The following is a 44359-nucleotide window of genomic DNA, read 5'->3' on the forward strand; positions in this document are numbered from 1 at the left end:
CGAGGGTGAGGTCGATCCGGTCACCGAGGCGTTCGGCGACCGTGTGCAGGAGCCGGTCGCGGGCGGCGGGCGACAGGGTGTCGAAACCGCCGCGCAGGGCGGGCAGGCGGTCGAGGAAGAGACGGTCGTCAAGGTGCTCGACCCGGTCGAGGAGCGGGGTGAGTGCGGCCGGCGATGCCTGCAGCAGTGGCCCGGCGGCGGTGAGGAGTCCGCCGAGCCGGCGGGTCAGGGCCCGCCTGCCGTCGGGGCCGGCCGCGCCGTCGATCCATCCGGCGGCGCGGGCTCCGAGCTCGGCGGCCGGGTCCAGGTCGAGGAGGACCCGTACGGCCAGGGCCGCGCCCTGCATCAGCGGGGAGGCCGAGGCGGCCAGGGCGGCGAGCGCGTCGTCCGTACGCAGGCCCAGGTGGTGCGCGGCGGCCCGGTCGGCGAGGGCCACGAGGGCGGCCGCGTCGGCGGGGTCCTCGCTGCCGGCGAGGCCGGGCAGGGAGCGTACGGCCGCTTCGAGGAGGTCTGCGGTGAGGGCGGCCGCGGTGGCTCGGGACTCGGCGGAGGTGCCGGGGAGGTGGCCGCGGTGCAGGGCCTCCAGGAGGTCGAGGGCGTCGAGGAGTTCGGGCAGGGTGGCTGTCTGCGGCAGGGCGGTGGCCGCCTCGTGCAGGCGTACGTCGACCAGCGCGGGCAGATCGCACCGGGCGGCGGCGTCGAGCCCGGCGAGGATCTGCGCCGGGGTCGGCCCGCCGTCGGCGGCGGCACGGCGGGCGGTGTCGCGGAGCGTTCCGGCCGCCGCCTGGGCGGCGGTGACGCCGCGGCAGCCCGCCAGGTCGAGCCGGGCCGGGACGGAAGGCGTCCAGGACAGCCGCCACTTGGTGCCGAGGGCGGTGCCGTCGCCGGTGGCGGCCACCGGGGCGGGCTCGCCGTACCCGGCGCCGCAGACGAGGAGCCGCTGCAGCAGCACCTCGCGGCGGGCGTCGAGGGCGGAGCGCAGCGGGTCGAGGCGGAGCTCGCGGGAGGCGGGGTCGTCGGGGCCGGGCAGCCGCAGGTCCGCCAGCTCGGCCTCGACGGCGGGGCCTAGGCCGGAACGGGGGGCGTGCGGGGTGACCCGCCCGCGGGCGGTGCCGACGAACACGGCCTCCAGGGCGCGGGCCAGCGCCCGCCCCCGACCGAGGGGCTCGCCCTGGCCGAGCACCGTGGTGACGGCCTCCAGCAGCTCGCCGCGGCCGGGCGCGGGGAGCCCCCGCAGGACGGCCAGGTCACACGCGAGCCGCAGGGTCTCGGCGGCCTCGCCGGTCCCGGCCGTGTGCCCGGCGCGACGCAGCTCCCGGCAGAGCCGGGTGACGGCGTGGGAGGCCGCCTCCCGAACCGACTCGGGGTCGCCGCCGGCCTCCAGGACGGCCTGCTGCCAGAGCGGATCCCGGATCCCGGCGGGGTACCCGGAGCGCGAGTCGAGCAGGTCGAAGGAGTAGGGCACGAGCGAGGTGCGGACCTCCGCGACGTCCCGCCCCGCACGGGCGCTTGCCGCGCCGACGGAAGCACCCGCGCCGGCCGACCCCGACCCGGCGGCCCCGCCGGCGCCGAGGGCCTGGCCGGCACCCGTACGGCCCGTTGCGTCGTCAGCGGGAGCACGCATGCCGCTGCCCGACCCCGAGCCGGAGTTCCCGCCGGGGCCGCGGCGGCCGCCGGCGTCCTCGTCGGCCCCTGCCACCGGATCGACGCCGTGCCCGGGGCCGAGCGCGTGACCCGCGCCCGTACGGGCGGTTGCCGCGCCGGCGGGGGCGTCCTGGCCGGTCGGCCCCGACCCGGAGTTCCCGCCTTTCACGGCATGGGCCGTGACCGCGTCAGTGGAGCCGTGGTGGAGCCCTGTGGCGGGCGGCGCGCCGTCCGGGGCGAGGCGGGCGCCCGGGACCGTGCCGGACGGGGTGCTCTCCTCTGCCGCTGTCTGCGGAGCCCGGACGGTGTGTGCGGGCGCGCCGCCAGGGGCTGTGGCGGTGCCGAGGAGGGCCGGTGCGTGGAACGCGCCGATCACGGCCGCCACTCGGTGGCCCGCGGCGAGGGCGCCGGCGATCACCTCGCGCATGTGGGACTCGCGGGCCAGGTCCCTCGCCGGGACGGCGGCGGTGTCCGCGCGCAGCGCCCATCCGAAGCCGAGCGCGGCGCGGCGTACGGCTTCCGGGGAACACCCGGGGGCGAGCACCTCGACCGCCCGGTCCCACATGTCCTCCCCGTCGCGCCCGGTCCCGGCGGCGGCGAGCCCGTCCGCGAAGGAAGTTCCGCGGACGGATACCGGGCCGAAGGCCGAGCCCGACACCGGGGCCGGGCCGGAGGCCGAGCCCGGGGTCAGGTCTGCGGCATGCGGAAGCGGGGCAGGGGCCGGGACCACCGAGCCCTGGGCAGCCGCTTCCGGGACACCCGGAAGCGGGGCATCGCCAGGGACGGCCCGGCCCGGGGCGCCCAAAGTCGGCGCCGGGCCTGGGACCGTCGGGTCCGGGACAACCGCCGCCGGGGCGCCCGGACTCGGGGCCGGCCCAGGAACCGCCGGGCCCGGGACCACCGCGGCCGGGGACCCCGGAGTCGGGGCCGGGCTCGGGAGGGGTCCCGCCGACGGCGGTGGGGGTGCGGGGTCGGCCGAGAGGGGGAGGTCGCAGCACAGGACGGTCGCGCCCCGCGCGCCGGCCCAGCGGATGGCCGCCAATTCCGGGGAGAAGTCCGCGAACGGGTAGAACGCGAGGCGGCCGTCCCGGGAGGTGCCCGCCAGGGCGATCGGGGACAGCGTCTCCGGGTCGGCCAGGTGGGCCAGCCACGGCTGGAAGTCCGCCGGGAGCTCCACGCAGACCACGTCCGCGCCGGAGGCGTCCAGCAGCGCCGGGACCACCGCCGCCAGCGCCGGGCTGTGGTGGCGTACGCCCAGCAGGTACGGCGTGCGCGAGGAGCCCAGGGCGTCCAGGGCGGTGCGTGGGTCGGCCGTCAACGCAGGCTCCCGCGCAGGTCCCAGAGGCGGCGCCACATCGCCGAGCCGTCTTCGGCCCGGCGGCGGACGGGGCCGTCCCAGTACCCGAGGAGGCGGCCGTGGTCGGCGGGGTCGTCCTTGCGGACCACGCCCAGCAGGTGCCCGGGCAGCAGGTCGAGCACGTCCCCGCCCGGCAGGTACGCCGCGGAGATCCCCAGCGAGGCCGCGACCTGCACGGCTTCGGCGGTGGACATGACCGTACCGGGGCGTTCCACGTCCCAGCCCTCGGCGGAGCGCCCGCCCCGCAGGTCGCGGAAGACGGTGACGAGCGCCTCGAGCACGGCGTCGTCCACCGCGAAGGGGGCTCCGGCCCGCTGGACGGCGGCTACGGCCTGGCGGCGGATCAGCGTGGCCTCGGCGTCCGCGTCGGCGATGGGGTCGACGGTCTCGAAGTTGAAGCGCCGCTTGAGGGCGGCGGACATCTCGCTGACGCCGCGGTCGCGCAGGTTGGCGGTGGCGATGATCGTGAAGCCGGGGGCCGCGCTGACCATCGCGTCCTCGGTGGCGGTCAGTTCGGGCACGCTGACCCGCCGGTCGGACAGGATCGACACGAGCGCGTCCTGTACCTCGGGCAGGCAGCGGGTGATCTCCTCGACGCGGGCCACCTTCCCGGTCCGCATCGCGGAGAGCACCGGCGAGTCGACCAGGGCTCCGGCGCTCGGCCCCTGGGCCAACAGCAGCGCGTAGTTCCAGCCGTAACGGAAGGCGTCCTCCGTGGTGCCGGCCGTGCCCTGGACGGTGAGGGCGCTGGTGCCGCAGACGGCGGCGGCCAGCAGCTCGGACAGCATCGACTTGGCGGTGCCGGGCTCGCCGGTGAGCAGCAGGCCGCGGTCTCCGGCGAGGGTGACCACGCAGCGTTCGACCAGGGCGCGTTCGCCGACGAACTTGGGGGCGATGGCCATCTTGGCGCCGCCGCCGGGCAGGGCGAGCTCGGTCCCGTCGCTGCCGCAGACGAAGGTGACGACGGCGCGCGGGGTCAGGGCCCAGCCGGGCGGGCGGGGGCCGGGGTCCTGGGCGGCGAGGAAGGCCAGTTCGGCGGCGTACCGCTCCTCGGCCGGGAGCACCTGGCGTGCGGGGGCCGGCGGGGCGGGCTGTTCGGTGAGAGTCATCGGGTCCTCGGGGAGGTGGGAAGAAGGTGGCCGGTCCGGTGCGGCGCGCGGGCGACGCGCGCCGCACCGGGTCGAAGTCAGCGGCGGCGGGCGCGGGTGCGCTTGACCTGGAGTTGTTCAAAGCGCGGTGCGTCGCCCTCGCGAACCCGCTGCCAGGCCCTGCGGTACAGGTCCGCCACCGGTTCGCCGGGAACCAGCGGGCCCACGACGCGCCCGTCGTACATCGGGAGCTTCCACTGCTCCACCGGCAGCACCGGGGAGGCCATGTCCGCCCATCCGCCCGGCAGGAACAGCGAGCGTCCCGCCCTGCTCCGGGCGGCCTGCACCACCAGGTCGGTGGCGGCGAGTTCGGCGCGGGCGGCCTTGAGGCGGGCCGGCTTCCAGCCGGTCCAGCGGGCGGTGTTGCGGTCGGTGGGGTCGGGCATGGCGAGCAGCATCAGGTAGAGGGCGGCCGCGTCGGCGCCGAGGCCGTGTGCGTCGGCGGCCTCGGCCACGACCTCCGGCACGGAACGGCTCGGGTCCTGCGGCCACCAGGTGCCGTCGGCGTCCGCCGCGCCCGCCGCCGCCGGGGCACCCGGGTCGGCGAGCAGCGCGGCGAAGGTCGGATCGTGGGCGAGTCGCAGGGCCCTCTCGATCAGGTTGGGTTCCTGGTCGGCCCCGCGCAGCAGCGCCAGGTACGGGTCGCGGCCGGTGGAGTCCAGCAGGGCCGGGCGCAGCACGGGCATGGGCCGCCCGTCGTGCGTGGGCAGGATGACCGCGCTGTAGCGCTCGTAGCCGTGGGCGCCCTCCACGGTCTCGGTCGGGGTGCCGGCCGCCTTCCGGAAGTCGGCGAGATCGGTGTAGTACCCGATGAGGAGGAGCAGTTCGGGGGCGGCCAGCCGCTGCCGTACGGCGGTCAGCGCGGGCGGCAGTGCCGCTCGCAGCGGGTCGCCCGCGGGCAGCCGGTGGGCCAGCCAGGCCATCAGGGAGAGAGCGCCGGTCAGCACGGGCGCGGTGAAGGGTGCGGCGGCCGGCTCGCACGGCGTGGCGCGGTCGTCCTTCACGGTCCAGGGCACGTCGACGGAGAGCTCCGGCGACGTATCGGGGTCGAGCAGTGCGGGCAGGGCGCGGTGCAGGGACCATCCGCTGAGGACGGCTCGCGCGGCTTCGGTGACGAGCCAGTCGGGTACGGGCGTACGACGTCCCACGCGCCGGTTCCACACCTGCGCGGCGGCGGCCACGTCGGGGCCGTCGCTCCAGAGTCGGGCGGGGTCGGCGGGCAGCAAGGCGCCGACCACCGCGCGCCGGACCTCGACGTCGAGTTCCCTGAGTTCGTCCCGGGCGTAGTCCGCGTCGGCGACCTTCACGCCGAGGGTGGTGCGCAGCTCCGGGGGCAGGAAGTTGTACTCCCTGTCGTCGACGTGCGGGAGCCCTGCGACCACCAGCCGGGCGAGGGTGCCGGACACTCCGGTGAGGCGGGCGAATTCCTCGGCGGCCTCCGGGAAGAAGGGCGCCGGGCCGTGCTCGGCGGCGGCGCCGAGGAAGGCGCGCAGCCAGCCGGCGTCGCGGTCGCGGTCGCCGAGCGGGGCCTCGGCGCGCACGGTGTACGGGCCGGGGACCGTGAAGCGGCCGGTGGGGTCGTGGAGCAGTGCGCCGAACTCGTGCCCGTCGGGGACGGCTTGGCTGTGCTCGGTCAGGGCGAGCACGGCGCCGCCGCCGAGCGGGAGCAGGCTGCGGTGGTGTCGGTCGCGCTCGATGCCGTCGGGGGTGCGCAGGTGGCGCTGGTCCAGGTGGAGCAGGACCCGACGCCAGCGGTCGGCGGAGCCCTCGGCCGAGTCGAGGCCGAGCGCGTCCACCGCGTCGAGCAAGGAGAGGAGGGCGGCCCGCTGCTCGTCGGTGGAGCCGGCGGCCGCGGCGCGGTAGGCGAGGGCGGCGGGCTCGTCGAGCCAGGGTGTCCACGCGAGCGCGGAGACCTGCAGGGCGGGCAGGTCCCAGTGGAGGCGGCCGGGCACCTCCGGGGCGTCGGTGTGCGCGCGGGCGGCTGCGAGTTCACGCAGCAGCCGGTGTGCGCCGTCGGCGTCGCCGCCCCAGCGGTAGTACCCCGTGCCGACGAGACCGTTGAGCGCGTCGCCGAGCAGGCAGTCGGCCGGACCGGTGTCGTCCTCCCGGGCGGCGCTCGCATCCGGGTGGAGCCGGGCCGCGACCGCGTCGAGGGCCTGCTGCTGGGTGAGGGCGAAGCGCAGGACCTCGATGATGCCGCCGAGCAGCTCGGGCGCGGTGATCTGCGGGAAGGCGGCGCTGACCAGGCCGGGCAGGTCGGACGCCTTCTCGGTGGCGGCGGCCGCCGCGAGCAGGGCGCCGACCGTGTCCCCGTCGGCGGCGCGCAGGGCGGTGGAGCCCTCGGGGTCGCGGGGGCGCAGGGCGTACCAGAAGGGCAGCGGCGGGAGGTCGACGCTGCCGGTGGCGAAGCCCTCGTTGCGGTGGTCGCCGTGGGTCATGGCGGTGACGACGCCGTCGGGGTCGACGATGCAGAGTTCCCGCCAACGCTGCGTGAGGGCACGCGCCCGGTCGGCGCCGGGGAAGGCGAGGGCGGCGGCGGGCATGTTGCCGTCCTCGGGCGTGCGGACGGTGCGGCCGGCCGTGTCGGTGCCGAACCAGCCCTCGTCCTTGACGCGGACGGCGCACCAGCCGAGGAGCCCGTCGGCGGGCTCCCCGAGGGCCGAGCCCACGACGGTGGGCGCGGGCCGCAGCCAGGCGGAGCGGGCGGCGAAATCGGTGGACGGGAGGTGGGCGGCCGGCGTGTCGGCGAGGAAGGCCGGATGGGAGAAGCGGCCGTGGGTGCCGTCGGCGGGGTTGTACTCGCACCAGCCGGAGCCGCCCTGGTCCTTTTCGCGGGATCGCCACACCCAGTACGAGGTGCCGTCGCACAGCACGGCCTGCTCGGCGGGCAGTTCGGTGTCCCCGGCGTGCAGGACGCCGCCTCCGACGGTGCGGCCGCCGCCGGGCAGGGGCAGGCTGATCTCGTCGGAGCGCAGCGACCAGTGGGCGCGGTCGGTCTTCAGGGTGAGGACGTTCTGCGGGTCGGTGTGCCAGTAGCCCTGGACCTCGCTGCCCCAGGTGGACCAGAAGACGAGCAGCGCGCCGTCGACGTAGTGGAACCCGTACCGGTACGAGCCGCCGGTGGGCACGCGCAGGTCGTGGGTGAGGACGGTGGAGTCGGCGTCGATGACGCGGACCTGGATGCTGTTGGCGACGATGAGGTGGGGCCAGGACTCGACGACGGTCAGGTTGCTCCGGTGCAGCGCCTTCCGGTCGGCGAGTTCGACCAGCGCCTCCTCGAACGCGGGCCAGACGAACTCCTCGAAGAGGCCCCCGCGCAGGGTGCGGGCGAGGGTTTCGCCGAGGTCGGCGGCGGCCGCGTCGGCGACCTCGTCCGGGGCGAGTTCGAGGGCCTCGGCGGGCAGCCAGGTCAGCCGGCTGATGGCGTCGGGCAGCCCGGGCAGGCCCGCGGCCTTGGAGTTGCGGGCGACTTCCCGCATCCATTCGGTGAGCATGGGGCGGCCGCCGGGCGAGGCGGCGAGGCGGCGCATGACGTCGGCGCCGGAGCCGGCGTCTCCGAAGGAGTTCACGGCGCGGCGGAACGCGGGTCGGAACCGCTGGTCGGCGGCGAGGGCGAGCAGGTCGCGGCGCTGGTCGGCGCGTGCCCAGTCGGCCACGTTCAGCTGGTTGTGGCGGTAGTGCGGGCGGGAGTTCTCTTCGGGGTCGGCGACCGCGATGCCGAGGGAGAGGACCAGGTCGAGCAGATCGGCGTCCTGGACGCCGATGTGCAGGCCGGCTTCGCGGCCGGGCTCGGCGAGTTCGGCGCGCAGCCGGTCGGCGGCGCGGCCGACGAGGTCGAGGAGGGCGGGCGGGGTGGAGCGCGGGCCCCAGCCACTGTGGCGGGCGGCGTGGTAGCGCTCCAGCCAGCCGACCGCTCCGTCCGCGCAGCGCTGCTCGGCGGGCAGGCCGGCGTCGACGAGCCCGGCGGTGGCGCCGGACTCCTCCAGGATCTCCAGCCAGAGGTCGGACAGGTCGCCGTCGCTGCCGGGCGGCATCAGCTCGAGGAAGGTGCCCCGCACGGCCGGTTCGCGGCGGGCCAGCGCGATGAGCGCGGTGCGGTGGGCCTTCCACCAGCCGGTCGCGGCGCGCATCGTGGCGGGCAGCGGCAGCAGCTCGGCGAGGTACTCCTGTTCGGCCCCGGTGCCCTTCAGCCCGGCGGCGCGGGCGAGTCGACGCAGCTCGGTGGCGGCCTGCGCGGAGGGCGGCAGTCCGCCCGCGGTGCGGCGTACGCACAGGCGGCGGAAGCGGTCGTAGGCCTCGGCGGGGGTGACGCGGGCGGCCAGGTCCTTGCCGTAGCCGGTGAGCACCTTGACGGGCAGGGCGCCGGCCAGGGCGAATTCGAGGAACACGGAGTCGAGCCGGTCCTCGTCGACGCTCAGGCCGTGCTGCGCCTCGGCGGTGCGGGCGCGGCCGAACAGCTGGGCGGCGTAGGTGCTGTTCTCGACGGCGAGGAAGATCCGGGCGGTCTGCTCGTAGAAGACGGGCAGGAAGTGCGGGACGGAGGCGGCGAGCCGGCCCGCCAGTTCGTGGCAGGCGTCGAGGGCGGCCTTGGGCTTGGTCTTGGCCTGGGGTGCGATGCGGTCGAGCTCGGGGACGACGGCGAGGGCGTGGTGGCCGTCCTCGGGGTGGTGCACGAGGATCCACTCGGGGAAGCCGAGCGCCTGCCGGCGGCTCAGGCCGACGACCGGCGGCTCGCCCTGGTCGGGTACGAGTCCCAGGAACCCGGCGGCGAGGTCCTCGGCCGCGCCCAGTTCGGCGGGGGCGAGCCGGACGACCACGCGGTCGTCGCCGAGGGCGGGGTGTCGGTAGGAGCGTGCGGTCAGGTCGACGGCGGTGGGTCCGGCGCCGGGGGTGCCGTGCGGGAGCACCGCCCCCGCCTTGAGCAGCAGTTCGGCCTCGCCCGAGTCGTTCATGCCGTTCATGCCGCTGATGTCCTTCGTGTCCTTCAGGTCCGTGCTCATGCTCCCGCGCCCTCCTCGATCTTGCGCCCGGCGTACAGCGCCGCGGCCATCCGCATGCCTTCGGACCAGGCCACCGGTCCGACCTCCGACAGACGCACCGCCCGCCCGTTCTCGTCGTGCCAGCTCAGCGCGCCGGTGGTGGTCTCGTCCTCGTAGTAGGGCTCGCCGATCCACACCGCCGCCTCCGTCACGGCACCCGAGTCCCGGACCTTGCAGCCGGCGTAGCCGCCGGAGACCCGGTAGCCGAGGCCGGTGGCCCGGGCGGCGAGGCTGAAGCGGGTGGGGAAGACCCCGCCCGCGTAGTCGCGGACCTCGGTGGCGGTGGCGGCGAGCTCGGCGGGCTTGTGCCAGGTTGCCCGGTGGATCTGCTCGACCCGCTGCACGATGCCGAGTTCGGCGGCGAACTCCCGTACGTCGTCCAGGTCGGGCAGCAGCACCGGGTGCGGCAGGGTCACCGTGCGCGGGGAGAGCCGTACGGTCTCGCCGTCGAGGTTGACCACCTTCAGCTCGCCGGATTCGGTGGCGTCCCGCAGGAAGCCCACCTCGTCCGGGTCCTCACCGACGACGGCCAGGTCGCGCAGGGCGGACTGCCAGGCCTCGTCCGGCCAGACGCGGGCGAGCAGCGCGGTCGGTACCGGCAGCGAGGACACCATCCAGGTGTCGACCTGGGCGACGCAGGCCGCGGCGTGCCGGTCGAGCCATTCGGACAGCCGGCGCAGCCGGTCCACCTCGGGGTGTTCCTTGAGCGCCTTGGGCAGTGACTTCAACTGCCGTCCCGCCGCTCGGCCGGTGGTGGACCGCGCCGCCACCCGCCCTTCCACGAGGGCGATCTCGTACCCCTCGCCCGCCGCCTGCCATGCCATCAGTCCGTGCCCCTTGCTCGCCTGTCCCGAACGGATCCGCGCAGCCCTGGCAGGGGGGACGAAGACCCCCCTGAGCTGCGGTATGCCGGGAGACTAGCGAGAGGCACTGACAACGCCGGACGGAGGGTCCATGGCCGGTTTTATGTCCGGTTCTGGGTAGTCTTCCGGGGTCAGTTGCGAAGCGGAGCCGGCTCGGGGTGGGGTTATGGGACGTCATATACGGGTGCGCGGCGCGGTGGTCGCGGCCGCGCTGCTGCTGGCGGTGGCCGGCTGTTCCGATCCGACGGCGCCGGGCGTCCCGGACGCGAAACCGTCCGGGGCGGGGGCGCCGCCCCCGGCCGACGCCAAACCCGCCGGCGGGGACGTACTGCCCGGAATGGTCGACGCGGCCGTGGCCCGGACGCAGTTGGCGGCGCTGAAGGTGGCGCCGGCGGGCACGATGGCCGGCTACAGCCGGGACAAGTTCACGCACTGGACCCAGCAGGGGAATAGGTGCGACACCCGCGAGGTCATCCTGGAGCGCGACGGCACCGGCGTCACGCGGGACGCCGAATGCCGGGCGGTCTCCGGCACCTGGAAGAGCCTGTACGACGGGGTGGTCGTCACCGACGCCGCGAAGATGGACATCGACCACATGGTCCCGCTCGCCGAGGGCTGGCGCTCCGGCGCGGCCGGCTGGGACTCCGCCAAGCGCAAGGCCTTCGCCAACGACCTGACCAACCCTCAGCTGCTGGCCGTGACCGCGGCTTCGAACCGCTCGAAGGGCGACCAGAGCCCGGACCTGTGGCAGCCGCCGGAGAAGTCGAGCTGGTGCCGGTACGGCAGGGCCTGGACCACCGTGAAGTCCACGTACGGGCTGACCGTCACCGAACCGGAGAAGAAGATGCTCACCACCATGCTGGACACCTGCGCCTCATGACGGACGCGCTCCATTGGCAGGACGACGTGACCGCCGGCCCGGGCGGCGCCATGACCGACGAGGTCGGTGTCGTCACCGGCCCGCTCACCCTGCGCACGACGGCGCTGCCGGGGGGCCTGGCCCGCTTCGACGTCCAGTACAAGGACGCCGAGGAGTGGTACACCCTCACCGGCAGCCCGCTCCCCCACCACGGCGCCCCGGCCTCCTTGCACGCCGCCGCCCTCGCCGCGATCCGCACGGGCGGGGCGGCCCGGGCCCCGGGCACGGGGCCCGCCTGAAGGGCGCTCCGCTCAGAGGACGGCGATGCCCAGTGGGCGGGTGCCCACCGGGAGACGGTGGGTGGTGCCGGTGGTCAGGTCGACCGTCGTGATGCCGTTCCAGTAGCCGTCGCGGGTGTAGCCGCCGGTGACGTACGCGGTGCGGCCGTCGCGGGAGACCGTCACCGACTCGTGCGGGCCGTCCAGCGGGTGGACGCGTTCCGACCCGTCCGGGGAACGGACCGTCAGCGAGGGGCCCTTGCCCTTGCCGGGCTCCACCGCTCCCGTGCCGACGACCAGGAGGCGGCCGTCGGGAGTGAGCGCGACCCCGTGCTGGTGGGTGTCGGCGGTCATCGGCTCGATGGTGGTCCGGCCGGTGCGCGGGTCCACCACCGCGAGCCGCTCGCCCTCGAAGGGGAGCAGGAGCTTCCCGTCGGCGGGGCGGACGGCCGCGTAGTGCGGCTTGAGCCAGGAGCCGAGCCCGCCCTCGGTTCCGTAGGGGGCGACCTCGATGCGCCGCGGCCGCAGTGAGCCGGTGTCGACGACGGTGACGTCGAAGGAGTCGTGGCCGGTGGCGTAGACCTCGGAGCCGTCGGGTGACACGTCCACGTCGAAGGGGCGCCGGCCCACCGGTACGGCGGCGGTGACCGTGCTCGTGGCCGTGTCGACGACTTCCAGGACGCCTGCCCGGCCGGGGACGTTGACCCCGACGTAGGCGTGCGCGCCGTCGGGCGAGAGCGCGATGCCCATGCCGCCGCCGCGGTACTCGCCGTCGCCCGCGGGGCCGCTGTCGGTGCGGTACTGGATGTTCGCCACCCGCGTACGGGTGCGGGTGTCGACGACCGCGACGCCCTCGGCCGTGGCCACCCAGGCGCGGCCGTCCGCGCCGACGGCCAGGCCGTACGGGGCCCGGCCCACGGTGACGGAGGCGACCGCGCCGCGCTCCGGGTCCACGAAGGTGACCGTGTCGGACCCGAAGTCGGCGGTCAGCAGCAGCCCCTGCGGGGTCGGCGCGTCGGCCGGCAGCGGGGAGGCCGCGGACGGCGCCGGGCTCGTCGGCGCGGAGCCACCGGAGGCGCCGCCCTGCGAGCAGGCGCCGAGCAGCAGGGCGGCGGCGAGCGAAGCGAAGGCGGTACGGGTGCCCCGTGCGCGGGGGTTCACCGGTCGCTCTCCCCCTCCGAAGCGGCCGCCTCGGCCGCCGCGGACTCCTCGGCCGCGCGCAGGATCCGGGCCATGCCCTCGAAGCCCCGGCGGGCGGCGTGCTCGTACGGGGTCACCCCGTCGCGGTCGGCCAGCGCGGGGTCGGCGCCCGCCGCGAGCAGCAGGGCGACGATCTCCTCGTGGCGCGGGCCGCCGTCGCCGAGGATCACCGCCTCCAGCAGCGCGGTCCAGCCGAGCCGGTTGACGTGGTCGACGTCGATGGCGGTCTCGTCCAGCACGGCGCGCACGTACGCGGTGTGCCCGCGCTCGGCGGCCGGGATGAGGGAGATCCCGCCGAAGCGGTTGCGCTGCTTCAGGTCGGGCCCGGCGGGCAGCAGCAGGCGCATCATCCGGACGCTGCCGGTGACTCCGGTGACCAGCCAGGGGCTGTCCTCGCGCGAGTCGGGGGCGTTGGGGTCGGCCCCGGCGGCGAGCAGCAGCTCGGCCACGGCGAGGTGGTCTCCGAGCGCGGCGAGCAGCAGCGGGGTCCGCAGCTGGTCGTCGCGGGCCTCGACGGCGGCGCCCGCGGCGAGCGCGGCGCTCACCGCCGCGGGGTCGCCGCGCCGGGCGCCGTCGAGGAGCAGTCTGTCGTGCGCGTTCATGGTGTCCCTCTCGGCTCCGGGGCGGGGAGGGCCGGGTTACGCCCTCCCGCTCCCCCGGTCCATGCTCGCCCGGCCGGAGCCCCGGCCCGGTCCGCCCGGAGGCCGGAGCCCGCGAGCGGTCCGGACGACCCCCGGGTCATCCGATCGGCCGATGCGGCCGGGGCGACGCGCGGTCCGCCCGATCAGGCCTCGTACTCGGTGAGGTCGATGCCGTGGATCTGCAGGAGGTAGTGGTGTTCGGGCTCGGTCGTGTCGCGCTCCAGCACCATGCCGAGCTTGCGGATCACGTTCTCGGAATCGTCGTTGCCCGATCGGTTGATGGCGATGACCCTGTCCAGTCCACGGTCCTGGAGGGCGAACTCCAAGGTGGCCTGGGCGGCCTCGGAGGCGTAGCCCTGGCCCCAGTACTGACGGCCCAGGCGCCAGCTGATCGCGATGTCCGGGAGGACCTCCGGCAGGTACTCGGGCACCGACAGGCCGACGACGCCGATCAGCTCGCCCGAGGCGAGGAGTTCGACGGCGAAGAGCCCGAATCCCTCCTCGTCCCACTCCTCCTCCATGCGCTCGATCTCCTCGGCGGTCTGGTCCAGGTCGAGGGTGGAGCCGTCGCCGATCCAGCGCATCACCTCCCGGTCGGCGTTGATCTCCGACAGGGGGACGAGGTCGTCGTCGGTCCAGCGGCGGAGGAGGAGTCGGGGGGTGCGGATCTCGGTCATGGCCCCCATCCTGCCGAAATTCGGCGGGTCGGCGGTAATCGGCCATTGCGGGGGTGTTGCGGGTTCGTGGCGGGAACGGCGGGAAGGTTCCGGCGGCCCGCCCCGGGCCGCTACGGTCCGTCGGAAATCACGATCAAGGAGTGCCCGAGCATGCCCCTCGACCTGTCGGACGAGAGCCAGTACGACCGCACGCGCCTGCGGCAGTGGGCGCGCGGCCGCGCCCGGTCCGCCGGAGTGGACCGCCGTGACCTGCTCAAGCTGTTCGCGGTGGGGGCCGCCGCCGGCTCCCTGGGGCTGGGCGCCACCGGGACGGCCTCTGCCGCGGAGACCGGCGCCGCGGCGGCGCCCGGCATCCTCAAACCGCTACCGCCCGAGCTGTTCACGCTCCGCGGCACCAACGCGGAGACGAATTTCGCGGCGCTGCGCGGCACCGGCCCGCTCACCCCGATCGACCGGTTCTTCGTACGCAACCACACCTCCACCCCGCGCATCGATGCGAGTGCCTGGCGGCTGAACGTGTGGGGCGACGGTCTCGCGGGCGGCCCGGTGGACTTCTCGTACGAGCGGCTGCGCGCCCTGCCGGCGGTCGAGCGGACGCTGTTCATCGAGTGCGCGGGCAACGGCCGCAGCTTCTACGCCACGCAGCAGGGCCAACCGGTCACCGGCACCCCCTGGACCCTGGGCGCGATCGGCGTCGCGCGCTGGCGCGGCGCACGGCTGTCGGACGTGCTGCGGCAGGCGGGCGTGAGCCCCGCCGCCGTCGACGTCCTGCCGCGCGGGCTGGACGACGAGGTGGTGGCGAACGGGGTGAACCTGGGCCGGGTGCGGCGCCCGCTGCCGATCGGGAAGGCGCTGGACGACGTACTGCTCGCGTACGAGATGAACGGGCAGCCGCTGCCGGCCGACCACGGGGGCCCGGTGCGGCTCGTCGTACCGGAGTGGGTCGGGATCTCCTCGATCAAGTGGGTCGGGGACATCGAGGTCAGCACCGAGGCGCTGTACTCGCCGTGGAACACCGACATGTACCGCCTGTTCGGGCCCGAGCACCCGGCGCAGGGCAGCGCCCCGCTCACCCGGCAGACCCTCAAGAGCGCCTTCGAGCTGGAGCTGGGCGCCACCGTTCCCGTTCACCGGACGCGGCTGCTGACCGGCCGTTCCTGGTCGGGTGGTGCCCCCGTCACCCGGGTGGAGGTGAGCACCGACGGCGGTGGCCGCTGGCAGCGCGTGCGGCTGCACGACGCCCCGCGCCGGGGCGGCTGGGTGCGTTGGTCGGTGCCGTGGACCCCGCGGACGACGGGTGCGACGGCGTTGCTGGCGCGGGCGACCGACGCCACGGGCCGCACGCAGCCCGAGACGTCGGTCCACAACACGCAGGGCTACCTCTTCGACGCGGTCGTCCGGCACCCGGTGACGGTGGTCTGACCCTGGTCAGGGCGTGTGGAAGCGCACTTCCGGCGCGTCGGCGGCCGGTCCGTCGAGGAGGGGCTGCGGCCTGCCCCGCAGGTGCTGGTCGAAGAAGGCGCCGACGTAGCGCCGGGTCAGCTCGACGGACCGGGCTCCGGGCAGCGGTGCCTCGGGATCGATCGGCAGGCCCAGCTGTTCGCCGATCGCGGGGAAGTCGGAGAAGGTGAAGTGGCCGGAGCCGACGAAGGTGATCCAGCGCTTCCAGCCGTCGAGCAGGGGCCAGTCACGGTCCCAGCTCGGGCTGCCCCCCGGGCCGCGGTTCTGCGCGCCGATCAGCATGAAGGGGCGCCCGCCGAGCCCGGCCGCGGGGATCGGCGTCGCGAGTCCGCCGTCCATGTTGACCCCGGCGCGGATCCTCGGATCGGTCGCCATCGCGGCGGCCGCCGAGGCGCCGCCGATGGAGTGCCCGGCCATCGCGATGCGGCTCTCGTCGATGAGGCCGGCGTGGCGCCAGGCGGGGTGGCGTCCGGTGAGGCGGTCCAGGAGGAAGGACACGTCGCGGGCCCGGTTGTCGCTGACCGCCTTCATGGGTGTCCCCGCCTTGGTCTGCTCGCAGGCCAGGCATGCCGGCACGCGCCCGCCGGGGAAGGCGGTCCCCACGCTCTCGTAGGCGTGGTCCACGGCGGCGACCACATAGCCGCGGGAGGCCAGGTCCTCGGCGAGCGCGGTGAGGGTGGCGCGGTGGACGGTGAAGCCCGGGGAGAGGACGACCAGTGGATACTTCCCGGCGACGGGGCGGGCGCCCGCGCGGGAATGGGTCACCAGGCCGGTCAGGGACTCGACCGGGATCACCTTGTCCAGACCCCGGTCGACCAGCAGCAGCCGGGCTTCCTCCGCGGTGAGGTAGCGCGCCGTGCTGCCGGTTTCGCGCCGCGCCGGGTAGCGCATGGTGACCATCAGCTCGCGCGGCCCGGACTGCGCCCAGGGGTCGGTGCGGCTGCGGTCCACGAGGTGGAGCGTGTCCTGTCCGACGGCGAAACGGCCTGTGGGGCGCGGGAGTTCCGGCGCGCCGCGGCGGCTCTCGGCCGCGGCGTCCGGGGAACCGGCGGCCACGGCCGTGCCGGCCGCTGCGAGCGGAACGGGAAGGAGGAGGGCGAATAAGGCGGCTGCGGCTACTGCTCTGCGTCGCGTCATGGAGCCGACGCTATGCAGCGCGCCCTGGCGAATCGTCAACTCAAAGGATGATCACGCCGTCCCACTCGGGGAGGGTCCCGCGTCAGCCTGACGTCGGATGGGGCTCCGTGACGCTGATCGCGTCGAGTTGACCCCGCAGGTACACGTGGGAGTCCACGGGTTCGTGCGCCACGCGGCCGATGGGGGCGGGCAGCGATTCCACGCGGGTGTGCGGATCGCATTCGTAGAAGTAGACCAGGGAGATCAGCTCCTCGGCCGGGCTGTCGGCGGGCGGCGGCAGTACCCGGTGGCGGCCCGCGCGCCACCGGTCGCCGGTCCAGCGGGCCATGAGGTCGCCGATGTTCACGGTGAGCGCCGCCGGGTCGTAGGGCGCGTCCTGCCAGCCGTCTGCGTCGGTGTGGATCTGGAGGCCGCCGGAGCCGAGTTGCCGGTCGAGGACCGTGACGGTGCCGAAGTCGGTGTGGGCGCCGATGCGGAACTGGCCCGGCAGCGGCGGGCCGACGGTGTCGGTGCCGGGGTACCAGTTGAGGTTGAACCCCCAGGTGGGGTGTGAGGTGTGGCGGGTGAAGTGGTCCTCGGCGAGTCCGAGGGAGGTGGCGAGGAGCTCCAGCAGCTCGTCGGAGAGGGCCCGCATCAGGCCCAGGTACTCGTCCACCAGCGGCCGCAGCGAGGGCACCTCGGCCGGCCAGGTGTTGGGCCGGAACCATTCGGCGTCCACGGAGGGGTCCCCGGTGGGCTCGTCGGCCGCGAAGGACCAGGACTCCTTGAGGTCGGGCGGGGAGGGCTCCCCCTCCGCGTAGCTGTTGGCCTCGGCGCCGGGCCCGAGCCAGCCCCGGCCGCCGACCGTGACGGCGTACGGCTGTTTCACGGCGGCCGGGAGCCGGAAGAACCTCCCCGCCGCCTCCCGGATCCTGGCGGGCAGCGCGGGGTCCACGCCGTGCCCGGTGACCAGCAGGAATCCGGCCGCGCGCAGGGCCTCGTCGACGCGGGCGGCCGTACGGGCCCTGGCGCCCGGGTCGCCGGACCGCCACGGCCCGAGATCGATCACGGGAACGACGGGAACGGAGGGGACCACCGGAACCTGGGAACCGACCATGGGAAACCTGCCTTCCGAGGGTGCGGGCGCGCGTCCGGGACCGAGGCTAGCGCCGTCCGCGACGGAGCGGCATCACCACGGAGCGTGATTCTCGGCCACTTCTCGTATACGAAGCGGCCCATCGGTCGCGTAGATCGTCATGAAAAGGAACAGAATGGGACCGGGGGGCTCACGAGGGACGGAGCGAGCGGTGGAGATTTCGACGCGGGAGGTCTTCGGGGCGCCGTGCTGGGTGAGCCTGATGGCCCGCGACCTGGAGACGGCGCAGCACTTCTACGGCGCGGTCGCGGGCTGGAGGTTCCGGCCGGCCCGCCTCGGCGAGGCCTTCTCGGTGGCGTTGCTGGACGGTGTCCCGGTGGCGGGCATCGGCGCGCTGGCCGGGGACCTGGCGGTCGCGGTGGCCTGGACCCCGTATTTCGCCGTCGACGACGCCGACGTGGCGGTGGACCGCATCCGGGAGCGCACCGGCACGATCGCGGTCGGCCCGGTCTCGTTCGAGTCGGGCGGCCGCGGGGCGCTCGTGGCCGATCCCGACGGCGCGGTGTTCGGGATCTGGGAGGGCGATGTGGCTGCGGACTGGCGGGTGGGCAAGGGCCCGGCGCCGGCCTGGCTGGAGCTGCGTACCCGGAACGCTCTGGACGCGGCGATGTTCTACGGCGCGGTGCTGGAGTGGGCCACCGAGCGCCCCGGCTGCTGCGAGGTCAGTTACGAGGAGGACCAGGTGGTGCTGCGGCAGGACGGCGAGCCCGTGGCCCGGCTCAACAGCGGCCCGGTGGAGCTGGCCTCGTACTCCTCGCACACCCGGCCGCGGTGGCACGTCCACTTCCGGGTGCCGAAGCTGCGGCCGGCGATCGAGGCCGCCGTCGCGCTCGGCGGGCGCACCGTCTCGGACATCATCTCGAACGCCGAGGAGCGGTGGGTGACGCTCCGCGACCCGGACGGGGCGCTGTTCACCCTGACCACGTCCCTCGGGGCGGACACGGACTGAGGCCCTGGTCGAGGGCCGCCAGGACCCGGTCCGGGGTGAGGGGCAGTTCGCGCAGCCGGTGCCCGGTGGCGTGGCAGACGGCGTTGCCGATCGCGGCGGCCACGCCGACGATGCCGATCTCCCCGATGCCCTTGCCGCCCAGCGGGCCGAGGTGTTCGTCGTGCTCCTCGATCCAGTGCGCCTCGATGTCGGGGACGTCCGCGTGCACGGGCACGTGGTAGGCGGCCAGGTCGCTCTCGGCGAAGTCCCCGTAGGTCGGGTCGACCGAGCTGTGCTCGGTGAGGGCCATGCCGAGGCCCATGACCATGCCTCCGACGAACTGCGAGCGCGCGGTGGTCGGGTTGAGGATGCGCCCGGCCGCGTAGACCCCGAGCAGTCGGTGGACCCGCACCTCACCGGTGACGGTGTCGACCCGGACCTCGGCGAAGTGCGCGCCGAAGGAGTGGCGGGCGTACGGGGGTTTCTCCTTGGCCGCCTCGGTGGTGTCGGCCGTCGCGGTCAGCCCCTCGGGCGGCAGCGGCCCGTGGTGGCGGGCCAGGCGGGCGGCGAGGGCCGTGCAGGCTTCGTGGACGGCCCAGCCCCAGGAGGCGGTTCCGGCGGAGCCGCCGGCGAGCGGGGCCTGTGGGAGGCCGGTGTGACCGATGGCCATGGTGACGGCGGCGGCCGGGACCCCGAGGGCGTCGGCGGCCACCTGGGTGAGGACGGTACGGGCGCCGGTGCCGAGATCGGTGGCGTTGAGCTCGACGAGGTGGTCGCCGCCCGGTCGGGCGGTGACCCGGGCGGTGGACGGGGCGATCCACACGGGGTAGGTCGCGGAGGCGACGCCCGCTCCGCACAGCAGCGGCCCTTCACGGCGCGGGGTGCGCAGGGCGGCCCAGCCGAACCGGTCCGCGCCCTCGCGCAGGCATTCGACGAGGTGGCGGCTGCTGAAGGGGCGACCGCTGTCCGGTTCGACGGCCGGCTCGTTGCGGATGCGCAGCTCGACGGGGTCCATGCCGAGGGCGTCGGCGAGTTCGTCCATGGCCGATTCCAGGACGTACATGCCGGGGGTTTCGCCGGGGGCGCGCATCCAGGAGGGGGTGGGGACGTCCAGGGGGACGACCCGGTGGCTGGTGCGGATGTTCGGTACCGCGTACATGATCCGGCCGGCCACCGCGGACTGCTCGACGAACTCCCGTACCCGGGAGGTGTGGCTGGTCACCGTGTGGGTGAGGGCCGTGAGGGTGCCGTCGCGGCGGGCGCCCAGCGCGATCCGGTGGAAGCTCGGCGCCCGGTGCCCGACCGTGGCGGCCAGGTGCCGCCGGGGCAGGGCGAGGGTGACGGGGCGGCCGGTGCGCAGGGCGGCCATGACGGCCAGGACCACGTGGGGGCGCGGGGTGCCCTTGCTGCCGAAGCCGCCGCCGACGTGTTGCGAGATCACCTCGACGTGGTCCTCGGGCAGGCCGAAGAGTGCGGAGAGGGCCATCCGGACGATGCCCGCGCCCTGGCTGGAGTCGTGGACGGTCAGCCGGCCCTGTCCGGCGTCCCAGACGGCGGTGGCGGCGTGCGGCTCCATCGGGTGGTTGTGCAGCGGCGGCACGGAGTAGGCGCCGTCGATCCGTACGGGTGCGGCGGCGAGCGCCCCGTCCGGGTCGCCCCGCTCGCGGTGGGCGGGGTAGCCGCCGTTGACCTCTTCGGGGGTGTGGGCGGCCGGGTGGTCCTCGTACAGCACGGAATCGTGCGGCTCGGTCGCGTAGTCGATCCGTACCGCCCGGGCGGCGGCGCGGGCGCCTTCCAGGGTGTCGGCGACGGCCAGGGCCACGTACCAGCCGCGGTGCGGGACGGCGGGGTCCTGGAGCACCCGCAGCGTGGGGTCGTCCCAGGGGCCCAGGCGGGGCGCGTCGTACGGGGTGAGGACGTCGAGGACGCCGGGGAGGTCCAGTGCGGCGCCCGGGTCGACCGCGGTGACGCGTCCGCGGGGGATCGTCGCGGGCACGGGCCAGGCGTAGGCGCGGTCGGGCGGGGCGTGGTCGGCGGCGTAGCGTGCGGCGCCCGTGACCTTCTCCGGGCCCTCGGTACGGACGGTGGGGGCGCCGAGTGCGGGATGCGCGGGCATGGAGGTTGCTCCTTTGCGGATCTGCGGGCCTACGGGGTGTCGCGGGTGAGTGACCCGAGCACGTCGCAGGCGAGGTTGCGGGCGAGCGTGACCTTGAAGGCGTTGTCCCGCAGGGGCCGCGCCTCGGCCAGTTCGGCCTCGACCGCCCGCCGGAAGCTCTCGGGGGTCGGCGCGGCCCCGATCAGCGCCCGCTCGGCCGCGGTGGCGCGCCAGGGTCGGTGGGCGAGCCCGCCGAAGGCGAGGGCCGCGTGCCGGACGAGGCCCTGCTCGGCGTCGATGTCGAGGACGGCGGCGACGGAGGCGAGCGCGAAGGCGTACGAGGCCCGGTCGCGGGCCTTGCGGTACCGGGAGCGGGCGCCGGGCGCGGCGGCGGGCAGCAGCACGCCGGTGACGATCTCGCCGTCCCGGATCTCGGTGTCCCGCTCGGGGTGGTCCCCGGGCAGCCGGTGGAAGGCGGTGGCCGGCACCGTGCGGGTGCCCTGGGCGCCGTACAGCTCGATGTCGGCGTCGAAGGCGGCGAGGGCGACGGCCATGTCCGAGGGGTGGGTGGCGACGCAGTGGGTGGAGTGGCCGAGCACGGCGTGGTCGCGGTGGATGCCGTCGAGCGCGGAGCAACCGGTGCCGGGCGCCCGCTTGTTGCAGGACTTGGAGGGGTCCTGGAAGTAGGTGCAGCGGGTGCGCTGGAGGAGGTTGCCGCCGGTGGTGGCGACATTGCGGAGCTGCGCGGACGCCCCGGCGAGCAGGGCCTGGGCGAGGGCCGGGTAGCGGGCGCGTACGAGGGGGTGCGCGGCCACGTCGCCGCCGCGGGTGGTGGCTCCGATGAGGAGTGCGCCGCCGGGCCGCTCCTCGATGGTGTCGAGCGGGAGCCGGGAGATGTCGACGAGGGTGCCGGGGCGCTCGACGCCGAGCTTCATGAGGTCCACGAGGTTGGTGCCGCCGCCGAGGTAGCGGGAGCCGGGGTGGGCGGCGTAGGCGTCGGCGGCTTCCCGGAGGGTGGCTGCCCGGACGTAGCCGAAGGGCTTCATCCGGCCACGTCCCGTACGGCCCGGACGATGGCCGGGTAGGCGCCGCAGCGGCAGAGGTTGCCGCTGAGCCGTTCCCTGACCTCCGCCTCGGTGAGCGTCACCGGGCCGTCCGGGTCGGCGGCGGCTTCGGCGAGGGCGCCGACGGCGGAGCAGAGCTGGCCGGGTGTGCAGAAGCCGCACTGGAAGGCGTCCCGTTCGACGAACGCCCGCTGGAGCTCGCCGCCGGCTCGGGTTCGGGCGAGTCCCTCCACGGTGGTGACCTCGCGGCCGTCCTGTGCGACCGCGAGCAGCAGGCAGCTGTAGGCCCGCCGCCCGTCGACGAGGACGGTGCAGGCTCCGCACTGGCCGTGGTCGCAGCCCTTCTTCGCCCCGGTGAGGCCGAGGTGGTCGCGGAGGGCGTCGAGCAGGGTGACGCGGTGGTCGGGCCGCAGGGTGTGGTCGGTGTCGTTGACGTGCAGCGTGATGGGAGTGGTTCGGCTCACGACCACAGGTTCGCCGAGGGTCCGCGCCGCGGCATCCGCGGTCGGCCATTCGCGCCGGGTCACGCTCGGTGACGCTTCGAGATGCGAACGTCCGACGGTCCTGGTTCGCTGAATCCGCCCGCTCTCCCCCACTGATCCAAGGAGCGATCATGAGCGTTTCAGGCGAATCCCGAGGCCGGTCCCAGCAGATGCGCGCGAAGGCCCAAGAGCTGAACGAGGCGGCCGAGCGTTCCACCGACCCGGAAGAGCGCCGACGGCTGAAGGAGAAGGCCCGCCGTCTCCAGGAGCAGAGCGAGCAGGAGGGTCAGATGCGCGAGGGCATGGACCCCATGTAGTGCGGATGTAGTGCGGATGTGGCCCGGACCCGGTCCGGCCGACCGCACGATCCGTGCCGTGCCCCCGGCCGGTGGCCGCCGCGTCCCCATCGCGGCGGGCACCGGCCGGTTCGTTTTCCGGGGCTACTGCACGCGTGGCACGTGCTGCGTCACGCAGTGGACGCCACCGCCGCCCCAGGCGAGGGTGCGTGCCGGCTTGCCGACCACCTGCCGCCCGGGGAAGAGCGACCCGAACTCGGCGAGGGCGAGCGCGTCCGCCGGTTCGCCCGAGAGCGGCACGACGACGCTTCCCGCGGTCAGGTAGTAGTTCGTGTAGCTGAAGGTCTCCACCATCAGTCCCTGGTGCCGGAAGTGCGGTTGGTGCCGCATCTCCACCACCTCGAAGGGCCGGCCGCACGCGTCGGTCGCGGCGTCGAGCACGGCCTTGTTCGCGGCCATCCGGGCGTGGTTGGGGTGTGCGGGGTCGGGCTGGGTGTGGAGCAGGATCCGGGCGGGGCCCAGGTAGGCGGCGACGAGGTCGACGTGACCGTTGGTGATGTCGTCGTGGTGGAGGCCGTACGGCAGCCAGACGACCTTGCTCGCTCCGTACGAGGCGAGCAGCGCGGCCTCGATCTGGCCGCGGGTCATGCCGGGGTTGCGGTTGGGGTGGAGCAGGCATTCCTCGGTGGTGATCAGGGTGCCTTGGCCGTCGGTGATGACGGCTCCGCCTTCCAGGACCATGTCGACCGGTGTGCGGGCGTCGCCCAGGTGCGCGCAGACGCCGACGGGGAGGAAGTCGTCCTTGTCGTACGGGTACTTCTCGCCCCATCCGTTGAACCGGAAGTCGACTCCGGTCCGGCGCGTCTTGCCGGGGTTGACCACGAAGAGCGGGCCGGTGTCCCGGGTCCAACAGTCGTTGATCGGGTACTCGATGACGGTGACCGAACTGCCGCACTGCCGGCGTGCCTCCGCCGCCGTGCCCGGTTCGGCAACCATGATCACCGGCTCGAACCGGGCGATCTCCCGGGCGATCCCGGCGATCTCGGCCTGGACGTCGGCGAGCAGTGCGCCCCAGCCGACCCTCCGGTCCCAGGGCCATGCCATCACGCAGCCGGCGTGCGGCTCCCATTCGGCCGGTGCGTGGAGCGGGTCCGAGCTCGCCGAGGCGAAGGTCGTGGGGCCGAGCAGGGGGACGGCGGCGGCCGCGAGAACGGCGGCGCCGAAGCCGCGGCGCGTCATGCGCGGGGAACGCAGGCGTGGCAGGTCCATGACAGTGCTCCTTCGAGGTGGTGCGGATGACTGGAACGAGGGGGGACTTGGTGCTCAGAGACGCTCGGCGGCGAGCACGCCTTCGCCGCCCGCGACGCTCTCCTCACCGCTCTGCTGCGCGGCCGGCAGTGCGCGCTGGGGCTTCTTGACCACGAGGTAGAGCAGGCCGGCCGTGATCACCGCGCCGGTGCCCAGCAGGCCCGCCCAGAGCTGGTACCAGGGGGCTCCGGGCGGCGCGAGGATGGCGCGCGGCCAGCAGACGTTGACCACCTCGAAGGCGGTCCAGAGCACGGCCAGCACGTTCAGGAAGGTGCCCTTGCGGCCGAGCCGGATGTGCCCGGAGGGGACCCAGGTGCCACGCAGCCGGGCGATCAGCGCGGCCAGGCTGACCAGGAAGAACGGCAGGAAGGTGGCCGCGGTGCCGAAGGCGATCAGACTGCCGATGGCCGTGGCGTTCAGCCCGAGCAGCAGCCCCGTACAGCTGACGATGGTGGAGGTGACCAGGCCGCCGATGGGGGCCTGGCGGCGGTTGACCTTGCGGACCTGGCGGGAGAAGGGGAAGCCGCCGTCACGGGCCAGCGAGTACACCCCGCGGGCGGCGCCGCCCTGGGAGGCCATGGCGCAGGCGAGGAACCCGACCAGGACCACCGCGACGAACGGCTTGTCCGACCAGGAGCCGAAGGCGGTGGTGACGGCGGTGGTCACCGGGTCGAGGTCCTCACCGGCGACGACGGCCCGCGGCGAGGGGTGGGCGAGGGCGACGGCCATCGCGTTGAGGATCACGACGAGGCCGACGCTGAGCAGCGCCCACCACATGGCGCGCGGCACCTGCCGGCCGGCGTCCTTGGTCTCCTCGGCGGTGGAGACGCAGGCGTCGAATCCGATGAATCCCCAGCCCGCCACGGCGAGTACGGCCAGGAACGCCATCGCGGTCGAACCGCCGGACAGCTCCTCGGCACCGAGGGTCTCCGTGAACAGCGCGAACCCGTGCTCACGGAAGAACAGCAGGAGCGCGAAGCCGACCAGCACGGAGGCGATGGCCTCGGCGGCGATGCCCAGGGACACGAACCAGCTCAGGATCCTGATCCCGTACGCGTTCACCAGCATGCACCCCAGCAGGATCCCGGCGGCCACGGCGACCATGGAGCCGGGTGTGGGGGTGGCGCCGAAGAGGGCGAAGACCCAGGGGGCCGCCAGGTAGGCGACGGTCGTGTTGCCGAACATCACGGCGAACTGCCACACCCAGCCGCTCATCCAGCCGAAGGACGGGCCGAGCAGTCGGCGTCCCCACTGGTAGGGGCCGCCGGCCAGCGGCCACTGGGAGGCCAGCTCGGAGTAGACGTTCACGACGAGGCACTGGCCGAGCAGCACGATCGGCAGCGCCCACACCCAGGCGGGCCCGGCGATCATCGTGCCGACCATCGAAACGGCGTACAGGGCCACGACGGGCGAGACGACGGCGAAGCCCATGGCGATGTTGCCGAGGACGCCGAGGCTGCGGTTCAGCTCCTGGGTGTAGCCCAGATCGTTCATCCGGGCGGCGTCCGCGTCCGGGTGCGGGGAGGGAAGGTCTGGCATGCGTACCTCTCACGGAGCAAGGGCGCGCCGGGCGGCCGGCGCGTCCCGGAAGCTAAATCTAACGTTGTTAGGTTGCGGGAATGCGGGGACCTTAACCCGACCCGGACTCCAGGGGAAGACCCTGCCAACGGGTAACCTGGCGGCCTTGACCGAGGGGGATCACACGTGGGCCGACCGAACCAGCCGCTGCTCAGCCGCGGGAACATCGCCCGAGCGGCCCTCGAACTCCTCGACGAGGAAGGCCCGCAGGCCCTCAAGATGCGCACGCTCGCAGACCGCCTCGGGGTCCGGGGAGCGTCGCTCTACCACCACGTCGCGTCCAAGGAGGACGTCCTCGACGCGGTCTCGGAGCTGATCAACGAGGAGATCGACCTGAGTCCGCTCGACGAGCCGAACTGGCGCGAGGGGATCGCCGCGTACGCGCGCGGCTACCGCGGGGTCTACCTGCGCCACCCGAACGCGATCGCGCCGGCGGCCCGCCGCGCGGTGGAGGCGGCCCCCGCCCTGCGCGGCTACGACGCACTGCTCGCCACCCTGATCCGGGCCGGCTGCACCCCGGCGCGGGCCGCCGAGGCGGCCGCGGCCGTCGACTACCTGGTCCTGGGCTCGGCCCTGGAGACCTTCACGGCGGGCTTCACCCGGCCCGCCGGCGAGTACCGTCCCGCGTACCCGGCCCTCGCCGACTCGCTCACCGATGCGGCGGCCACCGGTGGAGGTCTGGCCGCGCTCGACGACCGCGGATTCGAGCTCGGCCTCGGCCTCCTGCTCGACGGCCTCGCCGCCCAGGTGGCGGCCCCAACCGCCGACTCCGGAAACACCTCTCGCTGACCGGCCGGCAACGCTCCGGCCGGGGAACCACCACGCTGCCCCCGACCGGGTCGGAGCACCTTTGCCCGGTTTGTGAGAACCATTACCTTCTCACCCGAATGGCATGTTTCCAGGGTCATGATGGGTGACCGGAACGGTCATCTACGCGCCCCTGCCGCGGCCTGCGAGCCGCCCGGCGACGGTCGGCGCCACAAGGAGAGACGTGCGATCTGCGGGCAGCTGGACAGGTAACTGGCGGATCGCGTTGCCGGTGGCGGGAGGCGCCGTCGTCCTGGGACTGGGCGGCCTCTATGTCGCCGGACTCGTGGTCGGCGACGACATCGCCGCGGGCACCCGGGTCCGGGGCGTCGACATCGGCGGCATGAGCCGCGCGCAGGCGGAGCGCACGCTGGACGGCACACTCGGGCAGCTCGCCGCCGCCCCGGTCACCGTTCGCGTCGGCGACCTCCTCGAGCAGGTCGCCCCCGCATCCGTCGGACTGTCCCTCGACACCGCCGCGACCGTCGACCGCGCGGCACGCGCCGGCTACGGGCCGGTCGGCGTCATCGGCCGACTCTTCGCCTCCGGCGACCCGGACCTCGAGCCCGTGGTCCGGACGGACGAGAAGACCGCCCGCGCCGGGGTCGACCGGCTCCATGCGGACACCGTGCAACAGGTCCGCGACGGATCCATAGCCTTCGACGCCGGCAAACCGCGGGTGGTCGCCCCGCAGCCCGGCGTCACCCTCGTCCAGGACCAGGCCTTCGACACCCTCCGGGACGCCTACCTGCGGCCCCGCCCGGACGGCGGCCCCGTCGCACTGCCGGTCCGCGAGACCGAGCCGCGCGTCGGCGCGGACGAGACCGCACGGGCCCTGCGCGAGTTCGCGGGGCCGGCGGTGTCCGGGCCCGTCACCCTCACCGTGGCCGGGACGCGCGTACCCGTCGGCCCCGTGGTCCTCGGCGAGCACCTGAAGATGAAGGCCGACGCCGCGGGACGCCTCGTGCCGTCCCTGGACTCCGGCGGCCTGCTCGCCGACCCCGCCGTGGCCGGCCCCCTCGGCGAGGTCGTCGGGTCGCCGCGCGACGCCGTGCTCGGCCTCGACGCGAACGGCCGCGCAGTGGTCACCGAAACCAGCCGCTCCGGACACGGGGTCACCAAGGAGGCCCTTGGTCGGGCCGTGATGCCGCTACTCACCCGCTCGGGCGCCGACCGGAGCGCCGTGGTGGCCACCACGGCCGTCCCGCCGGAGCTCACCGACGCCGAGGCGCGGCGCCTCGGGATCAAGGAGAAGCTCTCCTCCTTCACCGTCGAGTTCCCGGCGGCACCGTACCGGTCCACCAACATCGGGCGCGCGGTGGAGCTGATCAACGGCTCCGTGGTCTTGCCCGGGCGGGAGTGGAGCTTCAACCGCACGGTCGGCGAGCGCACGAAGGAGAACGGCTTCGTCGACGGCATCATGATCAGCGACGGCCAGTACGTGAAGTCGCCCGGCGGCGGCGTGTCCGCGGTCGCCACCACCATGTTCAACGCCGTGTTCTTCGCCGGCCTCAAGCCGGTCGAGTACGGGGCGCACTCCTTCTACATCGAGCGCTACCCGGAGGGCCGGGAGGCCACCGTCGCCTGGGGCAGCCTCGACCTGCGCTGGCTCAACGACTCCGGGCACCCCGTGTACATACGGGCCGAGTCGACCGACACCTCGCTGACGATCACCCTCCTCGGCGAGAAGAAGTACGACGAGATACGCGCGACCAAAGGTCCGCGCACCAACGTCACCCAGCCCGCCAAGCGCACGGGCACCGGCCCGAAGTGCGAGGTCCAGACGCCGCTGGAGGGCTTCGACGTCACGGTCGGCCGGATCTTCGTCAAGGACGGCCAGGAGGTCAAGCGCGAGGAGCGCACCACCCACTACACCCCGCGCGACGAGGTCATCTGCGAGCCCGACACCGCGCCCACCCCGACGCCGGGCGCCACACCGACGGCGGCCGCGCAGGCACTGCCGGCACCGGGGTCGGCGTAGCTCCGTAGCGACGGCCCGCCGGGCCCGGGGCGGGTCCGGGGATCCCCCCGGCGGCTCCGCGGCGCGTCACCACCAGTAGACGGGGTAGCTCGGAGCCTTGCGGCGCACGCGGGAAGCGGCGTACCCGGTCAGCACGAGCAGGACGGTGGCCCCGAACAGCAGCGGCACGAACCGGCCGGGCGCGGGGGCCTGGAGCACGATGATCACGGCGGTGGCCACGGCCGGCGAGTGCGGGGTACGGGCGACCATGTTGAGGCCGAGCGTCAGGCCGGCCGCCACGGCTGCCGCCCAGGCGCTGCCGCCCGCCGCCGCGAGCACCGCGTAGCCCACGACACTGCCCACCAGGTGGCCGATGACGACGTTGCGCGGCTGGGCGAGCGGGAGGGTCGCAGCGCTGTGGACCAGCGCGGCGCTCGCCGCCAGCGGGGGTATCAGCACCGGTTCGTGGATCACCGCCCCGATCGCGACGAGGGCCAGCAGGACGGTGGTCGCCGCCGCGATGCTGTGCAGGGCCGCCGCCGGGGTGGGCCTGGCCGGGGCCCGGACTGCGGCTACCGGCCATCGGCGCGGCGGGCTGCTCTCGGGTGCCGAGGCGGCGTCCACGGGCGTGGCCGTGGGGGCAGGGGTGGACTGCGGGCGAAGCGCGGCGTTCGAGCTCATTTCAGGGGTTTCCGGGGCAGGCGGCCGCCGGGCGGCCGGGGCAGGGCAGGACGACGCCGGGCAAGGGTGGTGCCGGGACAGTGTGGCCCCGGGGCACTGATGGGCCGGGGACATTCCCGACGACCCTACCTCTCGGGTCTCCCGCGGCCGCTTCCGAGGGGTTGATTCCGCTGCGGCGCGGTCGCTGCTGCCGGCGCGGGCCGATGGGGAGCTCTGACCGTAAAGTGGACATGTGCGCCCCAAGCGCTCCATATCCCCCTTAATGACCGCGGTCGCCGTGCTGTTCGCGAGCGCGGCGCCGGCTTGCTCACCGCCTCCGCGAGCGCAGCACCGGCCGCAGGTCAGGGTCGTCGCGCACACGCTCGCGGCGGAGGTCACGGAGGTGCCCGCGGGGAAGCTGGGCACGACCCTCCGGGCCGGGTGCCCGGTCACGGCGGAGCGGCTGCGGCTGATCCGGGTGAACCACTGGGGCTTCGACGGCAAGGTCCACCGCGGCGAGCTGATCGCCCACCGCGACGCGGTCGAGCCCCTTCTGCACGCCCTGGGCCGGGCCTTCGACGCCCGCTTCCCGATCCGGCGGATGCGCGTGATGGCCGAGTACGGCGGCGACGACGGCGCGGCCATGGCCGACGACAACACCTCGGCCTTCAACTGCCGGCCGGTGACCGGGGACCCGGGGAAGCGCTCGCGGCACTCGTGGGGCCTGGCAGTGGACTTCAACCCGGTGGAGAACCCGTACGTGGACGTGCGCGGAAGGGTGCACCCGGCAGCGGGCCGGGCGCACCTGCGGCGGGACCCGGTCCGCCCCGGGATGATCACGGAGGACGGGGTCGTCGCCACCGCGTTCCGCGAGGTCGGCTGGCACTGGGGCGGCGACTGGTCCAACCCGGACTACCAGCACTTCTCCTCAGACGGCGGGTAGGGCCCGATCCGAAGACCGGGCCCTCACCGGAAGGACAGGCCCGGCGCGTCCGCTCCAGTGCTGTGGCCGGGAGGTTTGCCGGGGCGCGGTGTTCGGCGCGGTGCATCGCAAGGCGGAGGACCGCGGCTCGTACCGGACGTACTCGCGCGGTCCGACAACGCGGCGAGGTGCCGTGCCGAGCGCCGTGACCGGTGAACCTTTCCGGTCACAGCACTAGAGCCGGACACTCCACGCGGCGGTGGAGCGCAGCGTCCGCATGACCTTCGGGTCGCGCACGGACGGGGTCCGGTCCTCGACCGTGACCGACAGTCGGTGGGTGCGGAGGTCGAAGAGCCAGAGGTCCGCCACGGCCACCTCGCTGCGGCCCTCGAAGCGCTTCAGCTCCTTGCCGTCGAGGTACCAGCGCACCACGAGCTGTCGGCCGTCCGCGCCCTCGAGCCTCGGGACGGCCGTCTTCGCCGTGTCGCGCACCCGCAGGGTGCGGTCGGTCGGAGTGAGCGGGGTGGCGATCCTGGCGTGCTGGTGGAAGCCGGCGATCATCGCCTCGACGCCGGGCAGGTTGAACGGCTTGCCCAGCACCCGCATGATCGAGTTGTCGGTGGGCCGGTACAGCCCGGTGACGTAGTAGCCGCCGCCCTCGTACGCGCCGACCGTGCCGCCGTCCGGCGACTGCTCGCCCAGCCAGCGGTACCACTTGGCCCGTTGGGTGGCCATCCGGTCCGCGGACAGGCCCGAGATGTTGGTCTCGGCGGGCTCGGGCCCCGTGTACTTCTCGTAGTCCGGGACGCCGGGGTAGAAGTACTCGTCGGCGAGCTTGCCCAGCGAGTGGCCGGTCTCGTGGATGGCGACCTGGCCGGACTTGGCGTGGCCCGCGGAGGCCGTCGAGATCCCCTCGTAGCCGAGGGTGGCGCTGGGCTCGTTGTAGCCGGCCCCGCCGTACTTGGCGCTGTTGGCCAGCACGATGACCAGGTCGGCCTCCGGGGCCTTGGCCACGTACGCGTCGACCTTGGGCTGGTCGATGCAGAGCAGCCGCTCGATGTCCTCGCACCAGAAGTACGAGCCGAGGGCGGTGTCGCGCACGGTGGCCCGGTCGGGGTCGCCGGTCACGCCGGAGTCGCGGGAGACCGCGTCGACCGTCCAGACGTTGAAGAGGTTGCGGTAGGTGGTGTACGGCTCGACGGCGGTCACCTCGGCCCACTTCTGGGCCGCGTCGGCGTGGAAGCGGTCCAGTTCGGCGGCGGTGTAGCCGTCCCCGATGACGACGACGTCGAGGCGGTCGGCGGTGGGGCCGTTGTCGACCAGCTTGGCGACCTCCCCGTCTGCGGCCCGTTCGGCGTCAGAGAGCCGGCCGGCGCTCGATGCCGGTCCGGCGCCGCCCGCGGGCACCAGGGCGTGACCCGATCCGGCCTCGGAGCCGTGCTCCGGGCCGGGTATCTCGACCTCCACCCGGGTCTTCGCCCTTGGTTCGCCGTCGGCGGCGCGGGCGGGGCCCGCGGCCACCAGAACGCCGGTCGCGCAGACCGCCGCGGCGACCGCCCGCAGGGCCGCCCGCACGCCGAGGCGTGGCCTTGCATCCATGAAGTCCTCCCCCGTGAAAGGAAATTAAGCAAGCGCGTAAGTGCAATGAACCGGCTGCTTAAATTAGGGGCGCGCCGGGGCGTGCGCAATGGCCCGCTCCCCCTGAATACTGGGGAGTTGGAGCGATCAGGAGGTTTCCATGGACGAACCGGCCCGCATCGGGCGCAGGGTTCAGCGGATGCGCAGCGAACTCGGCCTGACCCAAAGGCAGTTGGCCGAGCCCTCCTACACCTCCGCCTACATCTCCACGCTGGAGTCGGGCAAGGTCCGCCCCTCCGAGACGGCGCTGCGCTTCCTCGCCGGGCGGCTGGGCACCTCGTACGAGGAACTGGCCACGGGCCGCCCCGCCCACCTGGCCACCGAGCTGCGCCTCGCCCTCGCCGACGCCCAGCAGACCCTGACGACGGGCGAGACCGACGAGGCTGCCGACCGCTACCGGAGTCTGCTCGCCCGGGCAGAGGAGCTCGCCCTGGCGCCCGAGCAGGCGGAGGCGCGGCTCGGGCTGGGTGAGTGCGCCCTGGAATCCGGTGAACTGGCCGAGGCCATAGCTCACTTCGAGGCGGCGGAGCGACTCCTGGCCGATGAACCGCTCCCCCGCCGGGCCCGACCGATCCGGGGTCGCGCCGTCGCGCACCTGCTCGCGGGCGAGCTGCGCTACGCCTGCTACCTCCTCGAATCCACCATCGACGAGCTGGGCGCGAGCGGGCTCGCCGATCCGGAGGCGCTGGTGTTGCTCTACGCCGCGGTGATCGGGCCGTACATCGACATGGGCGCCCACGCCCGCGCCGCGCGCGCCGCCGAGCTGGCACTCGCGCTGGCGCCGCAGGTCGGCGATCCGGCGCTGGTGGCGGGCATGCACCGGCAGGTGGCGCGGACGTTCCTCGCCGAGGGGCGGGTGGCCGACGCCGACGCCTCGCTGGCCAAGGCCCAGGCGATCTACGGGCAGTTGCGGCTGCGGACGGATCTGGCGCACTGCCATTGGATGCGCGGCTACGTCCAGGCGCAGAACGGCGAACTCGCGCTGGCGGAGCAGGAGTTGCGCACGGCCCGGGAGATGCTGTCGGCCCGCCGGGCCGCCCTGTACACGGCGCAGGTGGAGGTGGAGCTGGCCGACGTACTGCGCCGGCTCGGCCGGTACGAAGAGGCCGCCGGGCTGCTGTCGGCGCTGCTGGACCTGGGCGACAGCCACGGCGCGGTGCACGCGGGCGGCGCCCACCGGCTCCTCGGCCTGATGGCCGAGGAGCGCGGTGAGGCCGAGGCCGCCGAGCGGCACTACGTGCAGGCACTCGCGCTGCTGGAGCGCAGCGGGGCGACGGGCGATCTCGCCGACCTGTGCCGGCTGCTGGGTGATCTGCTGCGGCGCACGGGTCGGGTGGAGGCGGCGTTGGACGCGTACCGCACGGGGCTGGGGCACCGGGCGGCGCCGGGCACCACCACGCTGGGCCCGGCGCCCGCGGCGCTCGACTGGGTCAGTGGTTCTCGGTGGGCTGGAGGTCGTGCGGAATGAGCGCCCACGTGGTGGCCGCGGCTGCGACCGCGAGTCCGCCGGCCATCAGGAACGCGGGCGTGATCGCCAGGGTGTAGGCGTGCGAGGCCACGTCGATCAGGGCCTGGCCGACGGCGCCGCCGAGCCGTTCGGCGGTGTGCGCCGCCTCGCCCACGGAGTCCCGTACGGCGGCCGCGCTGGGTCCGTCCAGTTCCAGGGCGGGCAGGTTGCCGCGGTAGAGCGCGGCGGCGGTGGAGCCGAGGATGGCGACGCCCATGGCCGAGCCGAGCTCGTAGCAGGTCTCCTCGATCGCGGCGGCGCTGGAGACCTCGGCCGCGGGGGCGGCGGAGATCAGCGTCACGGAGGCCACGGTGGTGGCGAGGCCGGCGCCGAGGCCCATCACGGTCAGGGCGGCGGCGAAGGCGGCGTAGCCGAGGTCGGTGAACTGCTGGAACACCCAGGGCATGGCCATTCCGGCGGCGAGCACGACCAGTCCGGCACCGAGCACGTGGCGGATCGCGAAGCGCTGCATGAGGGTGGGGGCCACCATCGAGGCGGCGATCAGCGCGAGCGGTGCGGGCAGCAGGCGCAGACCGGCCTCCAGCGGGGTGTAGCCCTGGCCGTACTGGAACCACTGGGTGACGAGGAACAGGATCGCGCCCATGCCCACCATGGGCAGGAAGATCGCGGTGGCGGCGACGCTGAAGGCGGGCTTGGCGAACAGCCGCACCTGGAGCAGCGGGTGCGGTACGCGCAGCTGGCGGCGCACGAAGACGGTCAGCGCCACGGCGGCGACGAGGAGCAGGGCCCACGGCAGCGGATCGGCGACGCCGCTCTTGCCGAGCTGCTTGATGCCGCCCGCGAGGGCCAGCATGCCGACGATGGACTGGCCGACGCCCCACCAGTCCCAGGCGCCGGCGGAGCGCGGGGCGCGCGATTCGGGGAGGTAGCGCATGCCGGTCGCGATGATCAGGGCGGCGACGGGGAGGTTGAGGAGGAAGGCGGAGTGCCAGCCGTAGTCCTGGACGAGCAGCCCGCCGACGACGGGGCCGAAGGCCATGCCGCCGCCGAAGACGGCCGCCCACACGGCGAGGGCGAAGGCGCGCTCCTTGGCGTCGGTGAAGACGCTGCGCAGGATCGACAGGGTGGACGGCATGATGGCCGCACCGCCGACGCCGAGCAGGGCGCGGGCCGCGATCACGTGCCAGGCCTCGGTGGAGAACACGGCGATGAGCGAGGCCAGCGAGAAGATTCCGAAGCCGACCATGAGCAGCCGCTTGCGTCCCCAGCGGTCGCCGAGCGCGCCCGCGGTGACGAGCAGGCCGGACAGGGCGAGCGCGTAGATGTCGATGATCCACAGCTGCTGGACCGCGCCCGGCTGGAGGTCGCCGACGAGGGAGGGGAACGCCACGTTGAGGATCGTGGTGTCCATGGAGATGAGCAGGAGACTGCCGGAGAGGATCGCCAGGACGATCCACCGACGGGGGTCCTGCGAGGGGGTGTGCATGGGATTCCGTTCAGAGTTGAGCGGGGTTCGGATGCGGATGCGGATGCGGTTACGCGGGGGGCCGCGCGCCGCCGAGGAAGGACGTCAGGACCAGCCGGCCGATCTGGCGGGGCGCGAGGTGGCCGTCGCGCACGCCCTCGGCGGCCGCGTCGAGCAGGCCCCAGAGCGAGTACCAGATCCAGTACGGCGGGAGGTCGGCGCGCAGCCGCCCCAGCCGCTGGCCGAGGGCGAGGAACGCCAGGGCCCGCTGGTCCTGCCGGTCGACACCGGCCCGGAATTCGGGGTCGGCGAGGACGGTGGCGTCCCGTGAGGTGAACCCGTACAGGTGCGCGGCGGGCAGCAGGGCGACGACCAGTTCTTCCAGGGCGGCGTCGAAGGCGGCCCCGTCGGCGCTCTGCGGCAGGTCGACCGGGGTGAGGCAGGCGTCGACCACCTGGATGGCCCGGACCGCGACGGCCTTCAGCAGGGCCTCGCGGGTCGCGTAGCGGCGGCTGAGCGTGGCTCGGCTGGTCCCGATGCCCGCGGCGATCTGCACCATCGAGGCGCTGTGGTCGCCGGCGAGTACGCGGGCGGCCGCGTCCAGAAGTTCTTCGTCGTGCACCATGGTGAGCCTCCTTCGCCTCGGATGATACAAAATTGTCTCACCCGAGGCAAAGTTGGTCCACTCGCTTACTCGATGATCTCCAGGCGGGCGGTCACCAGGAGGACTTGGTGACCCCCGGGAGCAGGCCGGCATGCGCCTGTTCGCGCATCCGGACGCGGGAGAGCCCGAACTTCCGCAGGTACCCGCGGGGCCGGCCGTCCACGCCGTCGCGGTTGCGCACGCGGGACGCGCTCGCGTCGCGGGGCTGCCCGCGCAGCTCCGCGAGCGCCGCCCGCCGCTCGACCTCCGTCGAGGAGGGCCGGCGCAGGACCTCCTTCAGCTCGGCCCGTCGGGCCGCGTACCGCTCGACGATCGCCTTGCGCCTGGTCTTCACCTCGCCCGGCCTCGACCGCGAGGGGCTGGAGCGGCTGCTCGACTCCTGCCTGCTCACCGACGCCGAGTACACCGCCGGGCGCGAGGCGTGGAAGCGGCTCCCGGCCGCCTTCGACGCCCTGCTCGACCCCGTCTCGTAGGACACGCACCCGTAAGACACCTACCCGTAAGGAATCCTCGTGGCCCGTCGCACCGACATCCGCAAGCCCGTGAAGGCCCGTCCCAACCCGCTGGACGCGGCCAAGATCACTCACATCGACTACAAGGACACCGACCTGCTGCGCAAGTTCATCTCCGACCGCGGCAAGATCCGCAGCCGTCGGGTCACCCGGGTCAGCGCACGACAGCAGCGCCTGCCGGCCGCCGCGATCAAGAACGCCCGCGAGATGGCCCTGCTCCCCTGCGCGAGCCGGTAGCCCGGCAGCCGGGGTGGCCGGGGCCTACTCCCCGGCGCCGTACTCCCCGGCGCCGCGGGCGCGGGCGCCCTCCCGGGTGCGGGACGCGGTCTGGGCGCGCTGCGGGTGACGGCGCACGTACTCGTGCTCCAGTTCGTTCATCCGCTTGGTGTGGGTGACCAGGGCATCATCGGACCCGTGCAGCAGGGTCTCGTGGCGCGTGCGGTGGATGGCTTCCAGCTCCTTGAGGAGTCTGCCCTCCTCCAGCTTGCTCGCCGACGGACCGCCGTCGTGCTCCGTCATGTCGCGTGCACCTCCTCCGCACGAGTCCTGCGGGCTTCGTCCCCCGTCCTCCATCATGCGCCGCCGGGGCTCCGGCCGCCGATCTCCGCGACGAGGGCGCCGCAGAACGCCTTGAGGTCACGCGGCCTGCGGCTGGTGATCAGGGTGGTCGGCGCGGCGTGGCAGACGTGGACCTCCTCGTCGACCCAGGTGCCGCCGGCGTTGCGGATGTCGGTCGCGAGGCTGGGGAACGAGGTCAGGGTCCTGCCGCGCAGCACGTCGGCCTCGACCAGGGTCCAGGGGGCGTGACAGATCGCGGCGACCGGCCTGCCCGTCTCGAAGAACTCCCGGACGAACGCGACGGCCCGCGCGTCCCTGCGCAGCGCGTCGGGGTTGGCGAGACCTCCGGGCAGCACGAGCGCGTCGAACGCCTCGGCCGCGTCCTCGCCCAGGACGTGGTCGACGGCGTGGGCTCCCGCCTTGTCGAGGTGGTGGTAGGCGCGTACCACGCCCGGTTTCGTGGACACCAGCCGGGGGATCCAGCCTGCTTCCAGCACGGCCTTCCAGGGCACGGTGAGTTCGACTTCCTCGACGCCCTCGGGCGCCATCAGGAACGCGATGCGCATGCGGGTCGCCTCCTTCCCTCCTCCTTCCAGGGTGCCTGCCCGGGCACCCACGGCCAAGGGAGTGAGTAGACACTGTCTACTCACTCCTGGTAGACAGTGCCCATGGACGAGGAAACACCCCTTCGGGAGCGGCTGATCGACGTCGGCGTGGAGATCGTGACGACCGAGGGCACCGCTTCGGTCGGGCTGCGGGAGATCGCCCGCCGGGCCGGGGTCTCGCACGGGGCGCCGCGCCGGTACTTCCCCACCCACCACTCCCTGTTGTCGGCGATCGCCCGGCGCGGGTTCGCGGATCTCGGCGCGCGGTTCTCGGAGGCCTGCGCCGGGGAGCCTTCCCCGCGCGAGCAGGTGCGGGCCCTGGGGGCCGCGTACGTCGGCTACGCGCTGGAGCAGCGCGGGATGTTCGAGCTGATGTTCCGTCACGACCTGCTCGACAGCTCGGGACAGGAGCCCTCGGGCGAGCCGAGGCTGCGGGAATCGACGCTTCCGCTGTTCGGCCTGCTCACCTCCCTGGTCTCCCGCTGCGGGGCGGCCGACCCGGCCGTGACGGCCGCCGCGCTGTGGGCCAACCTGCACGGTGTGGCGCAGTTGTGGGGCTGGGGCAGCCTGCCGCTCATGCTCGGCCGTGGCGTCGCGGTGGAGCGCCTGGTCGACGCGGCTCTGGACGCGCACCTCGGGCCGGACCCGCGGGATTCCGCGTGAGGCCGCGGCTCGCGCTCCTCGTCAGCGTGGCCGGCGCCATGATCGTCGCGCTGGACGGCACCGTGCTGAGCGTGGCGCAGCCGAGCCTGCGGCGCGATCTCGGGGCGAGCCTCGCGCAGGTGCAGTGGACCAGTACCGCCTATCTGCTCGCGGTGGCCGCCTTCCTGGTGGTCGCCGGACGGCTCGGGGACCGGTACGGGCACACCCGGCTGCTGTTCGTCGGTGTGCTGGGATTCGCCGCGGCCTCGGCGGGCATCGCGTACGCGCCCGGCGTGGGCTGGGTGATCGGACTGCGCGCCGCCCAGGGGGTGTTCGGCGCGCTGCTCCAGCCCGCGACGCTGGCGCTGCTCCGGCTCGCGTACCCGCCCCAGCGGCTCGGCACTCCGATCGCCGTACGGACCGGCGCGATCGGGGTGGCCGCCGCGGCCGGTCCCCTGCTGGGGGGTGTGCTGGTCGCACAGTGGGGCTGGCGGGCCGTGTTCGTGATCAACGTGCCGGTCGCCCTGCTGATCGCCGTACTGACGCTCGCCGTACGGGCACCCGCGCCGCCGCGGGAGGAGGCCGGGCGGCTGGAGTTCACCGGCTCGGCCCTGCTCGCGGCGGCCCTCGCGGTGTTCGTGCACGCGCTCGTGGGGGTGCCCGCGTACGGGTGGCTCTCCGGGCCGACGCTGCTGGGGCTCGGTGGGACCGCCGCGCTCGGGGTGTGGTTCGCACGCCGTGAACGGCGGGCCGCGCGGCCGCTGGTACCGGCCGGCGTGGCGCGCTCGGTGCCGGTGACCGCGTCGATGGGGCTGCTGCTGGTCGTGTCCGCCGGGCTGTTCGGGGCGCTGTTCACGGCGACCTTCCGGCTCCAGGACGTACAGGGTCTGGATCCGCTCGCCACAGGGCTGCGGGTGCTGCCGCTGACGTTGGCGATGGTCGCCGCGGCTCCGGTGGCCGGGTTCGCGCTGCGCCGGTTCGGACCGCGGCGGACCGCGCTCACCGGTACGGGGCTGGTCGCGCTCGGCATCGCGGGGCTGGGCTCGGCCTCCGCAGTGGCCTTCGGGGTACTGGGCGCCGGGTTCACCACCGTGATGGTCACCGCCACCGGGACCGTGGTCGGTGAGGCCCCCGCCGGGTACGCCGGGGTGGTCGGCGGGCTCAAGCAGACGGCCATGAACATCGGCCCGGCGCTCGGGATCGCCGTCGCGGCGGGCGCCGGGGCGGGCGGGCTCTCGCTGGCGGCCCTGGCCGCGCTGGCCCTCGTAGGACTGGTACCGGCGGCACTGCTGCCGCCGTCACCTCTGCTCGGTCCCGGCGGCGCGCGCCCTGCAGCTGCGGGCGACCTCGTCGGCGAAGACCAGGGCAGGCGGGGCGAGGGCGGACCAACGTCGGACCGCCCAGCCCACCGCGAGGGGCGGCAGGGCGGGGATGGGGACCAGGCGCAGCGGGCCGTCGGTGCCGGGGACGCGCCAGCCGGGCAGCGCGGGCACGACGGCGTGGCCCAGGCCTAGTTCGGCGAGCAGCAGCGCCGTGTCCCAGTCGGCCACGCTGGTGTCGGAGCGGACCCGAATGCCTGATTCCGCGAGGGCGGCGTCCAGGTGGGCGCGGGAGGCGGAGTTCTCCGGGAGCCTGATGTGGCGGATCTCGGTGAGGTCGGCCGGCTCGATGCGGGCGCGGGCGGCGAGGGGGTCGTCGGCGCCGACCGCGAGTACCCAGGGCAGTTCCATGACGGGGCGCTGTTCGATGCCGCGGATCGGCGCCCCGATGGTGATCCACGCCAGGTCGAGGTCGTCGGCGGCGAGGGCGTCGAAGCAGCTGCGGCTGGAGTGCTCCGTCTGGAACTCCAGGCTCACCTCGGGGTGGCGGCGGCGGAAGGTGACGACTGCCTCCGACATGAAGTGGCGCACGGTGGTCGCGCCCGTGGTGACGCGCACCGTGCCGCCGCCTCCCCGGACGAGCTCGTCCAGGCGGCGCAGGGCGCCGTCGAGGCCCGCGATGCCGTCGGCGGCCGCCGCTTGCAGGATGCGGCCCGCTTCGGTGGCGACGACGCCGCGGGCGTGGCGCTCCAGGAGGCTCGTGCCGGTCTGCTTCTCCAACCGGCGGACGTGCTGGCTGACGGCCGACTGGGTGCAGCCGAGGTCGCGGGCGACGGCGCTGAGGCTGCCCGCGCGGCAGACGGCCACGAACACACGGAGATCATCGAGGGTCACGAGACCCAAGGTATCGCTTGGGTGTGGTGAGGAAACCGGAGGATTGACTTGGGTTTTGGGCCGGCCCAAGATCGATACAGGCCCGGGCGGCAACCCGTCCCGCGCCTTCGCCACGGGGGTCCGGAACCCAGGCGGAGGCGAGGACGGGTGCCGACCCGTCGACGCCGTGGAGGCTTCCGCTCGCGCGGCGGGCCCTTCCGCGGGCTGCTGAGCGAGCCGGCCTGGCGGGAGTGCCAGGCCGTGCTCGGCGGGTGGGGCCTGCCTTTCGGGTCAGGGAGTGAAGGTCCAGCGTTGGGCCGGGGTGTTGTCGCAGGCGGTGCGGGTGAGGACGGTTCCGTTGGCTGTGGCGGAGCCGGCCGGGGTGAGGCACTGACCGGCGTTGCGCAGGGTGCTCTGGGCTCCCGCCTGCCAGCTTTGGCCCGCGCTTTCGTTACAGGTCTGGATGGTCACCCGGGAAGGGTTCGCTGCGTCGAGGCAGACCCCCGCGAGGCCGGTGAGGCGACCGTCGGGCTGGAGGGTCCAGCGCTGATTGGGGCCTCCGTGGCAGGTGTAGAGGGTGGGTTCGGTGCCCGGAGCGGTGGCGCTGTGCGGTAGGTCGACGCAGCTCGCGGAGGCCGCGTTGACGAGCGTGGCGTTCGCCGGGAGCGGGGCCGGGCGGCCGGTGAGGGTGATTTCGGCGGCGCTGGTCCAGGGGCCGCGGCCGCCCGCCTCGGTGAGTGCCTTGAGGCGGAGGTAGCGGCCGGCCTTCGGGGAGAGGGCGGTGGTCTTGGCGGTCGCGGTGTCGGCGAAGGCGCCGCTCGCCACCGGGGAGCCCCAGTCGGCGGTGGTGTCGGACACGTAGACCTCGTAGGAGCCGATCCGGCCGTTGACCCCGCCGTCCTGGCGGGGCAGGTAGCCGAGGCCGTCGACGGTGTGTCGGGCGCCCAGGTCGATCTGTATCTCGTGCGGGAGCGGGGCGGGCTTCGAGGAGGACCAGGCGGTGTGCCAGAGGGTGGCCGGGTTCCCGTCGAAGGCGTTGCCGGCGGCGCCGTTCTCGCCGCTGGTCTCCTGGCTGTCGGCGTACACCAGGGACCAGGCCGACTGGGCGATGGGTGTGGAGGAGGGCAGGGCCTCGGCCGCGGGGACGGTGGTGCCGGTGGCCGAGACGCTGAACGCGCCCGCCTTCGTACCGGTCTTGACCCACAGGACTCCGGAGCGGTCCGCGGCGTCGAAGAACCACCCCGTTGCGGCCGAGTCGTAGGCGGCCTTGGAGCTGTGCCGGGGCAGGGCGGCTCCGTCCGCCGTGACGGCGCTGGGCGCGGAGGCCACGTGGAGGGTGAACTCGTAGCCCCGGGAGGCCGGTTTGCCGGTGTAGCCGCCGGTGGGGGCGCCCACGGAGACGGTGACCGTGCCGGAGCCGGTGGTGGGGGCGGTGACGTTCACCTGCTGGCGGGCGTAGGCCCCGGACTGGTGGGCGCGGGTGAGGCCGTCGTCCTCGTACAGGCTGAAGGAGGAGGCGCCGCGCGGGTGGATGTCGTAGGTGAGGGTGGAGACCGGCTTCTCGCCCGTGTGGTTCATCTGCGGCCACATCGGGACGATGCCGCCGCCCTTGACGAAGAGGGGCAGGGTGTCGAGGGGCGCCTGGTAGCCGTTCAACCAGCCCGGGCCGGCGTACGTCTTGCCGGTCCAGTAGTCGGTCCAGCTCCCGGCGGGGAGGTAGATGCCGTCGCGGACGGAGGTGTCGGTGACGACGGGCGCGACGAGGAGGGAGTCGCCCGCCATGAACTGGCCGCTGGTGAGGTTACCGCGGGCCACCGGGTCGTCGGGGTACTCCAGGACCATCGCGCGGGTGCTGGGGACGCCGCTCTCGTGGGCGACGCGGCTCATCGTGTACAGGTACGGCATCAGCCGCATCTTGAGCTGGAGGTACTTGCGGTTGATGGAGAGGTACGGCTCGGCGAAGCGCCAGGGCTGCTTGTCCTGGTATCCGGCCGACGGGTTGGTCGCGCCCCAGCCGGACATGGTCATGAAGGCGGGGGTGAAGGCCTTCCACTGAAGGTCGCGGGTGTACGTCTTCGGACTGCCGCCGAAGATCCCGTCGATGTCCCCGGAGGCGTAATTGAGGGCGGACAGGCCCGCGCCGGTGATGGCGGGGACGTGCCAGCGCATGTCCTCCCAGGTGCCGTAGGTGTCGCCGGTCCAGACCACGGCGTTGCGCTGGGTACCGGCCCAGCCGTCGACGGTCCAGACGTAGCGGCGGGCGTCGGAGTTCTTCTCGATGCCGTCGACGGCCTGCTGCACTCCGTCGAAGGCGTACTTGTAACCGCTGCCGATCCAGGCCACGTCGGTCTTCACGCCCCGGGTCCCGGCGGTGCCCACCTCGTCGGCGATGCCACCGAGGCCGGTGGAGGTCCACAGGCCGGTCTGGAAGCCCTTGGCCTTCAGGGCGTCCACGGTCGACTTGAGGGGCGCGGTGTAACCGCAGCCGTAGCCGTCGTTCGGCAGGAACCAGCCCGAGGGCATGTCGGCGGCGCGCGCGTCGGTGGCGTACCCGACGACATCGGGGGTGGTCTGGTGGCGCAGCCGGTTGTGATCGCCCTGGTAGTCGGGGTTGGAGGCGTTGAAACAGTCGGCGTTGCCCAGCTCGAAGCCCCACATCGGCGCCATGAACGGCTTGCCGCTCACGTCGGTGTACGCGTCGAGCACGGACTTGAGGGAATCGCCGGTGAAGTACCAGGCGTCGAACCGCTTCTCGTCGTGGGTGAGGGTGCTGGGGGCGTTGAAGCCGTACGAGCCCGGGGCCCATGTGTTGCGCATGACGCCGTAGCCGTTGGTGGACATGTAGAAGGGCGCGGGGCTGGCGTTGTTGTTCTCGCGCCACTTGTTGTCGACGGCCACGGGGACGGTCTTGCCGCGCAGCGCCCATTCGCCGAGGCGGAGGCCGGTGCCGTAGAACTGCTCGTCCGCGCCGCGGGCCAGGTACTGGGTGGTCTGGCTGTTGGTCCAGCTGGTGGGCTGGGTCTCCTGCCAGACGAGGGTGGCGTTGTCGGCGCGGTAGACGGAGAACCGGAGCGGTGACTTGTTCACCCGGATCGAGAGGGCTCCGGTGTTGATCCGGTAGTACGTGCCCGCGTCGGTGTAACTCGTGGCGACGGAGCCGAAGTCGGTGGTGGGGGCGAGGTCGGAGCCGGCCGGGTCGTTGGTGAAGGCGCCGTCGGGCGAGAGCCAGAGCCGGAAGATGTCGGCCCGGGCGACGACCACACGGGCCTTGGCGCCGCCGGAGGCGGTGACGGTGAAGGTGTTCCCGGACTGGGTGAATCCGGTGACGTTGCCCGCCGTGGCGGTGGCCCCGGTGGGGGCGGCGGCGGCCTGTGTGGCGACGGGCCCGGCGGCGGCCAGACCCAGGACGGCGAGGGCGCCGGCGAGCAGGGCGGCTCGTAAGCGGTCGCCCCTCGGGCGGGCGCGGTGCGCCGGGCGGGCTTCGGCGCCCCGGCTCCTGCGGATGCTTGGCAGTCTCATGGGGCAGCTCCTCGTGCGGTCCGGATCACGGACGCAGCTTTTTGGCATGCACCTGGCAACTTGCACAGGCAACATAGCGCCCACGAAGCTCTACTTGAAGGATGATGCTCGAAATTACCGTCCATCAAGCAACTTTGAACACGAAAATGGCGGTGAGGGTCCCAGGGGCTCACGACGGCATCCACTTGCACACGCGCCTCAAGGTCGTCACGATCCGGCGGCCCAACCCGTTCGATACGACATGTCCGCCGTGTGGGCTGTTCTCTTCGGCCGTTCGGTCACGGTGTGCTGCCATGGCGCGCCCTTGTGTCACTCTCGGTCACGAATGCACGTCCGCAACCGAAGGGAAAAGTCGACGATGAGGCATCGCGAGAGGACAGGAACGAGGGCCGGGCTGCGCGTCGGAGCGGTCGGCCTGCTCGTTCTGGGCGGCATGGCAGGCTTCGTCGGGCCGACGCAGGCGCAGGCTCAGGTGGCGACCTGTCGGGGCAAGCCGGCCACGATCGTGATCACCGACCCGTTTGCGACGACCAACGGCACCAGCGGCGCCGACGTGATCATTGGCACCCCGGGCACGGACATCATCAACGGCCTGGGCGGCAACGACCGGATCTGCAGCCTGGGCGGCGAAGACAGCGTCCGCGGCGGCTTCGGCAACGACCAGATCGACGGCGGCACCGGCAACGACGAGCTGGTCGGTGACACTCTCGACCCCGGCGGAAACGCCGACGGCGGCGGAAACGACACCCTCCTGGGCGGCGACGGGTTCGACATCTTGATCGGAGACAGCTGTTCAGGCTCCGGACACGGTTCGGGCGGCGGGAACGACCGCCTGGAGGGCGGGGCCGACACCGACCGCCTCATCGGCGACAGCCTGGGCTTCACCGCCTCGGGCGGCGGGCGTGACCACCTCGACGGCGGCGACGCCAACGACACGCTGGTCGGCGACTCCCAGGCCAACGGAGGAAACGTCGAAGGCGCCGGCAACGACACCCTGCTGGGCGGCCTCGGCACCAACGACTTCCTTGTCGGCGACAGCGACTCCGCGGGAAATGCCACCGGCGATGGTGGAGACGACATTCTGAACACCGGCGCTGACGGCGGCTTCGCGGCCATCGGCGACCACAACATCCGTTCTGAGTTCGGCGGTTACGCCACGGGCTCGGGCCGGGACAGGATCACCGGCGGACCCAACGCCGAGCGGCTGGTCGGCGAAAGCTCGGTCGTCGACCCCAACCTCAGCTCCGCCAGCAACGACGAGATCGACGGCGGGGGCGGCGACGACCTGGTCTTCGGCGACAACGTCGACTTCCTCGTGACGATGACGGTCGGCTCCGCGGGCGGCCGCGACACCCTCCGCGGCGGCGCCGGCGCCGACACCCTCAGCGCAGGCCCCGGCGCCGACGCCCTCGACGGCGGCGAAGGCGCCCCGGACGTGTGCGACGGCGAGTCGGGCACGGACACGGCCACCCCGAGCTGCGAGGCGACACCGAACGTCCCCTGAAGCACGACCGGACGACCGGACCGAAACCCCCGGCTTCCGGGGCGCGTACCGAC

Annotated in this window: 35 protein-coding genes and 2 pseudogenes (1 of these 37 running past the window's edge); 14 read left to right on the forward strand and 23 right to left on the reverse strand. The window is 74.0% G+C overall.

The genetic code is table 11. The features are described from left to right. From ACFV9H_RS02200 to ACFV9H_RS02215, 4 genes are all read right to left on the reverse strand, one after another. Positions 1 to 2962: the 5' portion of a DUF5682 family protein gene (locus ACFV9H_RS02200; protein WP_385392026.1), read on the reverse strand. It extends 1298 nt beyond the left edge of the window; 2962 of the gene's 4260 nt are visible here — the first part of the coding sequence; its start codon is at positions 2960 to 2962; its stop codon lies beyond the left edge, outside the window. Next, the gene (locus tag ACFV9H_RS02205) at positions 2959 to 4110 is read right to left on the reverse strand and encodes an AAA family ATPase (protein ID WP_385392028.1); all 1152 of its coding nucleotides are present in this window, start codon (positions 4108 to 4110) and stop codon (positions 2959 to 2961) included. The genes ACFV9H_RS02200 and ACFV9H_RS02205 overlap by 4 nt, the downstream gene beginning before the upstream one ends. A gap of 77 nt (positions 4111 to 4187) precedes the next feature. After that, positions 4188 to 9101, reverse strand: coding sequence for a DNA-binding protein (locus ACFV9H_RS02210; RefSeq protein WP_385392129.1), 4914 nt, complete (start codon positions 9099 to 9101; stop codon positions 4188 to 4190). Between the two features lie 44 nt (positions 9102 to 9145). Beyond that, a complete protein-coding gene (locus tag ACFV9H_RS02215; protein WP_385392030.1) occupies positions 9146 to 10012 on the reverse strand; it encodes a DUF4132 domain-containing protein in 867 nt (288 codons plus the stop codon). A 205-nt stretch (positions 10013 to 10217) separates the two neighbouring features. Here ACFV9H_RS02215 and ACFV9H_RS02220 point away from each other — a divergent pair, with 205 nt between their 5' ends. Then, the gene (locus ACFV9H_RS02220; protein ID WP_385392032.1) at positions 10218 to 10931 is read left to right on the forward strand and encodes an HNH endonuclease family protein; all 714 of its coding nucleotides are present in this window, start codon (positions 10218 to 10220) and stop codon (positions 10929 to 10931) included. Next, positions 10928 to 11209 carry a hypothetical protein gene (locus tag ACFV9H_RS02225; protein ID WP_385392035.1) on the forward strand — a complete coding sequence of 94 codons (282 nt, stop codon included), beginning with the start codon at positions 10928 to 10930 and terminating at the stop codon, positions 11207 to 11209. The genes ACFV9H_RS02220 and ACFV9H_RS02225 overlap by 4 nt, the downstream gene beginning before the upstream one ends. A gap of 12 nt (positions 11210 to 11221) precedes the next feature. Here ACFV9H_RS02225 and ACFV9H_RS02230 read toward each other — a convergent pair whose 3' ends face one another. The 3 genes from ACFV9H_RS02230 to ACFV9H_RS02240 form a co-directional block, all read right to left on the reverse strand. After that, positions 11222 to 12349, reverse strand: coding sequence for a hypothetical protein (locus ACFV9H_RS02230; protein WP_385392037.1), 1128 nt, complete (start codon positions 12347 to 12349; stop codon positions 11222 to 11224). Beyond that, complete coding sequence (locus ACFV9H_RS02235) at positions 12346 to 12990, reverse strand: ankyrin repeat domain-containing protein (protein ID WP_385392040.1); 645 nt, start codon at positions 12988 to 12990, stop codon at positions 12346 to 12348. Before ACFV9H_RS02235 ends, ACFV9H_RS02230 begins: the two co-directional genes overlap by 4 nt. Before the next feature lie 182 nt (positions 12991 to 13172). Then, positions 13173 to 13706 (reverse strand): GNAT family N-acetyltransferase, encoded by a 534-nt coding sequence (locus tag ACFV9H_RS02240; RefSeq protein ID WP_385392042.1) that lies wholly within the window; start codon positions 13704 to 13706, stop codon positions 13173 to 13175. Positions 13707 to 13856: 150 nt separating this feature from the next. On the opposite strand from ACFV9H_RS02240, the gene ACFV9H_RS02245 reads away from it, so the two are divergent. Next, complete coding sequence (locus tag ACFV9H_RS02245; RefSeq protein WP_385392045.1) at positions 13857 to 15128, forward strand: sulfite oxidase; 1272 nt, start codon at positions 13857 to 13859, stop codon at positions 15126 to 15128. Positions 15129 to 15134: 6 nt separating this feature from the next. Here the strand turns inward: ACFV9H_RS02245 and ACFV9H_RS02250 are convergent, their stop codons facing one another. Together ACFV9H_RS02250 and ACFV9H_RS02255 are read right to left on the reverse strand one after the other, a co-directional pair. After that, positions 15135 to 16304 (reverse strand): alpha/beta hydrolase family protein, encoded by a 1170-nt coding sequence (locus ACFV9H_RS02250; protein WP_385392047.1) that lies wholly within the window; start codon positions 16302 to 16304, stop codon positions 15135 to 15137. Positions 16305 to 16386: 82 nt separating this feature from the next. Further along, entirely contained in the window at positions 16387 to 17400 is a 1014-nt protein-coding gene (locus ACFV9H_RS02255) for an isopenicillin N synthase family dioxygenase (RefSeq protein WP_385392050.1), read from the reverse strand. 241 nt (positions 17401 to 17641) lie between these two features. On the opposite strand from ACFV9H_RS02255, the gene ACFV9H_RS02260 reads away from it, so the two are divergent. After that, positions 17642 to 18388: a VOC family protein gene (locus ACFV9H_RS02260; RefSeq protein ID WP_385392131.1), complete on the forward strand. Its 747-nt coding sequence runs from the start codon at positions 17642 to 17644 to the stop codon at positions 18386 to 18388. On the opposite strand, the gene ACFV9H_RS02265 is transcribed toward ACFV9H_RS02260, so the two are convergent. Genes ACFV9H_RS02265 through ACFV9H_RS02275 form a run of 3 tightly spaced genes read right to left on the reverse strand, consistent with a single transcriptional unit; the run spans position 18351 to position 21990 of the window. Continuing rightward, a complete protein-coding gene (locus ACFV9H_RS02265) occupies positions 18351 to 20483 on the reverse strand; it encodes a xanthine dehydrogenase family protein molybdopterin-binding subunit (RefSeq protein ID WP_385392052.1) in 2133 nt (710 codons plus the stop codon). The genes ACFV9H_RS02260 and ACFV9H_RS02265 overlap by 38 nt on opposite strands. A gap of 29 nt (positions 20484 to 20512) precedes the next feature. Further along, positions 20513 to 21508, reverse strand: coding sequence for an FAD binding domain-containing protein (locus tag ACFV9H_RS02270; protein ID WP_385392054.1), 996 nt, complete (start codon positions 21506 to 21508; stop codon positions 20513 to 20515). Then, entirely contained in the window at positions 21505 to 21990 is a 486-nt protein-coding gene (locus ACFV9H_RS02275; protein WP_385392057.1) for a (2Fe-2S)-binding protein, read from the reverse strand. Before ACFV9H_RS02275 ends, ACFV9H_RS02270 begins: the two co-directional genes overlap by 4 nt. Before the next feature lie 149 nt (positions 21991 to 22139). Between ACFV9H_RS02275 and ACFV9H_RS02280 the strand changes: the two genes are divergently transcribed. Next, positions 22140 to 22325, forward strand: a complete 186-nt coding sequence (locus ACFV9H_RS02280; protein ID WP_385392060.1) for a DUF6381 family protein — start codon at positions 22140 to 22142, stop codon at positions 22323 to 22325. 123 nt (positions 22326 to 22448) lie between these two features. Here ACFV9H_RS02280 and ACFV9H_RS02285 read toward each other — a convergent pair whose 3' ends face one another. Continuing rightward, entirely contained in the window at positions 22449 to 23573 is a 1125-nt protein-coding gene (locus ACFV9H_RS02285; protein WP_385392062.1) for an agmatine deiminase family protein, read from the reverse strand. Positions 23574 to 23627: 54 nt separating this feature from the next. Beyond that, on the reverse strand, positions 23628 to 25151 hold the full coding sequence (locus tag ACFV9H_RS02290) for an APC family permease (RefSeq protein WP_385392064.1): 1524 nt from the start codon (positions 25149 to 25151) through the stop codon (positions 23628 to 23630). Positions 25152 to 25316: 165 nt separating this feature from the next. Here ACFV9H_RS02290 and ACFV9H_RS02295 point away from each other — a divergent pair, with 165 nt between their 5' ends. Both ACFV9H_RS02295 and ACFV9H_RS02300 read left to right on the forward strand, forming a co-directional pair. Continuing rightward, positions 25317 to 25979, forward strand: a complete 663-nt coding sequence (locus tag ACFV9H_RS02295; protein WP_385392066.1) for a TetR/AcrR family transcriptional regulator — start codon at positions 25317 to 25319, stop codon at positions 25977 to 25979. A gap of 202 nt (positions 25980 to 26181) precedes the next feature. After that, positions 26182 to 27978: a VanW family protein gene (locus tag ACFV9H_RS02300; protein ID WP_385392068.1), complete on the forward strand. Its 1797-nt coding sequence runs from the start codon at positions 26182 to 26184 to the stop codon at positions 27976 to 27978. A 66-nt stretch (positions 27979 to 28044) separates the two neighbouring features. On the opposite strand, the gene ACFV9H_RS02305 is transcribed toward ACFV9H_RS02300, so the two are convergent. Then, positions 28045 to 28638, reverse strand: coding sequence for an HPP family protein (locus tag ACFV9H_RS02305; RefSeq protein WP_385392070.1), 594 nt, complete (start codon positions 28636 to 28638; stop codon positions 28045 to 28047). A gap of 262 nt (positions 28639 to 28900) precedes the next feature. Between ACFV9H_RS02305 and ACFV9H_RS02310 the strand changes: the two genes are divergently transcribed. Beyond that, positions 28901 to 29560 (forward strand): M15 family metallopeptidase, encoded by a 660-nt coding sequence (locus ACFV9H_RS02310; protein WP_385392073.1) that lies wholly within the window; start codon positions 28901 to 28903, stop codon positions 29558 to 29560. 213 nt (positions 29561 to 29773) lie between these two features. On the opposite strand, the gene ACFV9H_RS02315 is transcribed toward ACFV9H_RS02310, so the two are convergent. Beyond that, entirely contained in the window at positions 29774 to 31138 is a 1365-nt protein-coding gene (locus ACFV9H_RS02315; RefSeq protein WP_385392076.1) for a M64 family metallopeptidase, read from the reverse strand. Positions 31139 to 31277: 139 nt separating this feature from the next. On the opposite strand from ACFV9H_RS02315, the gene ACFV9H_RS02320 reads away from it, so the two are divergent. Then, on the forward strand, positions 31278 to 32645 hold the full coding sequence (locus tag ACFV9H_RS02320) for a tetratricopeptide repeat protein (RefSeq protein WP_385392079.1): 1368 nt from the start codon (positions 31278 to 31280) through the stop codon (positions 32643 to 32645). Here the strand turns inward: ACFV9H_RS02320 and ACFV9H_RS02325 are convergent. From ACFV9H_RS02325 to rpsN, 3 genes are all read right to left on the reverse strand, one after another. Beyond that, positions 32608 to 34131, reverse strand: coding sequence for an MFS transporter (locus ACFV9H_RS02325; protein ID WP_385392081.1), 1524 nt, complete (start codon positions 34129 to 34131; stop codon positions 32608 to 32610). The genes ACFV9H_RS02320 and ACFV9H_RS02325 overlap by 38 nt on opposite strands. A gap of 49 nt (positions 34132 to 34180) precedes the next feature. Then, positions 34181 to 34735 (reverse strand): TetR/AcrR family transcriptional regulator, encoded by a 555-nt coding sequence (locus ACFV9H_RS02330; protein ID WP_385392084.1) that lies wholly within the window; start codon positions 34733 to 34735, stop codon positions 34181 to 34183. A 91-nt stretch (positions 34736 to 34826) separates the two neighbouring features. Then, positions 34827 to 35108 (reverse strand): 30S ribosomal protein S14, encoded by a 282-nt coding sequence (gene rpsN / locus ACFV9H_RS02335; RefSeq protein ID WP_385392087.1) that lies wholly within the window; start codon positions 35106 to 35108, stop codon positions 34827 to 34829. Between rpsN and ACFV9H_RS02340 the strand changes: the two are divergent. Further along, positions 35098 to 35247: pseudogene (locus ACFV9H_RS02340) on the forward strand (cobalamin biosynthesis protein CobW); the annotation flags it as partial. The gene rpsN and the pseudogene ACFV9H_RS02340 sit on opposite strands and share 11 nt — an antisense overlap. A 39-nt stretch (positions 35248 to 35286) precedes the next feature. Beyond that, positions 35287 to 35523 carry a 30S ribosomal protein S18 gene (gene rpsR / locus ACFV9H_RS02345; RefSeq protein WP_385392090.1) on the forward strand — a complete coding sequence of 79 codons (237 nt, stop codon included), beginning with the start codon at positions 35287 to 35289 and terminating at the stop codon, positions 35521 to 35523. Positions 35524 to 35547: 24 nt separating this feature from the next. On the opposite strand, the gene ACFV9H_RS02350 is transcribed toward rpsR, so the two are convergent. After that, positions 35548 to 35805 carry a DUF6158 family protein gene (locus ACFV9H_RS02350; RefSeq protein ID WP_385392092.1) on the reverse strand — a complete coding sequence of 86 codons (258 nt, stop codon included), beginning with the start codon at positions 35803 to 35805 and terminating at the stop codon, positions 35548 to 35550. 53 nt (positions 35806 to 35858) lie between these two features. Continuing rightward, entirely contained in the window at positions 35859 to 36410 is a 552-nt protein-coding gene (locus ACFV9H_RS02355; protein WP_385392094.1) for a type 1 glutamine amidotransferase domain-containing protein, read from the reverse strand. A 102-nt stretch (positions 36411 to 36512) separates the two neighbouring features. Between ACFV9H_RS02355 and ACFV9H_RS02360 the strand changes: the two genes are divergently transcribed. Continuing rightward, positions 36513 to 37112, forward strand: a complete 600-nt coding sequence (locus ACFV9H_RS02360; protein WP_385392096.1) for a TetR/AcrR family transcriptional regulator — start codon at positions 36513 to 36515, stop codon at positions 37110 to 37112. 38 nt (positions 37113 to 37150) lie between these two features. After that, positions 37151 to 38407: pseudogene (locus tag ACFV9H_RS02365) on the forward strand (MFS transporter); the annotation flags it as partial. Here the strand turns inward: ACFV9H_RS02365 and ACFV9H_RS02370 are convergent. After that, the gene (locus ACFV9H_RS02370) at positions 38390 to 39304 is read right to left on the reverse strand and encodes a LysR substrate-binding domain-containing protein (RefSeq protein WP_385392098.1); all 915 of its coding nucleotides are present in this window, start codon (positions 39302 to 39304) and stop codon (positions 38390 to 38392) included. The pseudogene ACFV9H_RS02365 and the gene ACFV9H_RS02370 overlap by 18 nt on opposite strands. Positions 39305 to 39574: 270 nt before the next feature. After that, a complete protein-coding gene (locus tag ACFV9H_RS02375) occupies positions 39575 to 42802 on the reverse strand; it encodes a TIM-barrel domain-containing protein (protein ID WP_385392100.1) in 3228 nt (1075 codons plus the stop codon). A 358-nt stretch (positions 42803 to 43160) separates the two neighbouring features. On the opposite strand from ACFV9H_RS02375, the gene ACFV9H_RS02380 reads away from it, so the two are divergent. Beyond that, positions 43161 to 44306, forward strand: coding sequence for a calcium-binding protein (locus ACFV9H_RS02380; RefSeq protein WP_385392102.1), 1146 nt, complete (start codon positions 43161 to 43163; stop codon positions 44304 to 44306). The last annotated feature ends 53 nt before the right edge of the window (positions 44307 to 44359 follow it).

The organism is Streptomyces sp. NPDC059874 (assembly GCF_042731135.1).
Taxonomy (GTDB): Bacteria; Actinomycetota; Actinomycetes; order Streptomycetales; family Streptomycetaceae; genus Streptomyces.

What these genes read in the sequence shown, in the direction of transcription:
- ACFV9H_RS02280 (WP_385392060.1), top strand. Translation starts at nt 22,140, where the DNA reads ATGAGCGTTTCAGGCGAATCCCGAGGCCGGTCCCAGCAGATGCGCGCG.
- ACFV9H_RS02325 (WP_385392081.1), bottom strand. Translation starts at nt 34,131, where the DNA reads ATGCACACCCCCTCGCAGGACCCCCGTCGGTGGATCGTCCTGGCGATC.
- ACFV9H_RS02215 (WP_385392030.1), bottom strand. Translation starts at nt 10,012, where the DNA reads ATGGCATGGCAGGCGGCGGGCGAGGGGTACGAGATCGCCCTCGTGGAA.
- ACFV9H_RS02375 (WP_385392100.1), bottom strand. Translation starts at nt 42,802, where the DNA reads ATGAGACTGCCAAGCATCCGCAGGAGCCGGGGCGCCGAAGCCCGCCCG.
- ACFV9H_RS02330 (WP_385392084.1), bottom strand. Translation starts at nt 34,735, where the DNA reads ATGGTGCACGACGAAGAACTTCTGGACGCGGCCGCCCGCGTACTCGCC.
- ACFV9H_RS02240 (WP_385392042.1), bottom strand. Translation starts at nt 13,706, where the DNA reads ATGACCGAGATCCGCACCCCCCGACTCCTCCTCCGCCGCTGGACCGAC.
- ACFV9H_RS02205 (WP_385392028.1), bottom strand. Translation starts at nt 4,110, where the DNA reads ATGACTCTCACCGAACAGCCCGCCCCGCCGGCCCCCGCACGCCAGGTG.
- ACFV9H_RS02380 (WP_385392102.1), top strand. Translation starts at nt 43,161, where the DNA reads ATGAGGCATCGCGAGAGGACAGGAACGAGGGCCGGGCTGCGCGTCGGA.
- ACFV9H_RS02320 (WP_385392079.1), top strand. Translation starts at nt 31,278, where the DNA reads ATGGACGAACCGGCCCGCATCGGGCGCAGGGTTCAGCGGATGCGCAGC.
- ACFV9H_RS02285 (WP_385392062.1), bottom strand. Translation starts at nt 23,573, where the DNA reads ATGGACCTGCCACGCCTGCGTTCCCCGCGCATGACGCGCCGCGGCTTC.
- ACFV9H_RS02355 (WP_385392094.1), bottom strand. Translation starts at nt 36,410, where the DNA reads ATGCGCATCGCGTTCCTGATGGCGCCCGAGGGCGTCGAGGAAGTCGAA.
- ACFV9H_RS02225 (WP_385392035.1), top strand. Translation starts at nt 10,928, where the DNA reads ATGACGGACGCGCTCCATTGGCAGGACGACGTGACCGCCGGCCCGGGC.
- ACFV9H_RS02360 (WP_385392096.1), top strand. Translation starts at nt 36,513, where the DNA reads ATGGACGAGGAAACACCCCTTCGGGAGCGGCTGATCGACGTCGGCGTG.
- ACFV9H_RS02235 (WP_385392040.1), bottom strand. Translation starts at nt 12,990, where the DNA reads ATGAACGCGCACGACAGACTGCTCCTCGACGGCGCCCGGCGCGGCGAC.
- ACFV9H_RS02270 (WP_385392054.1), bottom strand. Translation starts at nt 21,508, where the DNA reads ATGAAGCCCTTCGGCTACGTCCGGGCAGCCACCCTCCGGGAAGCCGCC.
- ACFV9H_RS02315 (WP_385392076.1), bottom strand. Translation starts at nt 31,138, where the DNA reads ATGGATGCAAGGCCACGCCTCGGCGTGCGGGCGGCCCTGCGGGCGGTC.
- ACFV9H_RS02350 (WP_385392092.1), bottom strand. Translation starts at nt 35,805, where the DNA reads ATGACGGAGCACGACGGCGGTCCGTCGGCGAGCAAGCTGGAGGAGGGC.
- ACFV9H_RS02255 (WP_385392050.1), bottom strand. Translation starts at nt 17,400, where the DNA reads ATGGTCGGTTCCCAGGTTCCGGTGGTCCCCTCCGTTCCCGTCGTTCCC.
- ACFV9H_RS02290 (WP_385392064.1), bottom strand. Translation starts at nt 25,151, where the DNA reads ATGCCAGACCTTCCCTCCCCGCACCCGGACGCGGACGCCGCCCGGATG.
- ACFV9H_RS02250 (WP_385392047.1), bottom strand. Translation starts at nt 16,304, where the DNA reads ATGACGCGACGCAGAGCAGTAGCCGCAGCCGCCTTATTCGCCCTCCTC.
- ACFV9H_RS02310 (WP_385392073.1), top strand. Translation starts at nt 28,901, where the DNA reads ATGACCGCGGTCGCCGTGCTGTTCGCGAGCGCGGCGCCGGCTTGCTCA.
- ACFV9H_RS02305 (WP_385392070.1), bottom strand. Translation starts at nt 28,638, where the DNA reads ATGAGCTCGAACGCCGCGCTTCGCCCGCAGTCCACCCCTGCCCCCACG.
- ACFV9H_RS02220 (WP_385392032.1), top strand. Translation starts at nt 10,218, where the DNA reads ATGGGACGTCATATACGGGTGCGCGGCGCGGTGGTCGCGGCCGCGCTG.
- ACFV9H_RS02265 (WP_385392052.1), bottom strand. Translation starts at nt 20,483, where the DNA reads ATGCCCGCGCATCCCGCACTCGGCGCCCCCACCGTCCGTACCGAGGGC.
- ACFV9H_RS02260 (WP_385392131.1), top strand. Translation starts at nt 17,642, where the DNA reads ATGGCCCGCGACCTGGAGACGGCGCAGCACTTCTACGGCGCGGTCGCG.
- ACFV9H_RS02210 (WP_385392129.1), bottom strand. Translation starts at nt 9,101, where the DNA reads ATGAACGACTCGGGCGAGGCCGAACTGCTGCTCAAGGCGGGGGCGGTG.
- ACFV9H_RS02245 (WP_385392045.1), top strand. Translation starts at nt 13,857, where the DNA reads ATGCCCCTCGACCTGTCGGACGAGAGCCAGTACGACCGCACGCGCCTG.